Raw genomic sequence first — 56,275 nt, 5'->3', positions numbered from 1 at the left:
CGCGCATGAAACTGACGTGGTCGGCGGGGATGATCTCCCGAATGCGCCTGTCGACCTCCTCGCTTGAACCGTAGAGATCGGCCATGCGCTCCGGGTCGACGCCGTAGGAGAACAGCGTTTGCAGGCCGCCTATTGCCAGCCACGACTCTCTCGAAATGATCCCGTCGAGATAGTTCAGCATCACGACTTCGTGGTTGCCGGCAAGGCAGATGCGCTGGAAGCCTTGGAGCGGCGGCGCCAGCAGATGATCGAGCACACGCGCCGACTGGGGTCCACGATCGACGTAGTCGCCAAGCATGATGATGAGCTTGCGCCCTTCGAAGGGCGCCGAATCGAGCAGGATCTTCTGCTCCAGGGCGCGGAGTTCCTTGTAGCAGCCATGCACGTCGCCGATCGCATAGACGACTGCGCCCCGCATATCGATCTCCAGCCGCTGGCGTGCCGCGGCCTGGGGCTTTCTCGATCGCTGGAACAGGGTCACGTATGGCATCTCGCATGGCTGTGGGTGCGTCTCGATTCCGAAACAACATGACGACACCGCGCGTGGATACCACGTCCGGCGCCGGTCGTTCCATACCGGAGCTTCGGACGCAACTCGGCTTCGGCGCTCCTTACAGGCCGATGCCGCGCCGGTTCAGCGCGGCGGTGATCTCGTCGAGGATGGCCGGGTCGTCGATCGTTGCCGGCATGGCCCATTCCTCCTTGTCGGCGATCTTCTGCATGGTGCCGCGCAGGATCTTGCCGGAGCGCGTCTTCGGCAGGCGCTTGATCGTCACCACCGTCTTGAAGGCAGCGACCGGGCCGATCCGTTCGCGCACCAGGGTGACAACCTCGTTTTCGATGATGCCGGCGTCGCGGTCGACGCCGGCATTCAGCACGACGAAGCCGAGTGGAACCTGGCCTTTCATAGCATCGGCAATACCGACGACGGCGCATTCGGCGACGTCGGGATGCGCGGCCAGAACCTCCTCCATGGCGCCGGTCGATAGCCGGTGGCCGGCGACATTGATGATGTCGTCGGTGCGAGCCATGACATAGAGATAGCCGTCCTCGTCCATCATGCCGGCATCCGCGGTTTTGTAGAAGCCGGGGAACTCGTCGAGATAGGCTTGGCGAAACCGCTCGTCGGCATTCCACAGCGTCGGCAGGCAGCCGGGGGGCAACGGCAATCTCACCACGACATTACCAAGCGTACCACGCTTGACCTCATGCCCGGCATCGTCGAGCACGCGGATGTCATAACCGGGCATCGGCACGCCGGGCGAGCCGTATTTGACCGGCAGCAGGCCCAGTCCGGCGGGGTTGATGGTCATCGGCGAGCCGGTCTCGGTTTGCCACCAATGGTCGATCACCGGCACGTTCAATTTCTGCTCCGCCCATTTGATGGTTTCCGGATCGGCGCGCTCGCCGGCGAGGAACAGCGTCCGGAATTTGGACAGGTCGTATTTCGGGACGAACTCGCCCTTCGGGTCCTGTCCTTTGATGGCGCGAAAGGCGGTTGGCGCGGTGAACAGCGCGACGACGCCATGCTCGGCGATCACGCGCCAATAGCTGCCGGCATCGGGCGTGCCGACCGGCTTGCCCTCGAACAGGATCGTTGTGCAGCCATGCAGCAGCGGGCCGTAGACGATATAGGAATGGCCGACCACCCAGCCGACATCGGAAGCCGCCCAGAACACTTCGCCCGGCTTGACGCCGAACTCGTTTTCCATCGACCATTTCAGCGCGACCATATGGCCGCCATTGTCGCGCACGATTCCCTTCGGCTGGCCGGTCGTGCCCGACGTGTAGATGATGTAGAGCGGATCGGTGGCAAGCACCGGAACACAGTCGACATTGGCACCCGCGGCCCGCTCCCGCGCCACGGCGTCGGCATAGTCGATATCGTGGTTTTCCCTGAGTTCGCAGCGCAGTTGGTCGCGCTGCAGGATAAGGCAGCTTTCCGGCTTGTGCCGCGACATCTCGATCGCCTTGTCGAGCAGCGGCTTATAGGCAACGACGCGCCCTGGCTCCAGGCCGCAGGAAGCGGAGATGATCAGCTTCGGCTTGGCGTCGTCGATGCGGGTGGCGAGCTCATGCGAGGCAAAGCCGCCGAAGACCACCGAATGCACGGCGCCGATCCGCGCACAGGCAAGCATGGCGAAGGCTGCTTCCGGTACCATCGGCATGTAGATGATGACGCGATCGCCTTTTTGGATGCCACGATTCTTGAGCACCGAGGTCAGCGCGACCACCTCGCGCTTCAACTCGGCATACGTGAATTTCCTGATTGTGCCCGAAATCGCGCTGTCATGGATCAACGCGATCTGGTCGGCACGGCCGCCCGCCACATGACGATCGACGGCATTGAAGCAGGTGTTGCACGAGGCGCCAATGAACCACCTGCCATAGACGCCGGCATTGGCGTCGAACACCGTCTCGAAGGGCGAGAACCAGTCGATTGCGCCGGCGGCATCGGCCCAGAATTTTTCCGGGTCGCGTTTCCAGCCGTCGTAGACCTCATGGTAGCGTGACGCCATCCAGCTTCCTCCCCAGGAATGTTTGCTGTCCTTGAAATAGCGTATGCTGGTTTGTGTAACCATGTATTTGTGCGTTTCGTTTGCTGTCGTTCTAACTTGGCCGCAAGTGCGGGTCATGGTGGTCTGGGGGCCGGTATCGTTCGAATTTTCGGCATTAGGGGCAGGGCGCGATGAAATTGCGATATGAGCTTGGGTTTGCCGCGGTTGCGACGCTGGCGGTGGTGCTCGCTTCAGCTGCTCAGGCAGGCGACGCGGCGGCCCGGCGCGTCATCGGCTTTTCGCCCGACGGCAACTATTTCGCCTTCGAGCAGTACGGCACGCTCGATGCCGGTGCTTCGGATTCGGGCTGGTCGGAGATCGACATCATCGACACGCGGACCGATGAGTTCGTCGGCGGCAAGCCGATCGTCATCGCCGACGAGACGGAGGATTCGACATTGACGCTTGCGCAGGCGAGGGCACAGGCCGCCGAACTGGCGGCGCCCTTGCTGGCCAAATATGCCATCGCGCCGCGCGGCGAGCGGACTGCCTTGGACAGGTTCACCTTTCCCGACGACATGGTCGCCTACAATGACATTGCGCGCCTCGAGCAGGTTTCGCAAAAATGGCTTTCGCCGGCCTATGACGAGCTTGGCACCATCCAGCTCGAGCAGATCCGTGCCGACAGCACGGCGGATTGTTCAGCGAGTTTCGACGCGACGCAGCAAGGCGAAACGACCGGCAAGGCGCTCGGCTTTCGCCTGACGCTGCAGGGTCGGGACGGCAAGCCGATCAAGCTGCTGCATGAGGACAAGGCGGTGCCCGGTTCGAGGAATTGCCCGACTTCCTACAGCCTGTCGGAATCTTACGCATTCACCCCGGATGGAAAACCGGGCGTGCTTGCGGTGCTCGTGCAGCGCTTCAGCCAGGGATTTGAAGGGCGCGACCGCCGTTTCATCGCCGTGACTGGCCAGGCGCACTGAGGCAACGCGCTGAGACGTTGTCCGCTACCCGAGTTTGTTGTCCCTAAAGCGGGAGGGCAGCGAGCATAAGTCCGACCCCGCCGACGATCAGCAAGGCGGCTGCCAGCACCTTTCCATGGCGCTCGAAACCCGTCGGCGCCCGATCCCAATTGTAACGCATGCTCGAACTCCCCAAACCCGCAGATTCTTTATCTTACGCAGGGTGAGGAGGGCAACTGTCTGGCGATGCGCGGCGTTGCCGATACCGGTCTTGTCACCGACTATTTCTAGGGCATTCTCCGCCGCTACATGCCCCAGCGCAGCGCGGCCGTATGTACCGGTGCATCCCACCAAACAGCCGCCTCGTCGTCGAGCATGCTCAGCGTGATCGAACAGCCGGCCATGTCGAGCGAGGTCACATAGGATCCGACCAGCGACCGGATTGCCGTCACGCCGTGCTTCTCGAAGATTTTGCGGGCGCTGTTGTACATCAGATAAAGCTCCATCAACGGTGTGCCGCCAAAGCCGTTGACGAAGAGTAGCGCCTGGCCTCTGGCACCGTCGCCCAGGTCACCCAGGATTGCGGTACAGATCTCCTCGGCGATAGCATCGGCGCTCTTCAATGTGTCGCGCCGCCTCCCAGGCTCGCCGTGGATGCCGACCCCGAACTCCATCTCGCCATCGCCGATATCGAAGGTCGGCTTGCCCGCCGCCGGCACGGTGCAACTGGTCAGCGCCACGCCCATCGAGCGCGTCGCGCCGTTGACGCGCTCGCCGAGCGCCTTCAACGGCTCCAGTGCCATGCCTTGTTCGGCCGCCGCGCCGACGATTTTCTCGACCACCAGCGTGCCGGCGACGCCGCGCCGGCCGGTGGTGTAGGACGAGTTTTCGACCGCAACGTCGTCATTGGTCACGATTTGCATCACGCCTTCCGACATTTCAGCGGCCATGTCGAAATTCATCACGTCGCCCTCGTAGTTCTTGACGATGAACAGGCAGCCGGCGCCCGTATTGACGACTTCGGCCGCCGCCATCATCTGGTCAGGCGTTGGCGAGGTGAATACCTGGCCGGGGCAGGCCGCATCCAGCATGCCGTGCCCGACGAACCCGCCATGTAGCGGCTCGTGACCCGAGCCGCCGCCGGAGATCAGCGCCACCTTGCCCGGTGTGAGCAGCTTGCGGCGGACAAATTTGTGTTCCTCGCCAAGCGCCAGGATATTGGCATGCGCGGCAACGAAGCCGTCGAGGCTCTCGGTCAGCACCGTATCGACCGAATTCAAAAATTTCTTCATGGCCGTCCTCCCGAAATAGCCCAGCGTCAGCTGCCCTTGCCGGCGATGCTGGTGATCTTCTGGATGAAATCGTTGACCGCCCGGTCGAGCGCCGCGTTCTGCTTGTCGTCGCCGAAATCGGGAACGATCAGCGAGACATGGCGTGTCTTGCGCAAGCCTGCGGCCAGCGACATCTTTCCCGGATGCGCCCGATGGTAGGCCTCAAGGAAATGATCGCGTTCGGCCGGGCTGAAATGGCAGACGGAGAAGATAGCCGGCAAATGCTTCGACGGGATCGGCGTCGAATAGGCCGGGCTGGAAATCTGCGTGACGAAGCTGCGATGCTTGCCCAGCGCATCAGCGAGGCGCTGGCGCATGCCGGACGGGCGCTGGTCGATCACCTGCGACAGGATCGTCTTGTAGGCGCGGATCGCCTCTTCGGGGCCGGATTGCGACGCCTTGTCTGCCATCCCGGGGCCTAGATCGAAACGTCCGCGATGGCCGCCTTGGCCATCGCGAGTTGGGCGGGAGCGACGGAGAGGTCACGCAGGCCGGTTTCGAGCAGCGCCGGGATCGAGGCGGGGTCGCCGCCGGCATCGCCACACAGGCTGACCGGGATATTATACTCGCGGCCGAAGGCGGCAACCGAGGCGATCAGCCGGAGCACGGCCGGGTGCCTGACGGAATTCAGATGTGCGACCGACGCATTGTCGCGCGCGGCGGCCATCACGTATTGGGTCAAATCATTCGAACCGATCGAGAAGAAGGCGGCCTTGGCGAATGCCTCCGGTGCGATGGCCACCGACGGCACCTCGACCATGATGCCAAGCGGCGGCATTTTGTGCGCGATGCCGCGCGCCAAAAGGTCAGCCTGCTCCTCAGCGAACAGCGCGGTGGCGTGTTCATACTCTTCCGGAACGGCGATCATCGGGAACATCACCTTCAGATTGCCGTGCATGGCGGCACGTAGCAAGGCGCGGATCTGCACACGAAAGACCTCCGGACGCATCAGCGACAGCCTGATCCCGCGCAGGCCAAGGAATGGATTACCTTCCTCGACGGTCAGGCCCGGCACAGGTTTATCGCCGCCCGCATCGACAGTACGGATCGTCACCGGCCTGTCGCCTGCCCATTCCAGCACTCTACGGTAGGCGCGATATTGCGTCTCCTCGTCCGGCAGCGTCTTGCCGAACAGGAATTCGGTCCGCATCAGCCCGACACCGTCGCACGCCGCAGCATCGATGCGGTCGACATCGGACGGATCGGCAATATTCACCTGCACGTGGACCGCTATGCCGGTCTTCGTTGCTGCCGGCCTTGTCAAATAGGCTGCCGCATTGTCGCGATGCGCCGCGAAAGACGACGACGATCGCCGGAATGCCTCGATCTCCGCTTTCGAAGGCGCCAACACGATGCCGCCATGTTCGGCATCGAGCAGTGCGATTCCGACAAGCTGAGCCGGCGAAGCACCGGGCCCGGCTACCCCACGCGCTACGAGCCCCAACCCCACCACCATTGGCACGCCGCGTGAGCGTGCCAGCATTGCGACATGACTTGCGGCACTTCCGGCCGTAAGTGCTATGCCGCCGCCGGCACTCCAGTCGGTTTCGAGGAAGCGCGTCGGTGCGATATCCTCGCCGTAGAAGATCGCACCTGCCGGCGCGGCAATGTCGCCGCCCCCGGCAAGCGCGCGTAGCACCTGGTCGCGTATGTCGCGCATGTCGGCCGCGCGCGCCCGGAAATAGTCCTGCTCGGATGTTTCATAGCCGGCTATCTCGGCGTCGAGCGCTTTTCGCCAAGCCACATCAGCAGCCATGCCCTCGGCAATTCGCGCAAAGGCCGGGCCGGTCAGCGCGTCGTCCTCCAGCATGGCGAGCTGGAATTCGAGGATCCCGGCCGCCTCGCTGTCGCTGGTTTCGATCAATGTCGCGAGCCGGCCTGCGGCAGTGGAGATGGCGGCCTCAAGCGCCGCCTTCTCGTCCGCGGCAGTCGCCTTGCGGATATAACGCACAGCAGCCTGGTCCAGATCGAACAGCGGCCCCTCGGCATAGCCGGCCGATGCCGAAATGCCCCGCAGCCTAAGCGGTTCGGGCATGGTCCTTGCCTTCGTCGAAATCGCGCCGCACCAGCTCGACCAGTGCGCCGACCGCCTCGCCGGCGCCGTCCCCTTTGGCTCTGATATGCAGGACAGTGCCTTTCGGCGCTTTCGCCGCCATCACCTTGACGATGCTCTTGGCGTCGAACCATGGCCCGTTGGCGGCGAGCGCAATCTCGACGTCGGCCGAAAACGTCTTGGCAAGCTTGGTGAACTTCACCGAAGGACGCGCATGCAGTCCCACCTCATGGGTGATCAGGACGCTGGCTTCGGCTGCTGCGGACATGCTTGTCAAAATTCCCGTTCGTTCACGACGGCGACAATTCGTGCGCCGTCGCCACCACTTCCCTGAGCGAAGCGCCGCCGGAAGCCTCGGTCGCCGCCATCACCGCGCCTTCGACGATCGGCGCATTGCAGACGATGATCTTCTGGGCGCGTGGTTCGCCGATCATCTCGACCGCCATCTCGCTATTGGTCTCGGCACCGCCGAGATCGACGAGGATCGCGACCCCCGCCTCCGACCAAGCCTCGTCGATGGCGCCCATGATCGCCTCGACATTGGTTCCCAGCCCGCCATGGCCGTTTCCGCCGCACCATGCAAGCGGCACTTCGTTGCCGACCATCTGCCGCACCATGTCGGCGGTGCCTTCGGCGACCAGCGGCGAATGCGATACGATGACGATGCCGACATTGCTCATGCGCGCCTCTCGATTGCCTCGGCTACGGCCCGCACCAGAAGCGCAGTCGAGCGTGCGCCGGCATCCATATGACCGATCGAACGCTCGCCAAGGAATGAGGCGCGCCCACGCAGCGCCTTCATCGGCACGGTCGCGTCGGCCGCGTTGTCGGCGATCTCGACGATGTCCGCTGCCGTCTTTCCCTGCAGCAGGGCCTCATGCACCGGCTGCAGCACGTCGAGCATGGTTTTTTGCCCGGCCTGCGACTTGCCTCTGGCGGCAACCGCTTCGATCGCCTTGCCGAAGGCCGCCGCCAGGTCGGCGCGACCCGGCGCGGCGGAAATCTCCTTGCCGAGCGCCATGAACAGCGTGCCGAACAAGGGACCGGAGGCTCCGCCGACGGTCATCACCAGTTTGGTGCCGATCGCCTTCAGCGCCTCGGGCAACGGCTTTGCCGCAAACGCGCCGGCCTCGGCCCGCACTGCCTCGAAGCCGCGTTTCATGTTGAGCCCATGGTCGCCGTCGCCGATGGCCTGGTCGAGACTGGTCAGCTCTTCGGCATGTGCGGCGATCGCGTTTGCCGCCGCCTCGATCAGCCTGGAAATATCCGCTGCCGCCATATCACCCATGCTCCTGGCCCCTGCGCTGCCGGCAGTACGAGAAAATTGCATATCCGGCAATTGAAGCATTCTTTTCCCCAGTCAAGCGGGTTCGAGCAACGCAGCGAGGGCAGTGAAGACCTCGGCGACGGCAAAGGCGCCGGGGTCGACCACGCCGTCGAGCTGGCTGCCAATATAGGCGGACCGCCCGGCCTTGGCCTTGCGCATGGCAGCGGTGGCCTCGGCTCCGCGTTGCGCCGCGACCGCCGCATCTTCCAGACTCCCCCTATCCAGCGCCCTCAAGGCGGGTTCCAGGGCATCGATCATCGTGCGATCGCCGACCCTCGCTCCACCATAGAAGGACATCCGATCGAGGCCGGCGAGAAGCGCCTTGGGAAGCGTTTCGCCAGACTCCAGCGCCTGCGCGGCGGCGGTGAAGAAGATCGACAACAGCACGCCGCTAGAGCCGCCCATGCTGGCGCTCAGGATGTCGCCGACGGCGGCGAGCGTTGCGGCAGGGTCAGCGAGCGGCAGTGTCGCAATGCGGCCAAGCACGCTGCGCGCACCGGCCGCCACAGTCGATCCGGTGTCACCGTCTCCCGCCTTGGCATCCAGTCCGTTCAACGCGCCTTCAAGCGAGATCAGCCGTTCGCAGACCGCGACAACCAACCGGTCGGTGCGTGCGTCCTTGCTGGCTTTCGACGCGTTGTTCGGGCCGGCGGCTTTGGCCATCGGCACGACACTGGCTTGGCGAACGGCTCTTGCCGGCAGCCAGACGTGAGGGCCTACCGGCGCCCGCAACGCCGCTTCGCGCGACGCATTGAGCCGGATCAGCGACAGGGAAAAGCCGTTCATGTTGAGCGCGGTCATAAGCTGCCCGGGCCCGATTGTCAGCGTCACCTTTTGTGCCAGCGGTGAAGCCAATACCGCATTGGCGACAAGCAACATTTCCAGCGGTGGCACCGAACCGAGATTATTGATCAGCAAGGCGTAGTCGCTGACCGGATCGAGCCGCGCGGCAAGGCGCTCCGACATGATCGCAACCAGCCTTTCGGCACTTTGCACCGCAATCCGCTCAACGCCCGGTTCGCCATGGATGCCGAGGCCGAGTTCAGCGTCGTTGGCGCCAAATCTTTCGTCATGGCTCTGGCCGGGGATCGAGCACGATGACAGCGATATGCCGAGTGAAACGATATCCGCCACCGCGGCCCGCGCCGCAGCGGCAACCGTCGCCAGATCGTTGCCGGCTTCCGACAGGTGGCCGGCGATCTTGTGCACGAACAAGGTGCCGGCAACGCCACGCGGCTGGGCAATATCAGGCAGGGCAATGTCGTCCGCGACGATCACCATCTCGACGGGGAAGCCTTCGGCGCGCGCCTTCTCGGCGGCCAAGCCGAAGTTGAGGCGATCGCCGGTATAGTTCTTGACGATCAGCAGGCACCCGGCGGGACCGGTCACCGCGCGGATGGCGGCCAATACCGCTTCCACGCTCGGCGAAGCAAAGATCTCGCCCGAAACCGCCGCCGTCAGCATGCCAATGCCGACAAAGCCGGCATGGGCAGGTTCGTGCCCGGCCCCGCCGCCGGAAATGACCGCGACCTTGGTCTTATCCCAGTCCGCGCGGAGAATGACCTTGATCTCGGGATAGCCGTCGAGGCGAGCGAGATCGCCGGCGCCGGTCGTACCGAGGAAGCCGTCCAGGGCCTCAGTTACGATCGTATCCCTGCGATTGAAAAAATGCTTCATCGAATTGGTCCAGTCCGGTGCCCGAAATTGCCGGTTGAAAGGTGCCAGGAAAACACTCGCGCAGCGCTCACATCAGCCGTCGCCCATCGGGGCCGAAATACAGCGGCGAGCGATAGCGGATCATGATCTTGTCGCCCTGCGCCAGGTCGGTGTCGGGGTCGGTTAGCGTCACCAGCTTCCTGGTCCCCACCGTCACATGCAGATGGTTCTGGTCGCCGAGATGCTCGATCCAATCGACGACGCCGTCGGCATGGCCGTTCGCCGCCTTCTCGATCGAAAGATGTTCGGTACGAGCACCGATCGTCTTTGTTCCCGCCGGCGCGCCGCTATCCGGCAGCAGTCCGACCGGCAACAAATTGATTGCCGGTTGGCCGAGCCTTGCGGCGACGTGAAGGTTTGCCGGCTCAGAATAGATCGTGCGCGGGGAACCGATCTGCACCAGCACGCCGTCGGCGAGAATGCCGATGCGGTCGGCCATGGTCATCGCTTCGATCTGGTCGTGCGTGACGTAGAGCATTGTGGCGCCAAGTTCCGCCTGGATGCGCTTCAGCTCGAGCCTGAGATCGGCGCGCAGCTTGGCGTCGAGCGACGACAGCGGCTCGTCCATCAGGTAGATCGACGGCTTGCGCACCAAAGCGCGGCCGATGGCGACGCGCTGCATCTCGCCGCCAGAGAGTTTGGTCGAGCGATTATTCAGCTTGTGGTGGATGCGCACCATCTTGGCCACGTCCTCGACGCGGCGGCGGATCTGATCCTCCGGCATTTTCCGTGCTGGCGAGCGCAGCGGAAAGGCGAGGTTGTCGTAAACCGACAGATGCGGATAGAGCGAATATTGCTGGAACACGAAAGCGGTGTCGCGCTCGGCCGGCGACAGCGTCGTCGTGTCGTGGCCGGCAATATGGATCGAGCCCGCTTCCGGACGCTCCAGCCCGGCGATCAGCCTGAGCGTCGTCGTCTTGCCGGCGCCGGTCGGCCCGAGCAGCACGACGAATTCCCCGTCGGCGATATGCAGGTCGAGATTGTCGACGGCGACATGCTCGCCAAAAGCCTTGGTCACGCTTTTGATGTGAACGTCAGCCATGATGTGCTCTCCCCTGGGAGGCCGAGTCATGGATTTCGGTGCGCACCGCACGGCCGGATCCTTTTGCGAACAGCGACAGCCGCGCGCTGCTCAGCGCCAGGCCCACATGATCGCCCGGATTGAGCCGGATTTCGGCCGGCACCCTGGCCTTGATGATGCCGTCTGCTGTCTCCACCGCCACGATCTGAGTGGTGCCGAGATATTCCGTGCCATAAATAGCACCGCGCAGCTTCGAAGCGTCGTCGAAGCGGATGTGCTCCGGTCGGATGCCAAGCGCCATCTCGGCCGGCGCGACGTCCTCGCGGATCTCCGGCACGGCCACCTTCGCGCCTTGCACAACAATTTCCCTGGCGCCCTTTGAAAGCCCGCCGCCGAAGCCGAGGAAATTCATCGGCGGCGAGCCGATGAAGTCGGCGACGAACATCGTCGCCGGCCGGTCGTAGATCTCGCGCGGCGTGCCGAACTGCTCGATGACGCCGTGGTTCATCACCGCGATCTTGTCGGCCATCGACATCGCTTCCATCTGGTCATGCGTGACATAGACGGTGGTGGCGTGGATGCCGTTGTGCAGTTCTCGCAATTCATGGACCATCAGGTCGCGGAATTCGGTGTCGAGCGTGCCGAGCGGCTCATCCATCAGGAAACATTTTGGCCGCCGTACGATGGCGCGGCCGAGCGCCACGCGCTGGCGATCGCCGCCGGCAAGCCCGGAGACCGATTTGTTGAGCAGATGGTCGATCCGCAAAAGCTTCGCCGTCTCCTCCACTCGGCTCCGGATTTCAGCGCCTGGCATGCCTTGCGCCAGCAGTGGAAAGCCGATGTTCTTCCGCACATTCATGTGCGGATAGAGCGCGAACAGCTGGAAGACGAAGGCGATGTCGCGCTCGCGGGCACGCCGCATGGTGACGTCCTCGCCGCCAAGCAGGATCTTGCCGCCGGTCGGCAGTTCGAGCCCGGCGATCATGCGCAACGTCGTCGTCTTGCCGCAGCCGGACGGCCCCAGCATGACGAAGAATTCGCCGTCCTCGACGACGAAGTTGGAATCCTGCACGGCGACGAAATCGCCGAATGCCTTCCTCAGATGTTCGACCCTGATCTCGGCCATCGTCTACTCCGGAAATTTCGAGACGATGATGAACATCGCCGTGCCCGCAAGCATGGTGATGAAGGAATAGGTGTAGAGCACTAGTGCGAAGGGCTGGAACAGCATCAGGAAGCCGATGGCGATGATCGCGGTGGCGACGTTTTCCATCAGCCCGCGCCTGGCCCAGACGGGCCAGCGCGATTTGCGTTTTGCGGTCATGCTCATTTACGCACCGCGCCAAAGGTGATGCCGCGCAGCAATTGCTTGCGAAGCAGGATGGTGAAGACCAGGATCGGCACCAGGAAGATCGTCGTGCCGGCCGCGACTGCCGGCCAGTCCTGACCGCCTTCGCCGATGATGGTCGGGATGAAGGGCGGCGCGGTCTGCGCCGTGCCCGAGGTCAGTAGCGCAGCGAAGGCATATTCGTTCCAGGCAAAGATCAGGCAGAAGATGGCGGTTGCGGCAATACCGGTGGTCGCCTGCGGCAGTACCGTGCGCCAGAACGCCTGCAGCCTGGTGTAGCCGTCGATCATCGCCGCTTCTTCATATTCGCGCGGGATCTCGTCGATGAAGCCTTTCAGCAGCCACACCGCCAAGGACACGTTGACCGCCGTATAAAGCAGGATCATGCCGAGAGCCGTGTCCGACAGGCCAAGCTCCCGGTACATCAGGTAGATCGGGATGGCGACGGCGATCGGCGGCATCATCCGCGTCGACAGGATGAAGAACAGAAGGTCGTCGGCGAGCGGCACCTTGAAGCGCGAAAAACCATAGGCCGACAGCGTGCCGAGGAACACCGCGCAAAACGTCGAGCCGAACGCGATGATCAGCGAATTGACGAAGCGCGGCATGAAGTTGGACGGGCCGGCGATCACCATGTTGCGCTTGCGCACCGTCTCGTCGCACAGGCCCGTCGCCGGTCCCAGCGAGTTGATGTATTCCGGTGTTTGCCGAGTCCGGGTCGAGAACAGGTTGCAGTAGCCTTCGAGGCTGGGCTGGAACAGGATCTTCGGCGGATAGGCGATCGAATCCGGCGGCGTCTTGAAGCTTGTGGCGAAGATCCACAGCAGCGGCACGATCGAGATCAGCGCGTAGGCGACGATGATCGTGCCGGCGACGCGCTTCGACGTGGCCGACGGCGCGACAACGGAATGGGCTGACGTCAGGCTCATCTCTGCTTCACCTTGTTGAGCGCCTTGACGTAGATGTTTGCGAGGCCAAACACTGCGACGAACAGGATGATGGCGAAGGCCGAGGAATAGCCCGTCCGCCAGCTTTCGAAGGCCTGCCGCTTCAGCGTGATCGAGGCCACTTCGGTGGTCGATCCCGGCCCGCCGCCGGTGAGCAAATTGACCATGTCGAACATCTTGAAGTTCTCGATGCCGCGAAACAGCACCGCCAGCATGATGAAGGGCAGCGCCATCGGCAGCGTGATCGACCAGAACTGCCGCCAGTTGGAGGCGCGGTCGACCTCGGCCGCTTCGTAGATGTATTCGGGGATCGAGCGCAGGCCGGCGAGGCAGATCAGCATCACGTAAGGCGTCCACATCCAGGTGTCGACGATGATGATCGACCATGGCGCCAGTGACACGTTGGAGAGCATGCTGATTTCGGTTGCCGGAATGCCGGTGACGAACGAAACGGCGTAGGCGAACAGCCCGATCTGCGGCTCGTAGAGGAAGCGCCAGAAATTACCGACCACCGCCGGCGACAGCATCATCGGCACCAGGATGATTGTCGTCCAGAAGGCGTGGCCGCGAAACTTGCGGTCGATCAGCCAAGCCAGCGTGAAGCCGATCAGCGTTTGCAGCAGGATGGTCCAGAACACGAAATGCGCCGTCGTCTGCATGGCGATCCAGATGTCCTGGTCGGCGAGGATGCGCTTGTAGTTTGCCAGCCCAAGGTTCTTCACAACCTCGTTGGGCCGATTGGCGCGAAAATTGGTGAAGGACAGATAGATTGCCCAGAACAGCGGAAAGATGTTGATAGCTAAAAGCAACAGGATCGTCGGCGAGATGAACAGCCAGGCGAGGCCCTTGTCGCTGATGCCCCGGACCTTGCGGGCCAACGGCTCGGGCGTAGCCCGGGCAACGCTGTCCGCCGTCCGATTGAGCATGGTCAGTCCTGCTTCGGTCACTTGTCTCGTCTCGACAATGGAATTTATCTGAACTGTGTCCCGTGCCAAGTGGCACGGGACGGTTCGGTCATGGGCTCGGGAGGAGCCGTTTACATCTTGCCATCGTCCTGGAAGACCTCGGTCCAGTCCTTGACGAGGCCGTCGAGCGCATCCTTGGCCGAGCCTTGCCCGGCAACGACATAGTCGTGGAAGCGCTTCTGCGATGCCTGCAACAGCGGGGCATAGCTCGGCTCGGCCCAGAAGTCCTTCACGATGGCCATCGAGTCGAGGAAGGTCTGCGCGTAGGGCTGGCTGGCCGGGAAGGCCGGGTCCTTGACGACCGCGTTGAGGCAGGAATAGCCGCCGAGCGACCACCATTTGGACTGCACGTCCTTGTTGGCGAACCATTTGATGTATTTGAGCGCGGCTTCCTGCTTGTCGGAATAGGAGACCACCGAGATGCCCTGACCGCCGAGCTGGGCGAACTGGTCCCCGTCCGGACCTTTCGGATTGACGAAATAGCCGATCTTGTCGCCGCCGACATTCTCGTCCTTCTGCAGGCCTGGCCAGGTGAAGGCGAAGTTCATGTGCATAGCCACCTGGCCGGATTTGAAGGCATCGACGCCTTCGCCCATGTAGCTGTTCGAGGCGCCGGGAGGGGTGCAGCAATCGTAGAGGGCTTTGTAGAACTCCAGGCCCTTCACCGATTTATCGGAGTTGACGAAGCCTTCCATCTCGTAGGGCTTTTTCGGGTTTTCGTACTGGAAGCCGAAGCTGTAGAGCACGTCCATGGCGCCCATGGTGATGCCTTCCGAGCCGCGCTCGGTGTAGATCGACGCGCCATAGACGGTCTTGCCGTCGATGTCGCGCTTCTGGAAGAATTCGGCGATCTGCTTCAATTGGTCGAAGGTCGTCGGCGGGCCGAGATCCCAGCCGTACTTTTCCTTGAATTCCTTCTGCAGCTCCGGCTTGGAGAACCAGTCCTTGCGGTAAGTCCAACCGACGACGTCACCCATGGCCGGCAGCGCCCAGTAATTCGGCGAGTTCTTCGGCCATTCCGAATAGCCGACGACGGTCGCCGGCACGAAATCGTCCATGCTGATCTTCTCCTTGTCGAAGAAGTCGTTCAGCTTGACGTAATGGCCGTTCTCGGCGGCACCGCCGATCCACTGGCTGTCGCCGATGATGAGGTCGCACAGCTTGCCGTGCGAATTCAGCTCGTTGAGAAAGCGATCGGCATAGTTGGTCCACGGCACGAATTCGAATTTCATGCCGATGCCGGTTTCCTTGGTGAAGTCCTTGGACAATTCCACAAGCGCGTTGGCCGGGTCCCAGGCTGCCCAGCAAAGCGTCAGATCTTCTGCCTGCGCGACATTCGAAACGGCTGTCGACGCAAAGAGTGTCGATGCCAGTCCCAACGCCAATTTCAAGGTCGATTTCATGCCTTCCTCCCATTTGCGAAACGCGTCCGGATGACGGTTTCAAGAGCCCGCTAAACCCCTCCTCGGGGGCCCAAACACAACGACGCGGCGGCGCACCGGATGTTTAGTAATTTGTTTAGTGATGCAATTTTTACTAAACAAGGCAAGCGAATTCGTTGCTGCATCGCAGCATGCTGGATAGGAAAGCAACGTGAGAAGTTGCGGCGACCTGCCTAGGTCACCGTCTTGTTGCTGACGGCCACCGGACGGATCACTGGGGCCGGCGGCAGCAGCGCGCGGATATCGGCGAAGGGGAAGACTGGCTCGAAGCGGAAGGCCTCGGCGAACGATCCGGCTGGGCCGTTGCACTGGCCGGCGCGAAAGGCGTTCTGCGTGCGCGCCGCGTCGACGAAACGCTCGGGATCCTGCGACTGGTGCGCCCGGATCGCCTCCGCCTTGAGATCGAAATGCCTGGAGGTATCGACGTAGTGCGTTGGCGAAAACCCGGTGCCGCCGAACGTGTCGGCATGTAGCACCGGCACCGAGAATGACGCTGCGATGCGCACGCCATCCGACAGCGCGCGGTGGTCGCCATGATAGTCGTTCGGCGCATGCGTTATCACCAGATCCGGCCCTATCTCGCCGATCAGTGCTTTGAGCGCCCCGATCAGCGCGGCATCCGCGACCAGCCCGCCATCGGGAAAGTCGAGGAAGCGCGGCGTCACGCCAAGCAGGCCGGCCGCCGCCGTCGCCTCCTTGCGGCGCGTGCGGGCCAGCGCTGACGGATCGCCGTAGCCGCCCCTGGTGCCATCCGTGGCTATGGCAAAAAAGAGTTCTGCGCCTTGCGCGGCATAGGCCGCCATCGTACCGAACATGAAGATCTCGATGTCGTCCGAATGCGCGCCAAGCGCCAATACCTTCACTCTCATCTCTCCCGGAAATGGAAAAACGTGCCCAACGGAATTCTGCTCGCGCTCATCGCCTATGCAAGCTATTCGTGCAGCGACGCGGTTGTCAAAAGCCTGGGCGGGCAGTTCAACGTCTTCGAGATCGGCTTCTTCTCGACATTGTTTGCCGGCTGCTTTCTGCTCTTTGCCAGGCCGGCAGGCGAGCGCTGGCTCGATTTCTGGCGCACCAACCGGCCCTGGGCGGTACAGGCCCGGGCCTGGGCCGGCATCGCCTCGGGCGTGCTCAGCGTCTATGCCTTCACCACCATCCCGCTGGCGGAAGTCTATGCGCTCATCTTTCTGGCGCCGCTGTTCGTCACTATCCTGGCCACGCTGGTCCTCAAGGAAAAGGTCGGCCCATGGCGATGGCTGGCGGTCGTCGCCGGCTTTGCCGGGGTCATGCTGGTCGTCAGGCCTGGTTTTCGCGAGTTGCAGCTTGGCCATCTGGCGGCGTTCATCATCGCCTTCCTGGCCGCCACCAATGTCATCCTGATGCGTTCGCTCGCCGCGCAGGAAAAGCGCACAACGATGCTCGGCGTGCTGATCGGCTACGGCCTGCTCTTCAACGGCGTCGGTGCGGCGGCTACCTCGTTCTCGCTGCCGGATGGCAGGCAATGGGCCTGGCTGGTGCTGGCCGGCGCCTTTACCGCCGGCGGCCAGCTGCTGCATCTGCTGGCGGTCAAATACGCGCCGGCCAACCGCATCGCGCCGACGCATTACTCGCAGATCGTCTGGGCGGTGGTTCTAGGTGCGCTGTTCTTCAGGGAATATCCGGATTTTCTGTCGCTGGTCGGCTTGGCCGTGGTCGGCGGTTCCGGCCTGCTAACGATGGTGCGCGAGGAGGTGCGGCTCGGCACGGTGCGCTGGAACCCGTTTTTGCGGACCAGGCTTTGAGTCGGCGCCGAGGTTGCGCCGCGACCGCCACCGCTGATATGCGGTCGCTGCCAACTGGCTGCACAGCATAGCACAATGACGACAAAACCCTTGCCGGACCTGCCGGTCTCCGTTGTCTTGCCGGCGCTCAATGAAACGCTGAGCCATGGTAACAGCGCCGTGCTGGTGGCGCCGCCCGGTGCCGGCAAGACGACGCTGGTTCCACTGGCGCTGCTCGACGCTGAATGGCTCGGCGGCGGAAAGATCATCCTGCTCGAGCCTCGCCGCCTCGCCGCCCGCGCTGCCGCCCGCCGCATGGCCGAATTGCTCGGCCAAGAGCCCGGCGAAACCGTCGGCTATGCCATGCGCATGGAAAACCGCAGTTCCGCAAAGACCAGGATTCTCGTCGTCACCGAAGGCGTGCTGTCCCGCATGATCCTCGACGACCCGGAACTGCCTGGTGTCGCGGCGGTGCTATTCGACGAGTTCCACGAACGCTCGCTCGACGGCGATTTCGGGTTGGCGCTGGCGCTCGACGTGCAGGGTGCGCTGAGGCTCGAACTCAGATTGCTGGTGATGTCGGCAACGCTCGACGGCGCGCGTGTCGCAAAATTGCTGTCCGGCGCGCCGGTGATCGAGAGCGCAGGCCGCGCCTTCCCGGTCGACATCCGCTATGACGAGCGGCCGGCCGGCGTCACCATCGAGGACGCCATGGCCAAGGCGATCCGCTCGGCGCTTGCCGGGGAGGAGGGCAGCGTGCTCGCTTTCCTGCCCGGCCAGCGCGAGATCGAGCGCACCGCCGAGCGGCTGGCGGGCAAGGTCGGCGCCGATACCGACATCGTGCCGCTCTATGGTATGCTCGACAACAAGGCGCAGGACGCGGCGATCAAGCCGGCGCCGCTCGGCCGCCGCAAGGTCGTGCTGGCGACGTCGATCGCCGAAACCTCCATCACCATCGACGGCGTGCGCGTCGTCATCGATTCCGGCCTGTCGCGGCTGCCGCGCTATGAGCCAGCGAGCGGCCTGACGCGGCTGGAGACGGTACGTGCTTCCCGCGCTTCCGCCGACCAGCGCGCCGGCCGTGCCGGGCGCACGCAGCCGGGCGTCGCCATCCGGTTGTGGCGGGCCGAGCAGACGGCGGCCCTGCCGGCCTTCACGCCGCCGGAAATCCTCGAGGCCGATCTTTCCGGCCTGTTGCTCGATAGCGCGGCGTTCGGCGTCGCCGATCCGACCAGCCTGTCCTTCCTCGACCCCCCGCCGGCTTCGGCGCTCACCGAGGCGAGGGTACTGCTACGTGCGCTCGATGCTGTCGATGCGGCAGGACGCCTGACGGATGCCGGTGCCGCGATGCGCAGGCTGGCGCTACCGGTGCGGCTCGCCCACATGGTCGCCGAGGCGGCAAGGACCGGAGAGGCGCTCGAGGCGGCGATGCTCGCCGTATTATTGACCGAGCGTGGCCTTGGCGGCGATGGTGCCGATCTCGAACGGCGGCTGCTGCGCTTTCGCGCCGAAAGATCGCCGCGCGCCACCGCCGCCCGGCAGCTGGCTGAGAGGCTGGCAAAGCAGGCTTCACCCTCCCCCTTGAGGGGAGGGTCGGCGAGCGAGCCGAGCGCAGCGAGACGAGGGAGACGGGGCGGGGTCGTCGATGGCGTGCCCGAACCGACCCCACCCCGATCCGCCACGCGGATCGACGCGCCGGGGCGAGCCACGGGTCTCGCCCGTCCTTCCGACCCCCTCAAGGGGGAGGGCAGCACAGCCGGCGCTCTCCTCATCCATGCCTGGCCGGATCGGGTCGCCAAAGCGCGCGGCGAGCGTGGCCGCTTCGTGCTTGCCAACGGCTCGGGCGCCATGCTCGACCCCTCCGATCCGCTGGCCGGCGAGACCTGGCTCGTCGTCGCCGACCTGCAGGGCAAGGCGCAGAACGCCCGCATCACCGCAGCGGCAGCCATCGATGAGGCCGACATCCGCACTGCCCTGGCGGAAAAGATCGAGACCCGCCGCGAGGTGAGCTTCGACCGCGACAGGCGCGCGGTGCGGGTGCGCGAAACGGTTCGCCTCGGCGCCATCACGCTGTCCGAACGCATGCTGCCGGCGCCGACCGGTGCCGACGCGGATCGCGCCATCCTCGACGCCTTGCGCGAACACGGCCTAGCCCTGTTGCCGTGGAACAGGGAGGCGGAGACGTTGCGGCAGCGGCTCGGCTGGCTGCATCGCGGCCTCGGCGCGCCATGGCCCGATGTCTCCGACGCCGCGCTCGTCGAGCGCCTCGACGACTGGCTGCTGCCGTTCCTTTCCGGCGCGGCATCCTTTGCGGCAATCGATCCCAGCGTGCTTTCGCAAGGCCTGATGACGCTGGTGCCGCACGAATTGCAGCGCAAGATCGACACATTGGCGCCGACCCATTTCGACGCGCCGTCGGGCAGCCGGCTGCCGATCCGCTATGACGGCGAATGGCCGGTGCTGGCGATCCGCGTGCAGGAACTGTTCGGCTTCGACCGGCATCCGGCGATCGCCAACGGCACTGTGCCGCTGACGCTCGAATTGCTGTCGCCGGCTCACCGGCCGATCCAGACGACGCGCGACCTGCCCGGCTTCTGGCGCGGCTCCTGGGCCGATGTGCGGGCAGAGATGCGCGGCCGCTATCCCAGGCATGTCTGGCCGGAGAACCCGCTTCTCGCCGCCGCCACCAGCCGCGCCAAGCCGCGCGGTACCTGATGCTTCCAGACTGTCATTCCGAACCGAGGGCCGGCTTCGGCGGTTTTCGGAAAAGACCTCCGGCTGTTTCCCCTCTATAATCACTTGCCATGATAAACATCCTGCACGCACCCGACTTCCAGCAAAGCCAGCGGCTGCGCCTCAACACGCTGATCAGGTTGCGCTGGCTTGCCATCGTCGGCCAGAGCCTGACCGTGCTTGTCGTCGCTTACGGGCTGAAATTTCCGCTGCCGGTCAGCATGTGTTTTGCGCTGATCGCCTGTTCGGCCTGGATGAACCTTTTGCTGACCTTCCGCTATCCGGCGGCGCATCGGCTTACCCCGTTCTCGGCCTTCGCCATCCTGACCTTCGACAGCCTGCAGCTTGCCGGCCTGCTCTACATGACCGGCGGACTCACCAATCCGTTTTCGCTGCTGATGACCGTGCCCGTCGTCGTCTCGGCGACGTCGCTGCCGCTGCGGCTGACCGCCATGCTCGGCGCGCTGGTGATCGTGGCGGCGACGCTGCTGGTCTTTTACCACCTGCCGCTGCCATGGCATGAGGGCGCGCCATTGGCGATGCCGTTCATCTATGTCGCAGGCATGTGGATGGCGGTGTTCTGCTCCATCGCCTTTACCGCGATCTATGCCTTCCGGGTGGCCGAGGAGGCGCGGCTGCTTGCCAACGCGCTTGCCGCCACGGAATTGGTGTTGCAGCGAGAGCAGCATCTCTCTGCCCTCGACGGCCTCGCCGCGGCCGCCGCGCACGAGCTCGGCACACCGCTCGCCACCATCACACTGGTCGCCAAGGAAATGGAGAAGGCGCTTGGCGAAGATCCGAAATACGGCGAGGACGTGAAGCTGCTGCGTTCGCAGAGCGAGCGCTGCCGCGAAATCCTGAAGCGCCTGACCAGCCTGTCCTCCGAGAGCGAGGTGCACCTCTCGCGCCTGCCGCTGACCTCGCTGGTCGAGGAGGTGACGGCGCCGCACCGCGATTTCGGCATTTCGATCAAGCTTCGGCCGGGCGAGCGCATCGGCCCGGAACCGGTGGGCCGGCGCAATCCCGGCGTCATTTACGGCCTCGGCAATCTGGTCGAGAACGCGGTCGACTTCGCCCGCAACAGCGTGACAGTGCGCTGGAACTGGAATGAAGCCGCCGTCAGCTTCTCGATCATCGACGACGGGCCGGGCTTTCCACCGGAGATCATCGACCGTATCGGCGAACCCTATATGTCGACACGACAAGGCACCGAAGCCGGCGGCGGCCTCGGCCTCGGCCTATTCATCGCCAAGACCTTGCTCGAACGCTCCGGCGCGACGCTCGATTTCCGCAATTCAAGCGAGCCCGGCGAGGGCGCTATCGTGCAGATATCGTGGCCGCGCAGCGTCTTCCTCAATCCCGAGCAGGCTTCGGCCACCATGTTCGACACGGCCTAAATTGGACAATAGCGTTGCGAAACTATATTTGCGTAAAAATCAGGCAGCAGGATTTTCAGCACGATGAGTACTGACGAAACGATTGGCGCAATGGTCGAAGGCGAGGATACCTCGCTGCTGATCGTAGACGACGACAAGCCGTTCCTGACGCGGCTTGCCCGCGCCATGGAAACCAGGGGTTTCGTGGTCGAGACGGCGGAGAGCGTCGAGGAGGCGGTTGCCAAAGCGCGCGCCAATCCGCCGGCCTATGCGGTGGTCGACATGCGGCTGGCCGACGGCAACGGCCTCGACGTCGTCGCCGCGATTCGCGAGAAGCGCGACGATGCCCGCGCCATCATCCTCACCGGCTACGGCAACATCGCCACTGCGGTGACGGCGGTAAAGCTCGGCGCCATCGACTATCTGTCGAAGCCGGCCGATGCCGACGATATTTTTGCCGCCCTGACCCGCACCGCGGGCGAACGCGCAGCGCCGCCAGAAAATCCGATGTCGGCCGATCGCGTGCGCTGGGAACACATCCAGCGCGTCTACGAAATGTGCGACCGCAACGTCTCGGAAACCGCACGCCGCCTGAACATGCATCGCCGCACGCTGCAACGCATCCTCGCCAAGCGCGCGCCGCGCTAAAGGGCTCTCATTACAGGCTTGCCCGGCCAGCGCTGTTTGCGCATCATCGCTTGGCGGTGTCGGACCTTGCTACTGATACGACGGAGGCGACATGCAGGACGAAAAGCGGCTGGTCTCCATGCTGCGCGAATTCCTCGACAGCGAGGCGGCCGGCGGCCTCGTCCTGATGGCTGCGGCGGCCTTGGCCCTGATCGTCGCCAATTCGCCGCTGGGCGAGGCTTATTTCTCCGCCCTCCATGCCTATCTCGGACCGCTCAGCGTCTCGCACTGGATCAATGACGGCCTGATGGCGGTGTTCTTCCTGCTGGTCGGCCTCGAGATCAAGCGCGAAATGCTTGACGGCCAGCTGTCGACCTGGCCGCGCCGCGTGCTGCCCGGCATCGCCGCCGCCGGCGGCATGGCAGCGCCGGCACTGGTCTACGTCGCCATCAACCACAACAATCCAGCCGCTCTGTCTGGCTGGGCGATCCCAACCGCCACCGATATCGCCTTTGCGCTCGGCGTGCTGTCGCTGCTCGGCAGGCGCGTCCCGGGCTCGCTGAAGATATTCCTCACCGCGCTCGCCATCATCGACGATCTCGGCGCGGTGCTCATCATCGCGGTGTTCTATACCAGCGGCCTCTCGCTCGCCTATCTCGGCGCCGCCTTCGCCGTGATCGCGCTGCTGGTGGTGCTCAACCGCATGCGGGTGCTGACGCTGCTGCCGTACATCTTGCTCGGCATCGTTCTGTGGGTTTTGGTGCTCAAATCGGGCGTCCATGCGACGCTCGCCGGCGTCGCGCTGGCCCTCACCATACCGCTGAAGATATCGCCGGGCAGCGGCCATGATCTCGACCATTCGCCGCTGCACCGGCTCGAACACGGCCTGCACAAAGTCGTCGCCTTTTTCGTCATCCCGATTTTCGGCTTTGCCAACGCCGGCGTCTCGCTCGCCGGTCTCAGCGCTGCCGCCCTGGCCGAGCCGCTGACGCTCGGCGTCGCCGCCGGCCTCGTCTTGGGCAAGCTGGTCGGCGTGTTCGGGTCTTCCGCGCTTGCCATCCGGCTTGGCTTCGCCGATCTGCCGGCCAATGCCGGCTGGCTGCACATGGTCGGCATTTCGCTGCTCTGTGGCATCGGTTTTACCATGAGCCTGTTCATCGGCCTGCTCGCCTTCGCCAGCGACGCCGCCCTGCAGGACGCGGTCAAGGTCGGCATCCTCGCTGGCTCCTTTATCGCCGCGCTCCTAGGCGCCGCTGTGCTGCTGGTGGCGCCGGCCGGAGGCGAGGCGGAGGAGGCGGAAGAATAGGCGTCTCCTCGCGGGCGCTACCCGTGAGCGACCATGACGTGGCGGACGGCCGTATAGTCCTCCAGCGCGTAGAGCGACATGTCCTTGCCGTAGCCGGATTGTTTCAACCCGCCATGCGGCATCTCGTTGGTCAGCATGAAATGGGTATTGATCCAGGTGCAGCCATATTGCAGCCGGGCCGCCGTCGCCATGGCGCGCGAAACATCCTTGGTCCACACCGACGACGCCAGGCCATAGTCAGAGTCATTGGCCCAGTCCACCGCTTCGTCGACTTCGGAAAAGCGGGTGACCGAGACCACCGGACCGAACACTTCGCGGCGCACGATCTCGTCCTCCTGCAGCGCGCCGGCGACGACGGTCGGCTGGTAGAAGAAGCCGGAGCCCTCGCCCGGCTTGCCGCCCGTGGTGATCTCGATGTGCTTGAGCTCAGAGGCGCGCTCGACGAAGCTCGAGACGCGGTCGCGCTGGCGACGCGAGATCAGCGGGCCGATCTCGTTTTCGGTATCGTCAGGACGATCATACTTGATGGTCGAGACGGCAGCGGAGAGGTCGGCGACGAGCTTGTCGTAGATCTTCTTGCCAGCGTAGATGCGGCAGGCGGCGGTGCAGTCCTGGCCGGCATTGTAATAGCCGAAGGCGCGCAGGCCGTTGACCACCGCGCCGAGATCGGCGTCGTCGAAGACGATGACCGGCGCCTTGCCGCCGAGCTCGAGATGCGTGCGCTTGACCGATTTGGCGGCAGCCTGCAGCACCTTCTTGCCGGTGGCGACGTCGCCGGTGATCGAGATCATGTTGACCTTCGGGTGGTTGATCAGCGTGTTGCCGACGCTGTCGCCGCGACCGAGCACGACGTTGACGACGCCTTCCGGCAGGATCTCGGCAAGGATTTTCGCCAGCTTCAGCGCGGTCAGCGGCGTCTGTTCCGACGGCTTGAAGACGACGGTGTTGCCGCCGGCAATCGCCGGCGCCAGCTTCCAGGCCATCATCATCAGCGGATAGTTCCACGGCGCGATCGACGCGACAACGCCGATGGCGTCGCGGCGGACCATCGAGGTGTGGCCGGGAATGTATTCGCCTGCGACCTGGCCGGGCATCGAGCGGACCGCGCCGGCAAAGAAGCGGTAGCAGTCGACGATCGCCGGGATCTCGTCATTGAGCACGGCATTGATCGGCTTGCCACAGTTCAGCGCCTCGAGCGCCGCGAAATCCTGTGCAGCAGCCTCGATGCGATCGGCGATCTTCAGGAGATAGCCGGCGCGCTGCGCCGGTGTTGTGCGGGACCAGGTGACGAAGGCTTTTTCGGCAGCAAGCACGGCCGCCTCGATCTGCGCTGGGCTGGCCTCAGGCAGATTGAGGATGGTCGCCCCGGTCTTCGGGTTGAGGATCGGCTCCTCGGTCTCGGTGCCTTTTTCGAATTTCGAGCCGATCAGCATCTGCGTGTCCATGGAAGTCTCTCCCTTATGAACGAGATCATTTGCCCGAACCGGCGATCTGGTCGCCGTCGCGGGTCAGGTAATAGGCAGCGAGGATGGGGAGCAGCGTCACCAGCACTACCACCATCGCCACGACATTGGTGACCGGACGCTGGCGCGGACGGATCAATTCTTCGAGCATCCAGATCGGCACCGTCTGCTGCTGGCCGGCGGTGAAGGTGGTGACGATGACCTCGTCGAAGGACAGCGCAAAGGCAAGCATGCCGCCGGCCAGCAGCGCGGTTGCGATGTTGGGCAGCACGACATGCCGAAAGGTCTGGAAACCATCGGCGCCGAGATCCATCGACGCCTCGATCATCGAGCCGGACGTGCGGCGGAAACGGGCGACCGCATTGTTGTAGACGACGACCACGCAGAAAGTGGCGTGGCCGAGCACGATCGTCCAGAACGAGAACGGGATTTCGGCCAGCGCGAAGGCCGAGCGCAGCGCGATGCCGGTGATGATGCCGGGCAGCGCGATCGGCAGGATGACCAGCAGCGAGATGGTTTCGCGGCCGAAGAATTTTGTGCGGGACACGGCGGCTGCGCATAGCGTGCCGAGGATCAGAGCGATGGCAGTCGAGATCGCCGCGACCCGCACAGACAATGACAGCGCCTGCCAGACGTCGGGGCGGTTCCAGGTGACGGCGAACCATTGCGTGGTCAAGCCCGGCGGCGGCCAGACGAAGCTCTTCTCCTCGGTGGTGAAGGCATAGACGAAGATCAGCAGGATCGGCAGGTGCAGAAAGAGCAGGCCGCCGGTGGCAGCGAGCTTCAGGCCGATCGGCGCGGATGGGCCACGGTCAGAGCGCATCGAAAGCCCCCATGCGCTTGGCGCCCCAGAGATAGAAGCCCATGATAACGATGGGCACCACGGTAAAGGCGGCGGCGAGCGGGATGTTGCCGGCGGTGCCTTGCTGCGAATAGACGGCCTGGCCGATGAACAGCCGCGAGGTGCCGATGATCTGAGGAATGATGTAGTCGCCGAGCGTCAGCGAGAAGGTGAAGATCGAGCCGGCAACGATGCCGGGCAGCGCCAGTGGGAACAGCACGTTGCCGAAGGTCTGGCCGGGCGAGGCGCCGAGATCGGACGAAGCCTCGACCAAATTGCCCGGCACGCGCTCGAGTGCGGCCTGCACCGGCAGGATCATGAATGGCAGCCAGACATAGACGAAGACGATGAAGGTGCCGGTTGAGGAGACCGACAATGAGTTGCCGCCGACGATCGGCAGCGATAGCCAGGCATCAAGCAGCCAGAGAAGATGCAATTTGGCCAGCAGCCATGTCAGGATGCCTTCCTTGGCCAGGATCAGCTTCCAGGCATAGATCTTGACCAGGTAGCTCGACCACAGCGGCAGCATGACGCCGAGATAAAACAGCGCCTTCCAACGGCCGCGCGCATAGCGCGCCGCGTAATAGGCGATGGGAAAGGCGATGATCGCCGCAGCCAGCGTCACCAGCGCCGCCATCGTCACCGTGCGCAGGATGATGTCGAGATTGGCGGCCTGCAGCAGGTCGCCATAAGTCTTCAGCGTGAACTCGCGGTTAATGAGGCCGGAGAACTCATCGATCGAAAAGAAGCTCTGCAAAAGCAGCGCAAACAGCGAGCCGATATAGACGATGCCGAGCCAAAGAACCGGGGGTAGCAGCATCAGGAGCAGCAAGAATTGCGGCCGGCGCCAGAAGAGATCGGAGAGCCCGCCGCGTACGCCGCCACTACCCGGCAGGATGGCGGGGGCCGTGGCCCGCGGCATGGCAGCGTCCAGGCTCATCCTAGCTCGTCCATCAGATGCAAATGCTCGCGGTTGAAGGTGAGCACCACCGCCTCGCCTTCCCGGGGCAAGGCAGCACCCGCCGGCACGATGGCATGCAGCCGCAAGCCCTCTGCATCGAGCGCCAGTCTTGTCGTGGCGCCGAGATAGTTGGTCGAGACCAGGCGGGCGGCAACCCCTTCGCCGTTGGCCCGGCCAATACGGATGGATTCGGGCCGCAGGCTGCCCCAGCGATGCTGGCCGGCATAGCGCTGGACGAAATCCGGCGGCAGCACGTTGGACGAGCCGACGAAATCGGCGACGAAGCGGGTCTTGGGACGCTGGTAGATGTCTTCCGGCGTGCCGATCTGCATAATCTTGCCGTCATTGAAGACGGCGACGCGGTCGGCCATCGACAGCGCTTCGCCCTGGTCGTGGGTGACGAACACGAAGGTGATGCCGAGCGCCTTCTGCAGCGATTTCAACTCCTCCTGCATGTTTTCGCGAAGCTTGAGGTCGAGGGCGCCGAGCGGCTCGTCGAGCAACAGCACCTTGGGCTGGTTGACCAGCGCACGGGCGAGCGCGACGCGCTGGCGCTGGCCGCCGGAAAGCTGGCCAGGGCGACGGGCGCCGTAGCCGGGAAGCCGCACCAGCGCCAGCGCTTCTTCCGCCGCCTTTTGCCGCTCCGGTCTGCCGACGCCCTTGACCATCAGCCCATAGGCGACGTTGTCGAGCACGTTGAGATGCGGGAACAGCGCATAATCCTGGAACACGGTGTTGACGTTGCGGCGATAGGGCGGCACGCCCTCGGCGCGTTCGCCGAAGATCGCGATCGAGCCCGCCGTCGGCTGCTCGAAACCGGCGATGAGGCGCAGGCACGTCGTCTTGCCCGAGCCGGAAGGCCCGAGCATAGCGAAGAACTCGCCCGGCACGATGTCGAGATCGACCGCGTCGACGGCACGCACGCTGCCGAAATGGCGAGAGACGTTTTGGAAGGAAACGGCGGAGGTCATGGGGCTGTCCTGATCTGTCAGGCTCATCAAATTTCAGGCGGTAGCGCTGCCTCTCATCCGCCTGCCGGCACCTTCTCCTCGTATAGTGGACGGGGAGAAGGGAGGCGCTCCAACGCTGGCGACCCCCGTTCTTCACGGGGAGAGGGTAAGGGTGAGGGGCAGCGCCGAGCTTCGTAGGTGAGGCGAACTCACCGCCCGCCGATGACGCCGATATAGTCCGACACCCAGCGGTAATAGGGCACGCACTGGTCGTTCTGGGTGGCGCATTTCGAGACCGGCGTCTTCCAGAACTTGATCTTGTCGAAATTGTCGTACCCGTTGGTCTTGCAGCCTTCTTCGCCGAGCAGTTCGTTGCCCTTGCAGGCGGCGGGCACCACCGGCAGCGAGCCGAACCAGGCGGAGACGTCGCCCTGCACTTTTGGCGACAGCGAATGCTCCATCCACATGTAGGCGCAGTTCGGGTGGGCAGCATCGGCCTCCATCATCGTGGTATCGGCCCAGCCGGTGACGCCCTCCTCGGGGATAGTCGAGGCGACCGGCTTCTTGGCCGCGATCAGCGTGTTGACCTGGTAGGGCCAAGAACCGGAGGCGACGACGCCTTCGTTCTGGAAATCGTCGACCTGGATGGCGGCGTCGTGCCAATAGCGTCCGACCAGCGTACGCTGGACCCGCAACAGGTCGAGCGCCGCCTTGTACTGATCCTCGGTCAGTTCGTACGGATCCTTGATGCCGAGCTCCGGCTTGTGAGCCATCAGGTAATTGGCGGCGTCGGCGATGTGGATCGGCCCGTCATAGGCCTGGACGCGGCCCTTGTTCGACTTGCCGTCGGGAAGCTTCAATTCCTCGAAGACCACGTTCCAGCTCTTCGGCGCCTCCTTGAACACTTCGGTGTTGTACATCAGCACGTTCGGCCCCCACTGATAGGGGACGCCGTAATGGACTCCGCCGACGGTGAACCAGGGCGCATCCTTCAGCCGGTCGTCGACCGTCTTCCAGCTCGGGATGAGGTCGGTGTTGATCGGCTGGACGCGCTTGCCGGCGACCAGACGCAGCGAGGCATCGCCCGAGGCGGTGACCAGGTCGAAACCGCCCTCGTTCATCAGCGAGACCATCTCGTCGGAGGTGTTGGCGGTCTTGACGTTGACCTTGCAGCCGGTTTCCTTCTCGAAGGACGTGACCCAATCATAGCCCTTGTCGGTTTCGCCGCGCTCGATATAGCCCGGCCAGGCGACGATAGTGACCTCGCCTTCGCCTTTGCCGAGCTCCTTGACCTGGGCGATGGCCTGGCCGGAGAAGCTCAGCGCGACCGTCAAGGCAGTGCATGATTTCAGCAATGAATTCATCGTCGATCTCCCATTTTTGCATGACCTCGAAACCGGTTTCGGGTTTCGGAAGAAGATCATGCGCCCGTTCCAAAACGTTGGATGCGCGGCTCTGAAGGGCCGTGCTCCTCGCATCGGCCCGAAAATCGGAATCGATTTTCGGAAAGTCCGATGCGAAAACTAAAAGTCTTAGAGCGTACTATGTGCGTCCAATTGGACGCACGTCGCTCTAACGGCAGCTTTGTTCCCTGACCGAAAAGTGCTGCGAAATTTCCGGTTTCGCAAATTCATTTATCAGAAAGCCGATATCGGTTTTTCCGATATATCAGCGGCCGATCTTCTCAGGCCGTTGGCGCACCATGCGCTGCGACTGGGCAAGTCCGATGAAGTCACGAGCCGCCTGCGGCAGGCCGGAGCCGCGCCGCCAGACCATGCCGACCTGGACGACTGGTAACGACCCCGAAATATCGCGAGATTCGATGCGGTCGCCTTCCAGCGACCATGGCCGGTAGACGAGGTCGGGCAGCAGCGCCACGCCGGCGCCGGTAGCGACGAGGCTACGCACCGCTTCGACCGAGCGGGTGCGGAAGGCGACATGCGGCTTGGCGCCGATTGCCGTCAGCAGCTTTCCGGTATTCTCCTCGATCTCGTCGACGGTCAGCATGATCAGCGGTTCCGAGGCGATGTCGCCGATGCCGATGATGTCGGCACCGGCCAAGGGATGGCCGAGCGGCAGCCATAGCCGGTAGGCCGAGACTTCGAGGATTTCGGACTGCAGTGCCGTGCGGTCGCGCAGGTTCGAGGTGACCATGACGGCAATGTCGAGCTTGCCGCCAATTAACAGGTGCTCGAGATAGTCGCCATTGTCCTCGATCGCCGAGACCTCGACACCCGGATAGGCGCGGCGGTAGCGGGCAAGAAGATCGGAAAGCACATAGCCGGCGACCAGCGAGGTGACGCCAAGTTGCAGCCGCCCGCTTGCCGCGGCCTGTTCGCCGAAGAAGGCGCGGCGCGCATCGGAAACGTCGGCCAGGATCTTTCTCGCATGGCGCAGGAACTGGTGGCCTTTGTGGGTGATGTTCAAGCCGCGCGGGTGGCGCTCGAACAGCTCGACGCCGAGATCGTGCTCCAGCTCCTTGATCGCCTCGGTGACCGAGGATTGCGAGATCGACAGGTTCTGGGCGGCGCCCGACACTGTGCCCTGCTCGGCGACGGCGATGAAGAACTGCAATTGGCGGATGGTGAAAGCCATGGCCGGACTAAACACGGCAGAGGCGGCGCTGGGAAGTGGGTGCTGGCGCAGATCTCCCGATAGAGCTCACGATAGAGCTCAGCCCTCGCTTCCGCCATCGGCAATGCTGAGCCGTACGCCGGCCTGGGCAAGGGCGGCGGCGATGTCGTGCGGCGGCGGACGGTCGGTCGCGAGTTCGGAAAAGCCGCCGAAGCCGCAGACCTGAACAAGGCCCTGGCGGCCGAATTTGCTATGGTCGGTGACGACAAGCGAACGCTGGCCGCGCGACAGCACCATGCGGGCGAATTCGGCCTCTTCCAGATCATAGTCCATGACGCCGGTGACGGCATCGACCGCACCGGTCGATATCACTGCATGGCTGACGGAAAAGCGGCTGACGAATTCGATGGCCGAGACGCCAAAGGCAGCACCGGAATCGCTGCGCAGCTCGCCGCCGGCCATGTAGACCTTATTGCCGTTGACGGTGGCCAACGTGCGGGCGATGTCGGAGGAGTTGGTGACGACCGTCAGCCGCCGGTGGCCGAGCAGTTCCCGGGCCAGGAAAGACGTGGTGGTGCCGGTGTCGAGCATGATCGATTCGCCGTCGCGGATGGTGGCGGCGACCATGCGCGCTATTGCCCGCTTGGCATCGGCGTTCTCGCGCATGCGCCGCTCGAACGGCGCTTCGCCGGCAATCGACGGCAGGCCGACGGCGCCGTGCATCTTGAGGATGGAACCGTCGCTGGTCAGTGGCTTGACGTCGCGGCGTACTGTCTCCAGCGAGACGCCCAGCCGGTCGGCCAGGCTCGCAATGGTCACGGTGCCTTCCTCCTTGAGGAGGCGCAGGATTTCGCCATGCCGCTTCGAGTGGACCATCGGTTCCATCCGGTCGGATTGTTGCACCGCTGACCGCTTCTACGGCATAAATGCCACTAACTCCAAGGAATTTAGCAAAATTCGGGCAAAAAACCAGAAAATACCACAATTTCGCGTTGACAACGCCTCCAGCGTGGCGCGACATTATCGCTGTGACAGGCTCGGAACGGAGGACGACGGCTGAGCCGCACGAAAAATCGCTTGCCCGAACGCCCGGGAGATCGTCGGGTGCAAGGGTACCGAAATTCAGGATCCGCGGGGGCGGATGCCGGCGTCGAAGAACCCGGCACAAAGGGGCTCGTCGGTGCGGTGCGGGATACCGATCCCGAGATCTGCACCGACGAGATCTTCGCGTTGCCTCCATTCCTCCGTCCGATTGTCATCGCTGGCCAGCCGTGACATGCGTGGAAAATTGACCCAATGTTGGACGAGATCGTGACTGTCGAAGACCGCATCCGTGCGCTGCCTTGCTGGACCGGCAGCATCGACATCGCGCCGCTGCCGGGCGGGCTGAGCAATGCCAATTATCTGGTCAAGGACGCGGCCGGGCGGCACGTCGTGCGGCTCGGCCAGGACTATCCGTTCCACCATGTCTTTCGCGAGCGCGAGATGATGACGGCACGGGCAGCGCACGCGGCAGGCTTCGCTCCGGCCGTCCACTACACTGGACCCGGCGTCATGGTGACGGAGTATCTCGGCGCCAAGGCCTATGTCGCGCAGGACGTGCGCGCCGATCTCGGCCGCGTTGCCGCGTTGCTGCGCGGTTTCCACCGGGAGATGCCCGGTCATGTCTCCGGCGCCGGCTTCATGTTCTGGGTATTCCATGTCATTCGCGACTATGCGCGCACGCTGGAGGAAGGCCGCAGCCGCAAGCTGGGCGAACTGCCGCGCCTGCTGACGCTGGCGGACGAGCTCGAGCGCGCGCAAAAGCTGCTGCCGATCGTCTTCGGCCATAATGACCTCTTGCCGGCTAACATAATCGACGACGGTCACAGGCTGTGGCTCATCGATTTCGAATATGCAGGCTTCAACACCGCGATGTTCGACCTTGCCGGCGCGGCGTCGAATGCAGGCATGAGCGACGAGGAGTCCTTCGCCTTCCTGACCGCCTATTTCATGAAGGAGCCGGACCCGGCGATACGGCGCTCGCACGCCGCCATGCAATGCGCGTCGCTGCTGCGTGAGGCGATGTGGGGCATGGTTTCCGAGCTTTACCTCGACGCGCCTGGTGTCGACTACGCCGCCTACGCCGACGAAAACCTGGCGCGGCTCGAAGCCGCCCTGGAAAACTACAGGACAAAATACGGGACGCGGACATGACCTTGCCCGCCCAGGCCGGGATCGTCGTCATCGGCGGTGGCATCATCGGCTGTTCGACGGCCTATCATCTGGCGCGCGACCACAAGGCCGAAATCGTGCTGCTCGAACAGGGCAAACTGACCTCGGGTTCGACCTGGCATGCTGCCGGGCTGGTCGGCCAGCTACGCTCGTCGGCGTCGATCACGCGCGTGCTCAAATATTCGGTCGATCTCTACAAGGGGCTGGAAGCCGAAACCGGCCTCGCCACCGGCTGGAAGATGACTGGCTGCCTGCGCCTCGCCACCAATGCCGACCGCTGGACCGAGTATAAGCGGCTGGCAACGACGGCTAAGAGCTTCGGCATGGACATGCATCTGCTGTCGCCGGCCGAGGTCAAGGAAATGTGGCCGCTGCTGGAAGCCGGCGACCTCGTCGGCGCGTCCTGGCTGCCGACCGACGGTCAGGCAAGCCCTTCCGACATCACCCAGTCGCTGGCCAAGGGTGCGCGCATGCATGGCGCAAAATTGTTCGAGGAGGTGCGGGTCACCGGCTTCGAAATGAGAGACGGCCGCATCACCGCGGTAAAGACCAGCAAGGGCGATATCGCCTGCGACAAGGTGGTGAACTGCGCCGGGCAATGGGCGCGGCAGGTGGGTGCGCTCGCCGGCATAAACGTGCCGCTGCAGCCGGTGAAGCACCAGTACATCATCACCGAAAAGATCGATGGCCTGCCGACCGACGCGCCGACAATTCGCGACCCCGATCGCCGCACCTATTTCAAGGAGGAGGTCGGCGGGTTGGTGATGGGCGGCTACGAGCCGAACCCGCAGGCGTGGACGACCGGTCTGCCGGGCGGCGATGTGCCGGACGATTGGGCGTTCCGGCTGTTCGACGATGATTACGATCATTTCGAGCAGCATATGAGCCAGGCGATCGAGCGTGTCCCGGCGCTCGCCAATGCCGGCGTCAAGCAGATGATCAACGGGCCGGAGAGCTTTACGCCGGATGGCAATTTCATCCTCGGTGTGGCGCCGGAATGCGCCAATATGTTCGTCGGCGCCGGCTTCAATGCCTTCGGCATCGCGTCCGGCGGCGGCGCCGGCTGGGTGCTGGCGCAATGGGTCGTCGACGGCGAGGCGCCGCTCGATCTGTGGGTGGTCGACATCCGCCGCTTCTCCGATCTCCACCGCGACCGGCAATGGGTCCGCGACCGCACGCTGGAAGCCTATGGCAAGCACTACACGATCGGCTTCCCGCATGAGGAATATGTCAGCGGCCGGCCGCGCATCGTCTCGCCTTTGTACGAGCGGCTGCAAAAACATCGCGCCGTGTTCGGCTCGAAACTTGGCTGGGAGCGGCCGAACTGGTTCGCGCCGGAAGGCATCGAGCCGAAGGACGTCTATTCGATGGGCCGGCAGAACTGGTTCCCGGCGGTTGGCGACGAGCACCGCCACGTGCGCGAAAAGATCGGTATTTTCGACCAGTCGTCTTTCGCCAAATACGAAATGACCGGAGCCGACGCGCTGAAGGCGCTGGACTGGATCTGCGCCAACGACGTTGCCAAGCCGGTCGGCCGGCTGACCTACACGCAGCTCCTCAATACGCGCGGCGGCATCGAGGCCGATTTGACCGTGGCGAGGCTCGGTGAGGAAAAATTCTACGTGGTCACCGGCACCGGTTTCCGCACGCATGATTTCTCCTGGATTGCCGATCATATCGGCAGGGAGTTCGGCGTGATGCTGACCGACGTCACGGAGGATTTCGGCACATTGTCGCTGATGGGGCCGCGCGCCCGTGACGTGCTGTCAGCGGTGACCGATGCCGACGTCTCGAATGCCGCCTTTCCATTCGGCCATGTTCGCGAGATCGCCATTGCCGGCCACGCCATCCGGGCACTGCGCGTCACCTATGTCGGCGAACTCGGCTGGGAACTGCATGTGCCGATCGCGGCGACCGGCGAGGTCTTCGATGCGCTGATGGCGGCGGGCGAAATATTCGACATTCGGCCGGTCGGCTACCGGGCGCTGGAATCGCTGCGGCTGGAAAAAGGCTACCGCGCCTGGGGCGCCGACATCACGCCCAACGACACGCCGCAGGAGGCCGGCCTCGGCTGGGCGGTGAAGCTCAGGAAGAACACCGATTTCCTCGGCCGGCGGGCTCTGGAAAAGCTCGACGGCGCGGCGCTCGGGAAACGCTTTGCCGGCTTCACTGTCGATGATCCGGACGTCGTGCTGCTCGGGCGCGAGACCATCCTGCGCAACGGCGAGGCGGTCGGTTATCTCACCAGCGGCGGCTATGGCTACACCATCGGCAAGAACATCGGCTACGGCTATGTGCGCAATGCCGATGGCGTCAACGATGATTTCCTCACTTCCGGCAACTACGAGCTGGTGGTGGCAATGGAACGGACGCCGGCTAAGATACACCTCGAGCCGCTTTACGATCCGGCAGGAGCAAAGGTGAAGGCGTAGAGCCTTCCGGTTTCAGCCTCAGTTCACGATGAGCACCAGCCCCCGGCTCGGCACGGTATCGGCCTCGCCTGGCATCGAAACATAGGGCGGCGTCTCTTCGGCGCGCGTGACGGTGCCTTGCGCCTCGAGCTCGGCGATCCGCGCGGCAAACCCGGCATCCCACAGCGTGTTCTTCACTGTCAGCACGATCACCCCGCCCGGCCGGCAGATGCGGATCAGCTCGTCCAGACCCTCGGCCCCGACATGGCCGGACGTGAAGACGCCGGCTGAGATGATCCCGGCATAGGCGTCGTCCACGAAGGGCAGCGGTCCGCCAAGCGCCAGGCAGTGAAGCGCCGAATAGACGCCCTTGCGCGCGGCTTGCGCCAGCATGCCTTCCGAGATGTCGAGCGCCTCGACCTGCGGATAACCGGTAATGGCAAGCCATTCGCCGATGAGCCCGGTGCCCGCGCCGGCATCGAGCAGAGGAGCGGCGCCGCGCGGCAGATGGCGGGCCAGCAAGGCAACGCAGATGGTGGGATGGCGATAGCCAGCCGCCGACATGTCGGCGTCATAGGTGCCTGCCCAACTGTCGTAGAGCGCCGCGACGTCTTCCGGCCGCTTCGCCGCATAGGCTGCGGCGAGTGCGCTCTGCTGATTGCTGTCCGTCATCGCTTTCCGTCGCCTGGTATCGATCCGCAACGCGATCATAGCCAAACGGCGAAAACTGTGGAACCGTCGTCGTCCCAATAACACGGGGAAAGGAGCGAAATCCATGGCGGACGAGCGGGCGCGCGCCGCACTTGCGGCCATTCCGATGCTGGCCGGCTATGACGGCCCTCTGGAACGGCTCGGCGGTCTCACCAACCTCGTCTTCAGGGGTAAGGATTTCTGCCTGCGTATCCCCGGCAAGGGCACCGAGGAATACATCAACCGCGCCAACGAGGCAGTGGCGGCGCGGGAAGCGGCGAAGGCCGGCGTCAGTCCCGAAGTGCTGCATGTCGATGCCGAGACCGGCGTGTTGGTGACCCGCTTCGTTGCCGGTGCCGAGACGATGTCACCGGAAAAGTTCAAGACTCGGCCGGGCAGCCCGGCACGCGCCGGCAAGGCCTTTCGCAAACTGCACACATCCGGCGCGGTGTTCCCCTTCCGCTTCGAGCTGTTTGCGATGATCGACGATTATCTGAAAGTGCTGTCAACCAAGGACGTCGCCCTGCCTGCCGGCTACCACGATGTGGTCCGCGAGGCGGAGGCAGTGCGCTCAGCACTTGCGGCTCAACCTCTGCCGATCGTCGCCTGCCACTGCGACCCGCTCTGCGAAAACTTTCTCGATACGGGCGACAGGATGTGGATCGTCGACTGGGAATATTCCGGCATGAACGATCCGCTCTGGGATCTCGGCGACCTCAGCGTCGAAGGGCAATTCGACGCCGCGCAGGACGAGGAGATGACGCTGGCCTATTTCGGCGGCGAGCCGAGACCGGCGGAGCGCGCCCGCATCGTCATCTACAAGGCGATGTGCGACCTGCTGTGGACGCTGTGGGGACTGATCCAGCTTGCCAACAAAAATCCGGCCGACGACTTTCGCGCCTATGCCGACGGCCGGTTTGCGCGCTGCAAGGCACTGATGGAGACGCCGGAATTTTCGCGGCATCTTGCGGCGATGCGAACGGGTTAGAGCAATTCCACATCAGAGCGGTGCCAGAGTTCCAGCGATCCAGCAAAAAGCTTGAATGCTCTAAAAACGCTTTGCGATTGAGCGGGTCAGGCGACATGACTTGGAGCAAAGCGCTGGACGTCGGCCTCTATTTGAAAACCCTCTCTAATTCACTCATTGTCACTGTATCGTCAGACCTTTTGCAATACCAGACGATCAGCGCGATGGTGCCGATGGGAAATAATCCCGCAAGGAGCTGATGCCAACCGCTTCTGTTGATGTCATGCAGCCGGCGAGTGGTCATGGCAAGTGTCGGCAGAAGGACGGCAAGATTCCAAAGGGACGAGATAATTTCATTATTTACAACAGCATCAGCTATTATCGCAACGACAGAGATAATGAAAATGAAGAGATAGGAATACCAGAACTCCGAGCGGCCGGCTCTGCCCGAAAAAGTCACATAATTTCCGAAAAAGCTTGAAATAGCTTCAGTAAAATTCATCTGATGCGGTATGTCCCCGAAACGATTGCTACCAGCTGGCGGTGCTCTTAAAACGAGCACCAATGGCAAGCCGATAAGGACCAAAACTATCAGCCAATGCCATATAGAAAAACTCCCCATCTTTCCCCCCCTCTACCGCAGTTTCGCGGAAATATTGATCTTGCTTACCCTACCAAGAATCAATTTCGGATTACGCCCGACAGGCAACTTACACCTCAGAATATCGATGTAAACATCGGATTATTGACCGAACTCTCCTGCTATTCAGAGCGATAATCAGACGCCGCTAAAACGCGCCGCTTCGAAACGGCACCATGTGACGCGTTTTATGCTTTGTTTTGATGCAATCGTGGACGGAAAGCCGTTTCACATCGTCCTGGAATTGCTTTAGTTCACGCCCTTTGGCACGTTTTCGGGCGGTACCGTGTCGACCACCTTCTGGCGGTGGAAGATGAACAGGCCGGCCAGCACGACGATGGCCGAGCCGACCAGGATGCGCGGCCCAGGCACATCGCCGAAGAAGGCCAGGCCGAAGACCACTGCCCACAATAGCAGGCTGTAATGCAGCGGCGCCAAGGTCGAGGCAGGGGCAAGCTTCAACGCCCGGGTGATCATCAGGTGCGCGCCGCAGGAGACGACGCCGAGAAGCAGCATGGCGCCGAAATCGAGCGATGACGGCGTCTTCCAACTGCCTATGGTCAACGCAGCGCCGACCAGCAGCGTGCCGATGGTCTGCCAGGTGACCAGCGAAGTGTCGCTGGTGCCGCGCAGCCGCCGGTTGAGGATGATGGCGAAGGCAAATGAAATGCTGCCGGCGAGCGCGAACATCGACGACAGGGAGAACGCGGCCGAGGATGGCTTCAGCATGATCAGCACGCCGCAGAAGCCGACCAGGATCGCCGCCCAGCGGCGCCAGCCGACCCTTTCGCCGAGCAGGAAATGCGACAGCGCCGCCACATAGATCGGCCCGGCCATGTAAAAGCTCATCACATCGGCGAGCGGCAGATAGACGACCGCCGCGTAGAACAGCGCCGTGTCGAGCGTCGTCATCACCACGCGCAGCAGCTGCAGCTCCGGCCGCTCCATGCGAAACAGCTTGGCCGGGCCCTGATGTGCAATCATCGGCCCGAGTATGAAAAACGCGCCGATCGAGCGGATCAGCACGACCTGGCCGACGGAAAAACTGGCGACCAGCCACTTGCCCATCGCGTCGTTCAGCGCAAACAGGAAGTCGCCGGCGAGCATCAGCAGGATGCCGGCCAGCAGCACGTTCATGATCGTTGAGTACTGGGCTGCGGGCTGCGCCATTCCGTTACCGGTTCCTCGCCGTGGGGTACGGTGACCCGCGTCGTAGTCGCAAGCTGCGGCCATGACGAGGCGAAAATCGAGAATTCGGTAAGACCAGCGCCGGAAATCGGCTGGACTAATGCATGTCGCGCAAAAGTGTGCAGCGGTTTTGCGATAACGACACGCTTAAAAACAAGACCTTAAAGCGCGTCGCGTGGGTCCGTTCAAACGCGACGCGCTTTAAGCGTGGCGCCGGTTCACCGTGCCCGGCCTTCCGGCGATCGAAAGCCGCGTGTCCTGCCGGCTGCGCTCGGCCACCACCTTGCCCCTGGCGACGACGCAGAGACGCTCTGGGCGCAGCCGCAGCGCCTCGACTGGGTTGCCGGCATCGAGAACGACCAGGCTGGCGCGCTTGCCGACCGCCAGGCCAAGGTGGTCGAGGCCCATGATGGCGGCATTGACGTTGGTGACCATGTCGAAGCAGCGCGCCATCTCGGCCGGGCTCGACATCTGCGCGACATGCAGGCCCATGAAGGCGACGTCGAGCATGTCTGCGGTGCCCAGCGAATACCAGGGGTCGAGCACGCAATCCTGGCCCCAGCCGACGCGGATGCCTTGCGCCAGCATCTCCTTGACCCGCGTCAGTCCGCGGCGCTTGGGAAAGGTGTCGTGGCGGCCCTGCAGCATGATGTTGATCAGCGGATTGGGGATCGCCGAAACGCCGGCCTCGGCAATCAGCGGCAATAGCTTCGAAACGTAGTAATTATCCATCGAATGCATCGATGTCAGGTGCGAGCCGGCCACTCTGCCCTGCAACCCGAGCCGCTGCGTCTCATAGGCAAGCTGCTCGATGTGGCGCGACAGCGGATCGTCGGTCTCGTCGCAATGCAAGTCGACCATCAGGCCGCGCTTCGCCGCGATTTCGCAGAGCTCGGTGACGGAGCGCGTGCCGTCGGCCATTGTGCGCTCGAAATGCGGAATGCCGCCGACGACATCGACGCCTATGTCGAGCGCCCGGATGGTGTTGTCGCGCGCCGTCGGCGAGCGGTAAAACCCGTCCTGCGGGAAGGCGACCAGCTGCAGGTCGATATAGGGGCCAACCGTCTTCTTCACGTCGAGCAGCGCCTCGACCGCCAGCAGGCGGTCGTCGCAAACATCGACATGGGTGCGGATGGCGAGCAGGCCCATCGACACCGCCCAGTCGCAATAGGCGAGCGCACGGTCGCGCACCGCTTCGTGGGTCAGAAGCGGCTTCAACTCGCCCCAAAGCGAGATGCCTTCGAGCAGCGTGCCCGAGACATTGATGCGCGGAATGCCGAGCGAAAGCGTGGCGTCCATATGGAAATGCGGATCGACGAAGGGCGGCGAGACCAGATTGCCATGGGCATCGATCGCCGTGCCGGCGCTGACGTTCAGCTCGGGCTCTATCGCTGCGATCGTTTCGCCGACGATGCCGATATCCGCGATCCTGCCGTCGGGCAGCGTGCCGCCGCGCACCACAAGGTCAAAATCCATCTAGCGCCACCTCGTTCAAAAAAGCCGTTTCTTCCATGCAGCGTGCTGCCGCAAGGCGGAACCTTCAGGCGCGGCCCTTCCCTTCTCCCCTTGTGGGAGAAGGTAGCCGCGAAGCGGCCGGATGAGGGGTGTTCCAGCTTGGCGCCGACGACACTCCGTCCAGCACCCCTCAACCGTCTTGGCGCTGCGCGCCAATCCACCTTCTCCCACAAGGGGAGAAGGAAAAGCCTCTATTCCGGCACGTACCGCACCGCCCCCTTGGCGGCACTTGTCGCCATCGCCGCATAGGCGCGCAAGGCCGTCGTCACCTTGCGCTTGCGCTTTTCTTCGGGCTTCCAGGCAGCCGTTCCCCTGGCCTCCATCGCGGCGCGACGGGCGATGAGTTCGGAGTCGTCGACAGCAAGCCTGATGGTGCGGTTGGGGATATCGATCTCGATCGTGTCGCCTTCCCTGACCAGCCCGATCAGACCGCCTTCCGCGGCTTCCGGCGAGACATGGCCGATCGACAGGCCGGAGGTGCCGCCGGAAAAACGACCGTCGGTGATCAGTGCGCAGGCTTTGCCGAGGCCTTTCGATTTCAAATAGCTGGTCGGGTAGAGCATTTCCTGCATGCCGGGTCCGCCGCGTGGCCCTTCATAGCGGATGACGACGACATCGCCGGCCTTGATCTCGTTCGACAGGATCGCCTTGACGCTGGCGTCCTGGCTTTCGAACACTCTTGCCGGACCGGTGAATTTCAGGATCGATTCATCGACGCCCGCCGTCTTCACGATGCAGCCATCGAGTGCCAGATTGCCTTTCAGCACGGCAAGGCCGCCATCCCTGGAGAAAGGATGTTCGGCCGAGCGGATGACGCCATTCTCGCGGTCGAGATCGAGATCGTCCCAGCGGCGGTCCTGGCTGAACGCGACTTGCGTCGGCACGCCGCCGGGTGCCGCCAGGAAGAAATCGCGGACATTCTGGCTGGTGGTGCGCGAAATATCCCAATGATCGAGCGCTTCGCCAAGGCTTGCGGTGTGCACCGTCGGCAGGTCGCGGTTGATCAGCCCGGCGCTATCCAACTGGCCGAGGATGGCCATGATGCCGCCGGCGCGGTGGACATCCTCCATATGGACGTCTGCCTTGGCCGGGGCCACCTTGCACAGCACTGGCACCCGCCGCGACAGCCGGTCGATGTCCTCCATGGTGAAGTCGACCTCGCCCTCATGTGCCGCAGCAAGGATGTGCAGCACGGTGTTGGTCGAACCGCCCATGGCAATGTCGAGTGTCATGGAGTTCTCGAAGGCGCCCTTCGAGGCGATGCTGCGCGGCAGCGCGGTGTCGTCGTCCTGCTCGTAATAGCGCTGGGCAAGATCGACGATCAGGTGGCCGGCCTCGACGAACAGGCGCTTGCGGTCGGCATGCGTCGCCAGCGTCGAACCATTGCCGGGCAAGGACAGGCCGAGCGCCTCGGTCAGGCAGTTCATCGAATTGGCGGTGAACATGCCGGAGCAGGAACCGCAGGTCGGACAGGCCGAGCGTTCGATGGTCCTGACGTCCTCGTCGGACACCTTGTCGTCGGCGGCCGCGACCATGGCGTCGACCAGATCAAGCGCCTGACTCTTGCCGGCGAGCACCACCTTGCCGGCCTCCATCGGCCCGCCGGAGACGAAGACGGTCGGGATGTTGAGGCGCAGCGACGCCATCAGCATGCCGGGCGTGATCTTGTCGCAATTCGAGATGCAGACCATCGCGTCGGCGCAGTGCGCGTTGACCATGTATTCGACCGAGTCGGCGATCAATTCGCGTGACGGCAGCGAATAGAGCATGCCGTCATGGCCCATGGCGATGCCGTCATCGACGGCAATGGTGTTGAACTCCTTGGCGACGCCGCCGGCTTTTTCGATCTCGCGGGCAACCAGCTGGCCGAGATCCTTCAAATGGACATGGCCCGGCACGAATTGGGTGAAGGAATTGACCACGGCAATGATCGGCTTGCCGAAATCCGAATCCTTCATGCCGGTAGCGCGCCACAGGCCGCGGGCGCCGGCCATGTTGCGGCCATGGGTGGTGGTGCGGGAACGGTAGGCGGGCATTGAACTGTCCTTGCTGTCTGCGTCGCGCCCAAAGGTGCGGAAAACCGGAATTGAGCCGCAGGCCTTATAGACGGCACACTCTGGTCTGGCCACAATTTTGCGCTGCGCCAGGGTGCGGAACGAGCGGCCAGCCAAAGACGCAGCCGGTCCAGGCCGTAAAAAAGTCAGAAGTGCTGTCGGATCGTGTTTTGCTCGAGCGTCCTTGAGCAGACGGCGGGACCGGGCATCAATTGCCAGCCGGCCGTTTTGCGAGTGAAACAAGCCAAAACCAGCCCGAGGAGCAAGAGAATGCAAAAGATCACCCCCTGCCTGTGGTTCGACGACCAGGCCGAGGAGGCCATGAACCATTACATCTCCATCTTCAAGAATTCGAAGGTGCTGAGCGTGATGCGCTGGCCCAAGGGCAGCGGCGATAATGAGGGCAAGGTGCTGATGGTCTCATTCGAGCTCGACGGCGTTCAGTTCCAGGCGCTCAACGGCGGCCCGCAATTCAAGTTCACCCAGGCAGTCTCGCTCTCCATCGACTGCAAGACGCAGGAAGAGGTCGACTATTTCTGGGACAGGCTCATCGCGGGCGGTGGCCAGCCCAGCCAGTGCAGCTGGCTGAAGGACAAATTCGGCCTCTCCTGGCAGGTCGTTCCCGAGCAGCTGCCCAGGCTGCTGCTGGACCCCGACACGGAAAAGGCCGGCCGCGTGATGCAGGCGATGATGCAGATGAGCAAGATCGACATCGCCAAGATCGAAGAGGCAGCGAAAGGGTGAACGAACGCGATCTTCCCTTCTCCCCCTGTGGGAGAAGGTGGATCGGCGCGAAGCGCCGAGACGGTTGAGGGGTGCTGGACGGAATGAGACGTTGGTGTTTCCTGGAACACCCCTCATCCGTCGCCTTCGGCGACACCTTCTCCCACAAAGGGAGAAGGGAAGGGGCGCGTCAAGCCGCTCTGTCGCGGACCTGATAATCCTTGACCGCGGTAAAGCGGATCGCCTTCCAGCGCTCGGCCTCGTAGTTGAGCGAGAAGGCGTGCTGGGCGAGGAACACCGGATCGTTGTCGAGATCGCGGGCGATGTCGCCGCGATGCGCCTCGATGAAGCGCTGGAGTTCGGCCTTGTCGTCGGCCGATATCCAGCGGCAGACGGAAAAGCGCGACATCTCGAAATCGACCGGCAGCGTGTATTCGAAGTTTAGCCGCTCCTTCAAGACGTCGAGCTGCAGGGCGCCGACGACGCCGACGATGGCTGGCGAGCCGTCCTCCGGCGAGAACAATTGCACGACGCCTTCCTCGGCCATCTGGTGCAGTGCTTCCTTGAGCTTCTTGGCTTTCATGGCATCGCCGAGGCGAACGCGGCGCAGGATTTCAGGCGCGAAATTCGGCACGCCGCGAAACAGGATCTCCTCGCCTTCGGTCAGCGTGTCGCCGATGCGCAGCGTGCCGTGGTTGGGGATGCCGACGACATCGCCGGCGAACGCCTCGTCGGCGGTGACGCGGGTGCGGGCGAAGAAGAATTGCGGCGCCGACAGGCTCATCGGCTTTCCCGTGCGCACCAGCTTGGCCTTCATGCCGCGCTCGAGCTTGCCGGAGCAGACGCGGACGAAGGCGATGCGGTCGCGATGGTTGGGGTCCATATTGGCCTGGATCTTGAAGACGAAGGAGGTCATCTTGTCCTCGGTCGCCTCGACCTTGCGGCTGTCGGCCTCCTGCGCGCGCGGCGGCGGCCCATAGGCGCCGAGCGCCTCGATCAGGTCGCGCACGCCGTAATTGCGCAGCGCCGAGCCGAAATAGACCGGCGTCAGATGGCCCTCGCGGAAGGCGTCGAGGTCGAGCGGGCGACAGGCCTCGCGCGCCAGCTCCAGCTCCTCGATGAAGGCCTCCCGCTCGTTCTCCGGCAACAGGCCGGCGACGCGGTTGGAATCGGGGCCGTTGACCGGCGTGCGCTCCTTTTCGGCGTCGCCCTTGCGCACCGCGTTCAGCGCCAGATGGTAGGTCCCGGAAAAGGTCTTGCCGCGGCCGATCGGCCAGGTGATCGGCGCTGTATCCAGTGCCAGCTTCTGCTCGATCTCGTCGAGGATGTCGAATGGGTCTCGGCTTTCGCGGTCCATTTTGTTGACGAAGGTGATGATCGGGATGTCGCGCAGCCGGCAGACCTCGAACAGTTTCAGCGTGCGCGGCTCGATGCCCTTGGCGGCGTCGATCACCATGACCGCGCTGTCGACCGCCGACAGCGTGCGATAGGTGTCGTCGGCGAAATCCTCGTGGCCGGGCGTGTCGAGCAGGTTGAAGACGGTGTCCTCGTATTCAAAGGTCATCACCGAGGTGACCACCGAAATGCCGCGCTCGCGTTCGATCTTCATCCAGTCCGAGCGGGTCTGGATGCGGTCCTTCTTGGCCTTGACCTCGCCGGCAAGCTGGATGGCGCCGCCGAACAAAAGCAGTTTTTCGGTGAGCGTCGTCTTGCCGGCGTCGGGGTGGGCAATGATCGCGAAAGTGCGGCGGCGCGATACCGCTTGTTCGATGTCTTCAGCCAATTTCATGGAATCCTGTCTGTGGCGCGGGCTTCTAGCAGCGCTTTTCCGGCCTGTCGAACGGAAACACCGCTGATACCCCGGCAGCAGGTTCAGTCTCTGACGATAGCCGCCTGCGTGACCGAGCCAGCGTCATCCAGGCGTATAACCAGCCATTCAGAGTCGATCGAAAAAAATCCTCTTTCCGAACCAAGAATATAAACCAGACTCCAGTCTTCGAAATAGTCCGTCTTCGGCGGCTCGCCGAGCATGGCAACAACTTCTGCCCGCGATTTCCCAACCAACGCCCCGGTCAGCACCAAACCGTCAGCAATGCGATGGCGCTTATGCAAAGGATCCAGCCAGTTGTCGTCCTGCCACCAAGATCGAACGATCGGCAGCGGGCCGAAGAAGACGGCATAGACAATGGCGGCTCCGGCTGCAGCAAAAACCAGCCCTTTTATCCAGCGGCGCAAATGACCCTCATGTGATTGAGCTGAACGTTTCCAGTGAGGCGATCGTCATCGACCCGCTTCGAGAGCGGTCCCGGCAACGCTCTTGGCAAGTCTGTAGCATGGTGGCAATGAGGGCAAGAAGTCCTGGGCGTTTGAAGGTACACGGCCGCGAGCAAGAACATCATCGTCATTGGATACGGCATCATTGGCGCCTCCATCGCCTGGAACCCGAGTGCAGTGCTGTCGACCTCTCCGGCTGCCGCAGCCGCCGGTTCACGTCCCGACGTCAGGCCGATTCGGTCGCTCGGCTCTCGAAGGCCACCTCCGGAATCCACTCGGCAATTGCGATGCCGATCCTGTCGGCATGGTCCTCCTGCAGATAATGCGCGCCGGGTCCGAGATCGATCAACCGGCTGTTCTTCAGGCCGGCCGCGAATTCCCGTGCCGCCTGCGGCGAGACGAGGGCCCCCGGATCGCCTGAGAAAAGCAGCTTCGGGTAGGAGGAGAGCCGGAGCGCCCGATGGTCGTGCTCGCTGATGGCAGCGACATCGGCGGGCTGGCCTTCAATCGGCAGGTCGCGCGGCAGCCGCAGGATCGGCTTGCGCGATTGCGGCGTCGGGAACGGTGCCCGGTAGGAGGCCATTTCCTCATCGCTCATCGTGCGCAGCACCGCAGCCGGCAGCACCTTTTCGACGAAGACGTTGTCTTCCAGGACAAGCTTCTCACCGACGCCAGGCGTGCGCATTGCCTTGAACAATTCGCGCGCCTGCGGACGCTGGTGAAAATCGTCCCAACTCTCGAAGGGGCGGATGAATTCCATGAAGGCGAGGCCGAGGATCCGCTGCGGCCGCCGGGCTGCGAGATGGAAGGCGAGCGCGGTGCCCCAGTCCTGCGCGACGACCACCACGTCGGTGATGCCAAGCGTCTCGATGAAGGCGTCGAGATAGCGGACGTGGTCGAAGAAGCGATAGTCGATGTCCGGCTTGCCGGATTGGCCATAGCCGATCAGGTCGGGCGCAATGCAGCGGCCGAACGGCGCCACATGCGGGATGATGTCGCGCCAGATGTAGGACGACGTCGGGTTGCCGTGCAGGAAGAGTACCGTCGGGCCAGCCGTGCCTGCCTCGACATAGGAGATGGTGGAATCGAGCACCGCGACTTGCGAGCGTGGCACCGTTGTGCGGGATTGCTGCTTTTCGAGTTTCGGGTTCATCGGATCAGCTCCTTTTTGCGAAGACTGTTTTGAAGACGATATTCTTGAAACGCTCGAGCGGTTCGGGACTGCGCTCCACCTTCATGCGCAGCATCGCGCCTTGCCAGGAACTCAACAGGAAATCGGCGAGGTCCTCGGCATCGAACGCGTCGGTGATGTCGCCGGCCGCCTGGCCCTCGGCGATGCATTCGGCAAAGGGCTTACGCCAGCGTTCGAAAATGGCGACGAGTTGCAGCCTCAGCGCCTCGCTGTGAGCCGCCGTCTCGAGGCTGAGATTGCCGATCATGCAGCCCCGTGCCCAATCATGCGCCTCCAGCTTCGACGTGATGATTTCGAGATAGCGGCGCAAGCGCCCGACCGGGGGCGTGCCGTCCCGAGCAAGGGCCTGCTCCACCAAACCGCTCACATAGGCGAAATAGCGGTCCAGCACCTCGCCGGTGAACGCCTCCTTGGAGACAAAATGATTGGTGAAGGACCCCGGGCGGGCATCGGCCGCGGCGACGATGTCGCGTACGCCGGCGGCCGAATAGCCGGAACTCCAGATGGTTTTGAAACCGGCGTCCAAAAGTTTTTCGCGAAGTGAATGTCTGGCCATACCGGTACAATACGTACGTACGTATTAAAGTCAAGAGGCACATTTGATACGGCGCGCTCTTGGCAGAACCCACGGGCAATGGCATCGCAGTGGTGGCGTTGGACCGAGGAGTGGAGCATGACAGCGGCGAAACAAGTCATCGTCATCGGCGCCGGCATCATCGGCGCCTCCATCGCCTGGCACCTGACCAGGGCCGGAGCAAAGGTGACGGTCATTGCCGACAGCGGCGCCGGCGGCGTCGGGACACCGAATTCCTTTGCCTGGATCAATGCCAGCTGGGGCAATCCGGAGGTCTATTTCCGCCTGCGCATTCGGTCGATGGCCGAATGGACGCGGCTGGCGAACGAGGTGCCCGGCATCCCGTTGCAGTGGTGCGGTGGCTTGTGCTGGGACCTGCTACGTCCCGAACTTGAGGCCTATGCGGCCGAGCACTCCGCATGGGGCTACGGCATCGAGCGTGTCGACCGTGCCGGAGCGGCGCGCATCGAGCCCAATCTGGCCGAACTTCCCGATTTCGCCCTTTATGTCGCCGAGGAAGGTGTCGCCGAGCCGGTCGCCGCCACGCAAGCACTGCTGGCCGACGCCGAACGGCGCGCCGCGCGAATTGTAGCCGGGACGACCGTCACCGCTCTGGTGCAAGCCAACGGCAGGATTGCCGGCGTCGATACATCCGGCGGGCGGATTGCTGCCGACGAGGTGGTGATCGCGGCCGGAGCCGGCTCTCCGGCACTAGCGGCAACAGCCGGGATAGAACTGCCGATCGAGACGCCGCCCGGCCTGATCGTGCATTCGCTGCCGTACCAAAAGCTGCTCAACGGCCTGGTGATCGGCGACCGCCTGCACATGCGCCAGACGGCGGAGGGACGCATCATCGCCGGCTCGGATTTCGGCGGCGCCGATCCGGGCATGGATGCCGCAGCCACCGCTGGCGACCTGTTTGCGGCGATGAAGGCGATGCTGCGCGGCGCGGACGGGCTGGAACTCGATTTCCACACCGTCGGCTATCGGCCGACGCCGGTCGATGGCTTTCCGATCATTGGCCGCGCCGAAGGCACGAGCGGCGTCTACGTCGCGGTCATGCATTCCGGCATCACGCTGGCGCCGGCCGTCGGCCTGTTCGCCGCCCGCGAAATCCTCGACGGCGAGCGCGATCCGCTGCTTGATCCCTACGGGCTGGCGCGGTTTACTCAATAACCGGGCGGGCGGCGAAAGCCGCCGGCCAGCGGGTCGATTGCCCTGGCGATCCCGAGCAGGCGCGACTCCGACCAGCGTTTGCCAACCAGCTGTAGTCCGATGGGCAGGCCGTCGCTGTCCTGTCCGCAGGGCAGCGACAGTGCGGGGTGGCCGCTGTAGTTGAACACCGCGCCATAGGCCGGCAGCATCCAGTAGCTTTGCTCGCTACCGTCGACCCCGATCGGCGTTCCCGGATCGCAATGCGGGAAGGCGGTGGCCATGGCGACCGGGCACAGCAAGGCGTCGCAGCCGTCGAAGAACCGTTCCCACGCCAGGATGGAGCGGTCGCGGCGGACGAGCGCCTCGAACCAGCGCGAGACCGGCGTCGGCTTCTCCGGCGGTTCGGGCTGCGCCGCCTCCAGCATCATGCCGATCAGCGCACCGCCTTGTGCTAGGTCGTCGTGCAGGTCGAGCTTCGGCAATTCGGCCTCGACGATGGCGCCCGCGGCCTGAAGCTCTTTTGCCAGACTTTCGACCGCCGCGCTGATCTCGCCGGCCACCGGAAAGCCCGGAAAGGACGGCGCGACGGCAATCCGCAAATTTCTGAGATCCAGCTCCGGCATGGTTTCGACCGGTACCGGCGCAAGGTCGGTATCGCTTCCATCCGGCCCGGCAATGAGGCCGTAGATCAGTGCCAGGTCCTCGACGCTGCGCGCCATCGGTCCGAGGCAGGAGATCAGCCTCACGCTGCGCGGCGCCCCGCCTGGATCGGGGAAGGCGCCGGCGAGCGAGACGCGGTGCTCGGTCGGCTTGAGGCCGTAGACGCCGCAAAAGGCAGCGGGCAGCCGGATCGAATCCTGCATGTCGGTGCCGACCTCGAACGGCGTCATTCCGGTGCCGAGCGCCGCCGCCGCACCGCCACTGGAGCCGCCGGCGGTGCGCTGGAGATTCCAGGGATTGCCGGTGCGGCCAAACAGCGGATTGCTCGACTGCCAGTCACCGAGCATTGTCGCCACGTTCGTCTTGCCCACCAGTATGCCGCCTGCCGCCTTCAGCCGGGCAACGACCGGACTGTCCGCCCTCGGGGCATAGTCGGCGAAAGCCGGGAAGCCGACAGTGGTTCTCATGCCCGCTGTTTCGTGCGTGTCCTTCAGTGTGAACGGCACGCCGTGTAGCGGCCCAAGGGCCTCGCCGCGCGCCTGGGCTTCGTCGGCCTTGCCAGCGCGTTGCCGCGCACCTTCCCGATCGAGGGTTACGACTGCGTTGACCGCCTCATTGTGCCTGTCAATTTGCGTCAGATGCGCGTCCAGCGCTTCCACAGCGGAAATCTTGCGGTCGCGAATGGCGGCAGCCAATTCTGTCGTCGGGGAAAAGACGATATCCATCGTGGATGCTCCGGGCTATCGCGCCGCGCTCCTCAAAATGGCGGATTGCGGCGCGGCTTCAAGCCTGGCTCGACATTTCGACGATGGCGGCGCTTGATCGGGATTGCGCTGCCGGGATCCGTTGAGCGTTGGCGCCGTCCAGCGGCCTCGCCGCGCTCGGTACCTCTACGGCCTACCGTCCTCTGTTATGCGTCCGCTCATAGAGCTCACGGATGATGCCGCTTGCCGTGGTCTCGAACAGAAACGGCAAGAAAGCATGAATGAGCGCGGCAAAGGCCGCCATGAACAATCTCGACGAGAACCATGCGGCGAAAGCCATATGGCCGAAATAGCTCTCGCCGACCGTGGCCGGATGAGAGGTGAAAAGTCTTGCGAGCCGTGCCGTCATGTCGATCCCTCCTGCCGGCATGAAGAGCCGGCGATGAGTATACTGGCATGGGTGTTCGGTTCATCGGTCTCAAATTGTCCTTGTGAAAGGCTGAATTTTGGGACAAACATCCCACATGGCGCCGGAAATCGACGAAATAGACCGGAGATTGCTGGCCGAGCTGCAACGCGACGGCACGCTGTCCGTCGACCAGCTCTCGGCAAGAATATCGCTGTCGCGCAATGCTTGCTGGCGCCGGGTCAAGCGGCTGGAGGAAGACGGCGTCATCACCGGCCGGGTGGCGCTGGTCGACGCCGACAAGCTTGGGCTCGGCCTTTCGGTGTTCATCCTGATCCGCACCTCCAACCACGATCCGGACTGGCTGCAAAGATTCCGAGCGGCGGTGACCGGCTTTGCCGAGATCACCGGCGCTTACCGCATGTCCGGCGATCTCGACTATGTCCTGCGCGCCCGCGTCGCCGATGTGAAGGCCTATGACCGGCTCTATCAGCGGCTGATCGCCAGGGTGGCGCTGTCGGACGTTTCGGCCTCGTTCGTCATGGAGGAGATCAAGGAGACCACGGTCGTTCCGATGGAACTGCGCTGAGGCGGAACCGCACTGAAAGAAAGCCGTTGATAGCATTGCCGCCGAGTTGACTGGACCGGCGTTCGCGACGATAGGATCAGCCTCATGCGCGCAGCACTTTATCCTACCTCCGTCATCGGTCCGGCTGTCGGCTTCGTCAGGCTGCCGCATGGCGAGGGATTGCCGCTTCCGGCCTATGAGAGCTCGGGCGCCGCCGGCATGGACCTGCGCGCCGCCGTCCCGGACGACAGGCCGCTCTTGATTCTGCCGGGAAAGCGCGCGCTGGTGCCGACCGGGCTGATCCTGGAAATTCCGGAGGGCGTCGAGGGCCAGGTCCGGCCGCGTTCCGGCCTCGCCTTCAAGCACGGGCTCACCTGCCTCAACACGCCGGGCACCATCGACAGCGACTATCGCGGCGAGGTCAAGGTGCTGCTGATCAATCTCGGCGACGAGGATTTCGCGGTGACGCGCGGCATGCGGATCGCCCAGATCGTCTTCGCCCCGGTGACGCAGGCGACCGTCGAGGAGCGCACATTGGCTGGCGGTACGGCGCGCGGCTCGGGCGGCTTCGGATCGACCGGCACGGCCTGATGAAAATACCCAAGCTCGTCATCTTCGATTGCGACGGGGTTCTGGTCGACACCGAGAACCTGGCCAATCGGCGCCTCGCCGAATGGCTGACCGCGGCCGGCTTTCCGGCCAGCTTCGAATATTGCCGCAAGAATTTCTCCGGCCGCAGCATGGTCTCGGTGCAGAAGGAAGTCGAGGCGACTGGCGTCAGCCTCGGCGCCGATTTCGTCGAGCGCTGGAACGCCGGCCTGCCGGACCTGTTCGCTCATGGCGTCGAGGCCATCCCCAACGTTCGCGAGTTCATCGAAACCGTGCACGCCGCCGGCATCGCCACCTGTGTCGCCTCGTCGGCACGGGTGTCCAAAATGCACATCACGCTCGGCCAGACCGGACTGCTGCCGCTGTTCGAGCATGCGCTGTTCAGCTCGACCATGGTCTCGCGCGGCAAGCCGTTCCCCGACCTCTTCCTGCATGCGGCAGCGACGATGGGCTTCGCGCCCGCCGACTGTATCGTCATCGAGGACAGCGTCGCCGGCACGGCAGCCGGCATCGCCGCCGGCATGCGCGTCTATTCCTACCACGGCGACCCGCTTTCCGACCGCGATGGACTGATCGAAGCCGGCGGCATCCTGTTCGACGACATGCGTAAACTGGCCGGGCTGGTGCCAATCCATTGATCGCCTTTGCGCAGGCTGCATGCGCGCCAGATCTCAGACCGGGCGCGGCGCCCCAAGTACTCGGTCGACCGTGTCGCGTATGAGAGTGCGCAGATTGGCCGGCCTGTCGAGATGACTGACGACAAGCAGGCCGTCGGCCGCCACTGTTAGCGCGTCTGCGGTGCGGTCCGGATCGCGATTTGCGTCAGCGATCAGCAGATCCCTTAGGATGCCCCACTTCCAGTGACGATGCTTATCGATCGCTTGGCGAACCGGGCTGCTGGGATCGGGGTATTCCGCAGCGGCGTTCTGGAAGGGGCAGCCGCGGTAGCCCGGCTGATCCGCCGCGTCGGCGATGAGATCGAATATGGCAAGGATCATCTGGCGAGATGGCCGCCGGCCAAGGCTCGCGATTGCCGCCCGTCCTCCCTTGCTGAGCTCCTCGATGTAGGCGCGGACGAGATCGTCCTTGGCCGCGAAGTGATGGTAGAACGTCGCCTTGGCAACGCCGGCCTCGGCGATGATGCGGTCGATGCCGACGGCACGGACCCCCTCCAGAGAAAACAGCGCGGTCGCCGTATCGACGATGCGGCGGCGCGCAAGACTTTCGGGACGATCGTTGATTCGGGCTGCAGACATGCCTTGACCGTATAGCAGACAGGTCTGTATACAGCCACATGTAGACAGACAGGTCTACCTGTTAACAGAGGACCAGCGAATGGCTTCGATAGTCAGGGAAATCATCGTAGATGCTTCACCGGAAAGCGTATGGGCGACGGTGGGCGACTTCGCCGGCGGCGCCCAACGGATAGCCCCAGGCGTTTTCGTCGACTGCCGGGTGGATGAGGGCGACGTGCGGGCCCTTACTTTCGCCGACGGCAAGATCGTGCGAGAGCGGCTCATCGCCCGCGACGAGCAGAGCCGGCGGATCGTATGGGGATGGCTCGGCGATGAGGTCACCCACGATAACACCTCCATGCAGGTCTTTGCCGAGGGCGAGGGCCGGAGCCGCCTGGTCTGGATCCACGACACTCTGCCCGACGAACTCGGCGCGTGGCTCGCAGCCGCCATGGATCAGCTGGTGCCGGTTTTCCAGCAGACCCTGGCGAGCCAAGCCAAGCCAACATAGTGAGGCAACGCCAGGTGTTTCCTCTTGGCCGCAAAATGCTATAGCTTGCGCGCGCCCGACATAACGAGCGCGCGCGCATGACCTTCTCCCTGCTTCGTTTCATCGTTGCCTGCCTGCTGCTGCCCTGTCTTTGGACGACGGCCAGCGCGGAGGCCGTCAGCTTCCCGGAGCTCGGCAGCGCTGTCCCCGGCCACGGCGATGTCACCTATCTCGATATCGCCAGGATGGTCATTCCCGATCTGGCCGCGGACAAGGCCGGCTTTTTCCGGGGTTCGATGCCGATCGAGATGCGCCACATCGCTGGACCGGACTACGACGGCTCGCCGCCGGCGACGTCGGGTCTTTCCAGCGGCGACGTGCTCGACATCAAGGCCGGCGGCAAGGACCGGCTGGCGATGCTGCTCGACCTCGGCGACTCGCCTGACAGCGCCGAGGGTTATGCCGTGCTGGCACTCTACGACATCACCGGCAAGCCGGCCTTGCTCGACGCGGTCAATGTTGCCGTCGACCGCAGCACCTACTTTCGCGATCCGGGCAAGCTGTCGATCGGGCCCGGCGATGACGTCATCATCACCACGAGCACGCATTTCAATTCGAGCCAGGGCTATGTGATCGCGCCGCTGGTCATGGTCCGCAACGACAGGTTCGAGCTGATCGACATGATCTATACGTTCGACGAAAACCTCTGCACCAGCCGAAGGACGCAGAATGCGGCCTTCCAGGCGATTGCCGACGGCCAGCCCTATGCAGCCATCAAGGTTACGGTGACCGACGCGACAGTGCCGGGCGATGAAAGCTGCGACGGCCAGCCGCCGCCAGAGGCGTCTTCGCGCGACATTTCCGTCACCTATCATTGGGACAAAAACGCTTCGCGTTACGTCAAGGATTCCGATGCGCTGGACCGATTGGCAGGAGAGAACGCCAAACGCTTCTGAGCCAACCGCATTTGTTTGCCCGGCGCGTTCCGCCGGGCTAGAATTTCCTTCATAATCCGCACCGGAGGGGAGCATCCATGGATAAGGGCAAGATTTTTCGCGACCTGCATACATCGATCTTCGTCATGGCCAATTCATGGGACGTCGGCACGACCAAGCTCTTGGCCTCATTCGGCTTCAAGGCGCTGGCCACGACCAGCGCCGGCTTTGCCTTTTCGCGCGGCCTGCCGGACGGCGCGGTGACATTCGAGGCGATGATCCATCATTGCCGTGAAGTGTCAGCGGCGACCGGGCTGCCGGTTTCGGCGGACCTCGAAAAGGGCAAGGGCGACAGCGCGACAAGTGCTGGCGAGACCATCTTCGCCGCCGAGGCGGCTGGCCTCGCCGGCTGCTCGATCGAGGACCATACCGGCGAGCCCGCCAAGCCGATCTATGATTTTTCGCATGCCGTCGATCGCGTCGCGGCGGCGGCGGAAGCGGCACGGGCACTGAAACGCGATTTCGTCTTCACCGCGCGGGCCGAGAATTTCCTGTGGGGCAAGCCCGATCTCGACGACACGATCAAGCGGCTGCAGGCTTTCGAGAAAGCCGGCGCCGACGTGCTCTATGCACCGGGCCTAGGCGACATCGAGATGGTGCGAACCGTCTGCTCGGCGCTGACCAAGCCCGTGAACGTCATGGCCAGGCCCGGCTTCACCATCGCCGATCTTGCCATGGCTGGGGTAAAGCGCATCTCGCTCGGCCCATGGCTGACCAATTTCGCCTTCGGCATGCTGGAGACCGCGGCGCGCGAGATCCAGCAGGATGGCACCTTCGGCTTCACCCGCGCCGCCATGCCGTTCGGCAAGCTGCAGGCGCTGTTTGCCAAATCTTCAGCCTAGGTCGGGCCCGGCGAATGACGCTCACGGTCGTGGACATGCACACCGGCGGCGAGCCGCTGCGGATCGTCACCGGCGGCTACCCCGACATTCCCAAGGGCACGATCCTCGAAAAGCGTGCCTATGTGCGCGACCATCTCGATCATCTCAGAAAGATCCTGATGTTCGAGCCGCGCGGCCATTACGACATGTATGGCGCGCTGCTGGTGGAGCCCGACCTGCCGGGCGCCGACCTTGCGGTGCTGTTCATGCACAATGAGGGCTATTCGACGATGTGCGGCCACGCCATCGTCGCGCTCGGCCGCTACGCCGTCGACGAACTGCTGGTGGCGCCACGCGAGCCGATGACGATCGTCAATATCGAGGCGCCATGCGGGCTGATTTCGGCTGCGGTCGAGGTGAGGGACGGCAAGGCCGGCGCGGTGTCCTTCGAAAGCGTGCCGGCGTTTCTGTTCGCCGGCGACCAGCGGATCGAGCTGCCGGGCTATGGTCCGGTCGGCTTCGACATCGCCTATGGCGGCGCCTTCTATGCACTGGCCGACTGCCGCCAGTTCGGGCTGGAATTTGGCAGGAGCCGCGTCCGCGATTTCGTCGATGCAGCGACCGCGCTGACTGATAAGCTGAAGGCCGAATTGCCGCTGTCGCATCCCGACCATGCCGATCTCGCCTTTCTCTACGGCACCATCCTGACCGACGGACAGGATGCGTTCTCCGATATGCCGACCAAAAACATCTGCGTTTTCGCCGAGGCCGAGGTCGACCGTTCGCCGACCGGCTCCGGCGTCACCGCGCGGCTGGCGGCCATGCACGCCAAGGGGCAAATCGAGATTGGCCGAACGCGGCTGTTCGAGAGCATCGCCGGCTCGCGCTTTTCCGGCGCCGTCGTACGCACGGCCACAGCCGGGCCGCATGACGCCATCATCGCCCGCGTCGGCGGCCGCGCCTATTACTCAGGGCGGGCCGAATTCATCGTCGAGGACGACGACGAACTGGGCAGGGGTTTTCTGCTGAGATAGCTCCCTTCCCGTGCCGAGATCGCCTTGTGCAGATGCACCATCATGGCGGCGGCAAACAGCGGCGTCAGAAGATTGAGCAGCGGCACGGCGAGGAAAGCGGCGACCACCAGCCCGGCCAGGAACACGGTGATGGAGTGCTTTCTGCGCAGCGCCTTGGCCTCGGCCTCCGGGCGAAAGCGCATGGCGGCGAATTCGAAGAACTCGCGTCCGAGCAGATAGCCATTGACGATGAAGAAAGCGGCGATGTTGACGCCCGGCACCAGGAGCAGCAGCAGGGCGACGATATTGCCGAGGATGACGACGCCGAAAAACCGGATCGCCAGCACCAGCGAGCGCAACGCCGGCACGGCGCGGCCGGGCGGGTCGTTTGGATAATCCGTGCGCTCGACCACTTCGGCGACGTCGTCGAGGAACAGGCCGGCGATGATCGCCGTCACCGGCGCGATGAGCAGCGCCAAGCCCAGCGCAAGGCCGATGCCGGCGACGACGGCGCCCAGCCAACCGGCCCAGGAGGGTAGGGCGGGCAGCCATGCATCGATCCACGCCCAGGCCAGCCATTCGAACAGGCTCTTGATCCCGAACCAAAGCGCCGCCAGCGCCAGCAAGGTCAGCCCCAGCGTCTTCAGGAACACGGAACGGAATTCGGGTGAGAACAGCCGGCTCAAGGCGGCGCGGGCGGCGTCGAGGATCACGGCGTTTCCAATTCCATGTCAAACGAGGCCCGTGGGCGATATTTCGGGATAGGCGGAGACAGGTCGCGAGACAAGCGCAAACCGCGCGATACGAAGCATCTGCGTTCTGCCCGGATTTATAACTCGCGGCCTAGGCAAAGCCGCATCAAACCGCTAGACCCGCCCGCGCCCGGCGTGGCAGAAAGCCGGTGGGTTTTTGGCGGAGACATGAATTGATGCCGGACTATGACGTGCTTTGTATCGGAAATGCCATCGTCGACATC

The 56,275-nt window shown here is 63.7% G+C and carries 54 protein-coding genes (1 of these 54 cut by a window edge); 18 read left to right on the top strand and 36 right to left on the bottom strand.

The genetic code is table 11. From position 1 onward, the window contains the following. On the bottom strand, window positions 1-418 hold the 5' portion of the coding sequence (locus NKK47_RS18400) for a metallophosphoesterase family protein (RefSeq protein ID WP_352577810.1). It extends 284 nt beyond the left edge of the window; only the first 418 of its 702 coding nucleotides appear in the window; it begins with the start codon at window positions 416-418; its stop codon lies beyond the left edge, outside the window. Between the two features lie 193 nt (window positions 419-611). Further along, entirely contained in the window at window positions 612-2,519 is a 1,908-nt protein-coding gene (locus NKK47_RS18395; protein WP_352577809.1) for a propionyl-CoA synthetase, read from the bottom strand. A 170-nt stretch (window positions 2,520-2,689) separates the two neighbouring features. Here NKK47_RS18395 and NKK47_RS18390 point away from each other — a divergent pair, with 170 nt between their 5' ends. Next, on the top strand, window positions 2,690-3,481 hold the full coding sequence (locus NKK47_RS18390) for a DUF2259 domain-containing protein (RefSeq protein ID WP_352577808.1): 792 nt from the start codon (window positions 2,690-2,692) through the stop codon (window positions 3,479-3,481). Between the two features lie 284 nt (window positions 3,482-3,765). Here NKK47_RS18390 and dhaK read toward each other — a convergent pair whose 3' ends face one another. From dhaK to NKK47_RS18320, 14 genes are all read right to left on the bottom strand, one after another. After that, entirely contained in the window at window positions 3,766-4,752 is a 987-nt protein-coding gene (gene dhaK / locus NKK47_RS18385) for a dihydroxyacetone kinase subunit DhaK (RefSeq protein ID WP_352577807.1), read from the bottom strand. 26 nt (window positions 4,753-4,778) lie between these two features. Then, window positions 4,779-5,201, bottom strand: coding sequence for a hypothetical protein (locus tag NKK47_RS18380; protein WP_023676327.1), 423 nt, complete (start codon window positions 5,199-5,201; stop codon window positions 4,779-4,781). 8 nt (window positions 5,202-5,209) lie between these two features. After that, window positions 5,210-6,826 carry a phosphoenolpyruvate--protein phosphotransferase gene (gene ptsP / locus NKK47_RS18375; RefSeq protein ID WP_352577806.1) on the bottom strand — a complete coding sequence of 539 codons (1,617 nt, stop codon included), beginning with the start codon at window positions 6,824-6,826 and terminating at the stop codon, window positions 5,210-5,212. After that, complete coding sequence (locus NKK47_RS18370) at window positions 6,810-7,112, bottom strand: HPr family phosphocarrier protein (RefSeq protein ID WP_023676329.1); 303 nt, start codon at window positions 7,110-7,112, stop codon at window positions 6,810-6,812. Before NKK47_RS18370 ends, ptsP begins: the two co-directional genes overlap by 17 nt. Window positions 7,113-7,134: 22 nt before the next feature. Beyond that, entirely contained in the window at window positions 7,135-7,524 is a 390-nt protein-coding gene (dhaM, locus tag NKK47_RS18365) for a dihydroxyacetone kinase phosphoryl donor subunit DhaM (RefSeq protein ID WP_352577805.1), read from the bottom strand. Continuing rightward, a complete protein-coding gene (gene dhaL / locus NKK47_RS18360; protein ID WP_352577804.1) occupies window positions 7,521-8,123 on the bottom strand; it encodes a dihydroxyacetone kinase subunit DhaL in 603 nt (200 codons plus the stop codon). The genes dhaM and dhaL overlap by 4 nt, the downstream gene beginning before the upstream one ends. An 81-nt stretch (window positions 8,124-8,204) precedes the next feature. Beyond that, window positions 8,205-9,848 (bottom strand): dihydroxyacetone kinase subunit DhaK, encoded by a 1,644-nt coding sequence (locus tag NKK47_RS18355; protein WP_352577803.1) that lies wholly within the window; start codon window positions 9,846-9,848, stop codon window positions 8,205-8,207. 67 nt (window positions 9,849-9,915) lie between these two features. Beyond that, the gene (locus tag NKK47_RS18350) at window positions 9,916-10,929 is read right to left on the bottom strand and encodes an ABC transporter ATP-binding protein (protein WP_352577802.1); all 1,014 of its coding nucleotides are present in this window, start codon (window positions 10,927-10,929) and stop codon (window positions 9,916-9,918) included. Beyond that, complete coding sequence (locus NKK47_RS18345) at window positions 10,922-12,034, bottom strand: ABC transporter ATP-binding protein (protein ID WP_352577801.1); 1,113 nt, start codon at window positions 12,032-12,034, stop codon at window positions 10,922-10,924. The genes NKK47_RS18350 and NKK47_RS18345 overlap by 8 nt, the downstream gene beginning before the upstream one ends. Before the next feature lie 3 nt (window positions 12,035-12,037). Beyond that, window positions 12,038-12,238, bottom strand: a complete 201-nt coding sequence (locus tag NKK47_RS18340) for a hypothetical protein (RefSeq protein WP_023676334.1) — start codon at window positions 12,236-12,238, stop codon at window positions 12,038-12,040. Further along, entirely contained in the window at window positions 12,235-13,185 is a 951-nt protein-coding gene (locus NKK47_RS18335; protein ID WP_023676335.1) for a carbohydrate ABC transporter permease, read from the bottom strand. The genes NKK47_RS18340 and NKK47_RS18335 overlap by 4 nt, the downstream gene beginning before the upstream one ends. Further along, window positions 13,182-14,129: a carbohydrate ABC transporter permease gene (locus NKK47_RS18330; RefSeq protein ID WP_031211681.1), complete on the bottom strand. Its 948-nt coding sequence runs from the start codon at window positions 14,127-14,129 to the stop codon at window positions 13,182-13,184. Before NKK47_RS18330 ends, NKK47_RS18335 begins: the two co-directional genes overlap by 4 nt. A 110-nt stretch (window positions 14,130-14,239) precedes the next feature. After that, a complete protein-coding gene (locus NKK47_RS18325) occupies window positions 14,240-15,571 on the bottom strand; it encodes an ABC transporter substrate-binding protein (protein WP_352454682.1) in 1,332 nt (443 codons plus the stop codon). Window positions 15,572-15,783: 212 nt separating this feature from the next. After that, window positions 15,784-16,473 carry a PIG-L deacetylase family protein gene (locus NKK47_RS18320; RefSeq protein WP_352577800.1) on the bottom strand — a complete coding sequence of 230 codons (690 nt, stop codon included), beginning with the start codon at window positions 16,471-16,473 and terminating at the stop codon, window positions 15,784-15,786. A 27-nt stretch (window positions 16,474-16,500) separates the two neighbouring features. On the opposite strand from NKK47_RS18320, the gene NKK47_RS18315 reads away from it, so the two are divergent. The 5 genes from NKK47_RS18315 (at window position 16,501) to nhaA (ending at window position 23,412) form a co-directional block, all read left to right on the top strand. Continuing rightward, complete coding sequence (locus NKK47_RS18315; RefSeq protein ID WP_352577799.1) at window positions 16,501-17,391, top strand: DMT family transporter; 891 nt, start codon at window positions 16,501-16,503, stop codon at window positions 17,389-17,391. A gap of 75 nt (window positions 17,392-17,466) precedes the next feature. Beyond that, window positions 17,467-20,085, top strand: a complete 2,619-nt coding sequence (gene hrpB / locus NKK47_RS18310; RefSeq protein ID WP_352577798.1) for an ATP-dependent helicase HrpB — start codon at window positions 17,467-17,469, stop codon at window positions 20,083-20,085. 89 nt (window positions 20,086-20,174) lie between these two features. Next, on the top strand, window positions 20,175-21,500 hold the full coding sequence (locus NKK47_RS18305; RefSeq protein ID WP_352448476.1) for an ActS/PrrB/RegB family redox-sensitive histidine kinase: 1,326 nt from the start codon (window positions 20,175-20,177) through the stop codon (window positions 21,498-21,500). Window positions 21,501-21,563: 63 nt separating this feature from the next. Further along, window positions 21,564-22,127 (top strand): ActR/PrrA/RegA family redox response regulator transcription factor, encoded by a 564-nt coding sequence (locus NKK47_RS18300; RefSeq protein WP_023676342.1) that lies wholly within the window; start codon window positions 21,564-21,566, stop codon window positions 22,125-22,127. A 91-nt stretch (window positions 22,128-22,218) separates the two neighbouring features. Further along, entirely contained in the window at window positions 22,219-23,412 is a 1,194-nt protein-coding gene (gene nhaA / locus NKK47_RS18295; protein ID WP_352568332.1) for a Na+/H+ antiporter NhaA, read from the top strand. 17 nt (window positions 23,413-23,429) lie between these two features. On the opposite strand, the gene NKK47_RS18290 is transcribed toward nhaA, so the two are convergent. The 7 genes from NKK47_RS18290 to NKK47_RS18260 all read right to left on the bottom strand — a co-directional run bounded on the left by NKK47_RS18290 (window position 23,430) and on the right by NKK47_RS18260 (window position 31,077). Next, entirely contained in the window at window positions 23,430-24,857 is a 1,428-nt protein-coding gene (locus NKK47_RS18290; RefSeq protein ID WP_352568331.1) for a gamma-aminobutyraldehyde dehydrogenase, read from the bottom strand. 25 nt (window positions 24,858-24,882) lie between these two features. Further along, window positions 24,883-25,698 (bottom strand): ABC transporter permease, encoded by an 816-nt coding sequence (locus tag NKK47_RS18285; protein ID WP_023676345.1) that lies wholly within the window; start codon window positions 25,696-25,698, stop codon window positions 24,883-24,885. Further along, complete coding sequence (locus NKK47_RS18280) at window positions 25,688-26,638, bottom strand: ABC transporter permease (RefSeq protein WP_023676346.1); 951 nt, start codon at window positions 26,636-26,638, stop codon at window positions 25,688-25,690. The genes NKK47_RS18285 and NKK47_RS18280 overlap by 11 nt, the downstream gene beginning before the upstream one ends. A 14-nt stretch (window positions 26,639-26,652) precedes the next feature. Next, entirely contained in the window at window positions 26,653-27,648 is a 996-nt protein-coding gene (locus NKK47_RS18275) for an ABC transporter ATP-binding protein (protein WP_352568330.1), read from the bottom strand. Window positions 27,649-27,836: 188 nt separating this feature from the next. After that, window positions 27,837-28,991 carry an ABC transporter substrate-binding protein gene (locus tag NKK47_RS18270; RefSeq protein WP_023676348.1) on the bottom strand — a complete coding sequence of 385 codons (1,155 nt, stop codon included), beginning with the start codon at window positions 28,989-28,991 and terminating at the stop codon, window positions 27,837-27,839. Window positions 28,992-29,295: 304 nt separating this feature from the next. Then, window positions 29,296-30,222 carry a LysR family transcriptional regulator gene (locus NKK47_RS18265; protein ID WP_023676350.1) on the bottom strand — a complete coding sequence of 309 codons (927 nt, stop codon included), beginning with the start codon at window positions 30,220-30,222 and terminating at the stop codon, window positions 29,296-29,298. Between the two features lie 78 nt (window positions 30,223-30,300). Then, window positions 30,301-31,077, bottom strand: a complete 777-nt coding sequence (locus tag NKK47_RS18260; protein WP_023676351.1) for a DeoR/GlpR family DNA-binding transcription regulator — start codon at window positions 31,075-31,077, stop codon at window positions 30,301-30,303. Between the two features lie 435 nt (window positions 31,078-31,512). Here NKK47_RS18260 and NKK47_RS18255 point away from each other — a divergent pair, with 435 nt between their 5' ends. Both NKK47_RS18255 and NKK47_RS18250 read left to right on the top strand, forming a co-directional pair. After that, window positions 31,513-32,397: a phosphotransferase family protein gene (locus NKK47_RS18255; RefSeq protein WP_023676353.1), complete on the top strand. Its 885-nt coding sequence runs from the start codon at window positions 31,513-31,515 to the stop codon at window positions 32,395-32,397. Beyond that, a complete protein-coding gene (locus NKK47_RS18250; RefSeq protein WP_352577797.1) occupies window positions 32,394-34,847 on the top strand; it encodes a GcvT family protein in 2,454 nt (817 codons plus the stop codon). The genes NKK47_RS18255 and NKK47_RS18250 overlap by 4 nt, the downstream gene beginning before the upstream one ends. 18 nt (window positions 34,848-34,865) lie before the next feature. On the opposite strand, the gene NKK47_RS18245 is transcribed toward NKK47_RS18250, so the two are convergent. Further along, window positions 34,866-35,498 carry a class I SAM-dependent DNA methyltransferase gene (locus NKK47_RS18245; protein WP_352577796.1) on the bottom strand — a complete coding sequence of 211 codons (633 nt, stop codon included), beginning with the start codon at window positions 35,496-35,498 and terminating at the stop codon, window positions 34,866-34,868. 103 nt (window positions 35,499-35,601) lie between these two features. On the opposite strand from NKK47_RS18245, the gene NKK47_RS18240 reads away from it, so the two are divergent. Then, the gene (locus NKK47_RS18240) at window positions 35,602-36,504 is read left to right on the top strand and encodes a phosphotransferase (protein WP_352577795.1); all 903 of its coding nucleotides are present in this window, start codon (window positions 35,602-35,604) and stop codon (window positions 36,502-36,504) included. A gap of 127 nt (window positions 36,505-36,631) precedes the next feature. Here the strand turns inward: NKK47_RS18240 and NKK47_RS18235 are convergent, their stop codons facing one another. The 4 genes from NKK47_RS18235 to ilvD all read right to left on the bottom strand — a co-directional run bounded on the left by NKK47_RS18235 (window position 36,632) and on the right by ilvD (window position 41,862). Continuing rightward, the gene (locus tag NKK47_RS18235) at window positions 36,632-37,105 is read right to left on the bottom strand and encodes a DUF805 domain-containing protein (protein WP_352577794.1); all 474 of its coding nucleotides are present in this window, start codon (window positions 37,103-37,105) and stop codon (window positions 36,632-36,634) included. Between the two features lie 267 nt (window positions 37,106-37,372). Beyond that, window positions 37,373-38,293: a DMT family transporter gene (locus NKK47_RS18230; RefSeq protein WP_352577793.1), complete on the bottom strand. Its 921-nt coding sequence runs from the start codon at window positions 38,291-38,293 to the stop codon at window positions 37,373-37,375. A gap of 219 nt (window positions 38,294-38,512) precedes the next feature. Then, the gene (locus tag NKK47_RS18225) at window positions 38,513-39,787 is read right to left on the bottom strand and encodes an amidohydrolase family protein (protein ID WP_352577792.1); all 1,275 of its coding nucleotides are present in this window, start codon (window positions 39,785-39,787) and stop codon (window positions 38,513-38,515) included. A gap of 230 nt (window positions 39,788-40,017) precedes the next feature. Further along, on the bottom strand, window positions 40,018-41,862 hold the full coding sequence (gene ilvD / locus NKK47_RS18220) for a dihydroxy-acid dehydratase (protein WP_352577791.1): 1,845 nt from the start codon (window positions 41,860-41,862) through the stop codon (window positions 40,018-40,020). A 288-nt stretch (window positions 41,863-42,150) separates the two neighbouring features. Between ilvD and NKK47_RS18215 the strand changes: the two genes are divergently transcribed. Further along, window positions 42,151-42,624, top strand: a complete 474-nt coding sequence (locus NKK47_RS18215) for a VOC family protein (RefSeq protein WP_023676360.1) — start codon at window positions 42,151-42,153, stop codon at window positions 42,622-42,624. Window positions 42,625-42,793: 169 nt separating this feature from the next. Here the strand turns inward: NKK47_RS18215 and NKK47_RS18210 are convergent, their stop codons facing one another. From NKK47_RS18210 to NKK47_RS18195, 4 genes are all read right to left on the bottom strand, one after another. Next, window positions 42,794-44,392 carry a peptide chain release factor 3 gene (locus NKK47_RS18210; protein WP_502897323.1) on the bottom strand — a complete coding sequence of 533 codons (1,599 nt, stop codon included), beginning with the start codon at window positions 44,390-44,392 and terminating at the stop codon, window positions 42,794-42,796. Window positions 44,393-44,475: 83 nt separating this feature from the next. After that, window positions 44,476-44,838 (bottom strand): hypothetical protein, encoded by a 363-nt coding sequence (locus tag NKK47_RS18205; protein WP_023676362.1) that lies wholly within the window; start codon window positions 44,836-44,838, stop codon window positions 44,476-44,478. 265 nt (window positions 44,839-45,103) lie between these two features. Continuing rightward, window positions 45,104-46,030 (bottom strand): haloalkane dehalogenase, encoded by a 927-nt coding sequence (locus NKK47_RS18200; RefSeq protein WP_352577790.1) that lies wholly within the window; start codon window positions 46,028-46,030, stop codon window positions 45,104-45,106. A gap of 4 nt (window positions 46,031-46,034) precedes the next feature. Beyond that, a complete protein-coding gene (locus NKK47_RS18195; protein WP_352577789.1) occupies window positions 46,035-46,625 on the bottom strand; it encodes a TetR/AcrR family transcriptional regulator in 591 nt (196 codons plus the stop codon). Between the two features lie 117 nt (window positions 46,626-46,742). On the opposite strand from NKK47_RS18195, the gene NKK47_RS18190 reads away from it, so the two are divergent. Further along, window positions 46,743-47,819: an NAD(P)/FAD-dependent oxidoreductase gene (locus tag NKK47_RS18190; RefSeq protein ID WP_352577788.1), complete on the top strand. Its 1,077-nt coding sequence runs from the start codon at window positions 46,743-46,745 to the stop codon at window positions 47,817-47,819. Here NKK47_RS18190 and NKK47_RS18185 read toward each other — a convergent pair. Both NKK47_RS18185 and NKK47_RS18180 read right to left on the bottom strand, forming a co-directional pair. Continuing rightward, the gene (locus NKK47_RS18185) at window positions 47,813-49,183 is read right to left on the bottom strand and encodes an amidase (RefSeq protein WP_352577787.1); all 1,371 of its coding nucleotides are present in this window, start codon (window positions 49,181-49,183) and stop codon (window positions 47,813-47,815) included. The two genes, NKK47_RS18190 and NKK47_RS18185, sit on opposite strands and share 7 nt — an antisense overlap. A gap of 172 nt (window positions 49,184-49,355) precedes the next feature. Next, window positions 49,356-49,571 (bottom strand): DUF6356 family protein, encoded by a 216-nt coding sequence (locus NKK47_RS18180; protein WP_023676367.1) that lies wholly within the window; start codon window positions 49,569-49,571, stop codon window positions 49,356-49,358. A 115-nt stretch (window positions 49,572-49,686) separates the two neighbouring features. Here NKK47_RS18180 and NKK47_RS18175 point away from each other — a divergent pair, with 115 nt between their 5' ends. The 3 genes from NKK47_RS18175 to NKK47_RS18165 all read left to right on the top strand — a co-directional run bounded on the left by NKK47_RS18175 (window position 49,687) and on the right by NKK47_RS18165 (window position 51,383). Then, window positions 49,687-50,157 carry an Lrp/AsnC family transcriptional regulator gene (locus NKK47_RS18175; protein ID WP_352577786.1) on the top strand — a complete coding sequence of 157 codons (471 nt, stop codon included), beginning with the start codon at window positions 49,687-49,689 and terminating at the stop codon, window positions 50,155-50,157. An 84-nt stretch (window positions 50,158-50,241) separates the two neighbouring features. Next, entirely contained in the window at window positions 50,242-50,727 is a 486-nt protein-coding gene (dut, locus tag NKK47_RS18170) for a dUTP diphosphatase (RefSeq protein WP_352464297.1), read from the top strand. Then, window positions 50,727-51,383 carry an HAD family hydrolase gene (locus NKK47_RS18165; protein WP_352570216.1) on the top strand — a complete coding sequence of 219 codons (657 nt, stop codon included), beginning with the start codon at window positions 50,727-50,729 and terminating at the stop codon, window positions 51,381-51,383. Before dut ends, NKK47_RS18165 begins: the two co-directional genes overlap by 1 nt. 33 nt (window positions 51,384-51,416) lie before the next feature. Here NKK47_RS18165 and NKK47_RS18160 read toward each other — a convergent pair whose 3' ends face one another. Beyond that, entirely contained in the window at window positions 51,417-52,001 is a 585-nt protein-coding gene (locus NKK47_RS18160; protein ID WP_352577785.1) for a TetR/AcrR family transcriptional regulator, read from the bottom strand. A 79-nt stretch (window positions 52,002-52,080) separates the two neighbouring features. Between NKK47_RS18160 and NKK47_RS18155 the strand changes: the two genes are divergently transcribed. The 4 genes from NKK47_RS18155 (at window position 52,081) to NKK47_RS18140 (ending at window position 55,320) form a co-directional block, all read left to right on the top strand. Continuing rightward, window positions 52,081-52,491, top strand: a complete 411-nt coding sequence (locus tag NKK47_RS18155; protein ID WP_352458654.1) for an SRPBCC family protein — start codon at window positions 52,081-52,083, stop codon at window positions 52,489-52,491. A 77-nt stretch (window positions 52,492-52,568) separates the two neighbouring features. After that, a complete protein-coding gene (locus NKK47_RS18150) occupies window positions 52,569-53,426 on the top strand; it encodes a hypothetical protein (RefSeq protein ID WP_352577784.1) in 858 nt (285 codons plus the stop codon). Window positions 53,427-53,503: 77 nt separating this feature from the next. Beyond that, a complete protein-coding gene (locus NKK47_RS18145) occupies window positions 53,504-54,307 on the top strand; it encodes an isocitrate lyase/PEP mutase family protein (protein ID WP_023676373.1) in 804 nt (267 codons plus the stop codon). A 14-nt stretch (window positions 54,308-54,321) separates the two neighbouring features. Next, window positions 54,322-55,320, top strand: coding sequence for a proline racemase family protein (locus NKK47_RS18140; RefSeq protein WP_352577783.1), 999 nt, complete (start codon window positions 54,322-54,324; stop codon window positions 55,318-55,320). Here NKK47_RS18140 and NKK47_RS18135 read toward each other — a convergent pair. Beyond that, window positions 55,251-56,012 carry a sulfate transporter family protein gene (locus tag NKK47_RS18135; protein WP_352577782.1) on the bottom strand — a complete coding sequence of 254 codons (762 nt, stop codon included), beginning with the start codon at window positions 56,010-56,012 and terminating at the stop codon, window positions 55,251-55,253. The genes NKK47_RS18140 and NKK47_RS18135 overlap by 70 nt on opposite strands. Between the last annotated feature and the right edge of the window lie 263 nt (window positions 56,013-56,275).

It is taken from the genome of Mesorhizobium sp. M0019 (assembly GCF_040323975.1).
GTDB lineage: Bacteria > Pseudomonadota > Alphaproteobacteria > Rhizobiales > Rhizobiaceae > Mesorhizobium.
The sequence above is the reverse complement of the archived record's forward strand: the minus strand, read 5'-3'. Positions and strand labels throughout refer to the sequence as shown.

Coding starts and splice junctions, on each gene's coding strand:
- NKK47_RS18235 (WP_352577794.1), bottom strand. CDS start 37,105: ATGGGGAGTTTTTCTATATGGCATTGGCTGATAGTTTTGGTCCTTATC.
- NKK47_RS18160 (WP_352577785.1), bottom strand. CDS start 52,001: ATGTCTGCAGCCCGAATCAACGATCGTCCCGAAAGTCTTGCGCGCCGC.
- NKK47_RS18345 (WP_352577801.1), bottom strand. CDS start 12,034: ATGGCCGAGATCAGGGTCGAACATCTGAGGAAGGCATTCGGCGATTTC.
- NKK47_RS18340 (WP_023676334.1), bottom strand. CDS start 12,238: ATGAGCATGACCGCAAAACGCAAATCGCGCTGGCCCGTCTGGGCCAGG.
- NKK47_RS18190 (WP_352577788.1), top strand. CDS start 46,743: ATGACAGCGGCGAAACAAGTCATCGTCATCGGCGCCGGCATCATCGGC.
- NKK47_RS18280 (WP_023676346.1), bottom strand. CDS start 26,638: ATGCCGCGGGCCACGGCCCCCGCCATCCTGCCGGGTAGTGGCGGCGTA.
- NKK47_RS18250 (WP_352577797.1), top strand. CDS start 32,394: ATGACCTTGCCCGCCCAGGCCGGGATCGTCGTCATCGGCGGTGGCATC.
- NKK47_RS18300 (WP_023676342.1), top strand. CDS start 21,564: ATGAGTACTGACGAAACGATTGGCGCAATGGTCGAAGGCGAGGATACC.
- ptsP (WP_352577806.1), bottom strand. CDS start 6,826: ATGCCCGAACCGCTTAGGCTGCGGGGCATTTCGGCATCGGCCGGCTAT.
- NKK47_RS18335 (WP_023676335.1), bottom strand. CDS start 13,185: ATGAGCCTGACGTCAGCCCATTCCGTTGTCGCGCCGTCGGCCACGTCG.
- NKK47_RS18370 (WP_023676329.1), bottom strand. CDS start 7,112: ATGTCCGCAGCAGCCGAAGCCAGCGTCCTGATCACCCATGAGGTGGGA.
- NKK47_RS18355 (WP_352577803.1), bottom strand. CDS start 9,848: ATGAAGCATTTTTTCAATCGCAGGGATACGATCGTAACTGAGGCCCTG.
- NKK47_RS18245 (WP_352577796.1), bottom strand. CDS start 35,498: ATGACGGACAGCAATCAGCAGAGCGCACTCGCCGCAGCCTATGCGGCG.
- NKK47_RS18275 (WP_352568330.1), bottom strand. CDS start 27,648: ATGACCTCCGCCGTTTCCTTCCAAAACGTCTCTCGCCATTTCGGCAGC.
- NKK47_RS18200 (WP_352577790.1), bottom strand. CDS start 46,030: ATGAACCCGAAACTCGAAAAGCAGCAATCCCGCACAACGGTGCCACGC.
- NKK47_RS18350 (WP_352577802.1), bottom strand. CDS start 10,929: ATGGCTGACGTTCACATCAAAAGCGTGACCAAGGCTTTTGGCGAGCAT.
- NKK47_RS18285 (WP_023676345.1), bottom strand. CDS start 25,698: ATGCGCTCTGACCGTGGCCCATCCGCGCCGATCGGCCTGAAGCTCGCT.
- NKK47_RS18195 (WP_352577789.1), bottom strand. CDS start 46,625: ATGGCCAGACATTCACTTCGCGAAAAACTTTTGGACGCCGGTTTCAAA.
- NKK47_RS18180 (WP_023676367.1), bottom strand. CDS start 49,571: ATGACGGCACGGCTCGCAAGACTTTTCACCTCTCATCCGGCCACGGTC.
- NKK47_RS18215 (WP_023676360.1), top strand. CDS start 42,151: ATGCAAAAGATCACCCCCTGCCTGTGGTTCGACGACCAGGCCGAGGAG.
- NKK47_RS18240 (WP_352577795.1), top strand. CDS start 35,602: ATGGCGGACGAGCGGGCGCGCGCCGCACTTGCGGCCATTCCGATGCTG.
- NKK47_RS18140 (WP_352577783.1), top strand. CDS start 54,322: ATGACGCTCACGGTCGTGGACATGCACACCGGCGGCGAGCCGCTGCGG.
- NKK47_RS18325 (WP_352454682.1), bottom strand. CDS start 15,571: ATGAAATCGACCTTGAAATTGGCGTTGGGACTGGCATCGACACTCTTT.
- NKK47_RS18390 (WP_352577808.1), top strand. CDS start 2,690: ATGAAATTGCGATATGAGCTTGGGTTTGCCGCGGTTGCGACGCTGGCG.
- NKK47_RS18165 (WP_352570216.1), top strand. CDS start 50,727: ATGAAAATACCCAAGCTCGTCATCTTCGATTGCGACGGGGTTCTGGTC.
- dut (WP_352464297.1), top strand. CDS start 50,242: ATGCGCGCAGCACTTTATCCTACCTCCGTCATCGGTCCGGCTGTCGGC.
- dhaM (WP_352577805.1), bottom strand. CDS start 7,524: ATGAGCAATGTCGGCATCGTCATCGTATCGCATTCGCCGCTGGTCGCC.
- NKK47_RS18155 (WP_352458654.1), top strand. CDS start 52,081: ATGGCTTCGATAGTCAGGGAAATCATCGTAGATGCTTCACCGGAAAGC.
- ilvD (WP_352577791.1), bottom strand. CDS start 41,862: ATGCCCGCCTACCGTTCCCGCACCACCACCCATGGCCGCAACATGGCC.
- nhaA (WP_352568332.1), top strand. CDS start 22,219: ATGCAGGACGAAAAGCGGCTGGTCTCCATGCTGCGCGAATTCCTCGAC.
- hrpB (WP_352577798.1), top strand. CDS start 17,467: ATGACGACAAAACCCTTGCCGGACCTGCCGGTCTCCGTTGTCTTGCCG.
- NKK47_RS18150 (WP_352577784.1), top strand. CDS start 52,569: ATGACCTTCTCCCTGCTTCGTTTCATCGTTGCCTGCCTGCTGCTGCCC.
- NKK47_RS18260 (WP_023676351.1), bottom strand. CDS start 31,077: ATGGTCCACTCGAAGCGGCATGGCGAAATCCTGCGCCTCCTCAAGGAG.
- NKK47_RS18225 (WP_352577792.1), bottom strand. CDS start 39,787: ATGGATTTTGACCTTGTGGTGCGCGGCGGCACGCTGCCCGACGGCAGG.
- NKK47_RS18290 (WP_352568331.1), bottom strand. CDS start 24,857: ATGGACACGCAGATGCTGATCGGCTCGAAATTCGAAAAAGGCACCGAG.
- NKK47_RS18395 (WP_352577809.1), bottom strand. CDS start 2,519: ATGGCGTCACGCTACCATGAGGTCTACGACGGCTGGAAACGCGACCCG.
- NKK47_RS18175 (WP_352577786.1), top strand. CDS start 49,687: ATGGCGCCGGAAATCGACGAAATAGACCGGAGATTGCTGGCCGAGCTG.
- NKK47_RS18380 (WP_023676327.1), bottom strand. CDS start 5,201: ATGGCAGACAAGGCGTCGCAATCCGGCCCCGAAGAGGCGATCCGCGCC.
- NKK47_RS18185 (WP_352577787.1), bottom strand. CDS start 49,183: ATGGATATCGTCTTTTCCCCGACGACAGAATTGGCTGCCGCCATTCGC.
- dhaL (WP_352577804.1), bottom strand. CDS start 8,123: ATGGCGGCAGCGGATATTTCCAGGCTGATCGAGGCGGCGGCAAACGCG.
- NKK47_RS18265 (WP_023676350.1), bottom strand. CDS start 30,222: ATGGCTTTCACCATCCGCCAATTGCAGTTCTTCATCGCCGTCGCCGAG.
- NKK47_RS18230 (WP_352577793.1), bottom strand. CDS start 38,293: ATGGCGCAGCCCGCAGCCCAGTACTCAACGATCATGAACGTGCTGCTG.
- dhaK (WP_352577807.1), bottom strand. CDS start 4,752: ATGAAGAAATTTTTGAATTCGGTCGATACGGTGCTGACCGAGAGCCTC.
- NKK47_RS18330 (WP_031211681.1), bottom strand. CDS start 14,129: ATGCTCAATCGGACGGCGGACAGCGTTGCCCGGGCTACGCCCGAGCCG.
- NKK47_RS18305 (WP_352448476.1), top strand. CDS start 20,175: ATGATAAACATCCTGCACGCACCCGACTTCCAGCAAAGCCAGCGGCTG.
- NKK47_RS18210 (WP_502897323.1), bottom strand. CDS start 44,392: ATGAAATTGGCTGAAGACATCGAACAAGCGGTATCGCGCCGCCGCACT.
- NKK47_RS18270 (WP_023676348.1), bottom strand. CDS start 28,991: ATGAATTCATTGCTGAAATCATGCACTGCCTTGACGGTCGCGCTGAGC.
- NKK47_RS18145 (WP_023676373.1), top strand. CDS start 53,504: ATGGATAAGGGCAAGATTTTTCGCGACCTGCATACATCGATCTTCGTC.